The organism is Shewanella sp. SM71 (assembly GCF_025653905.1).
Lineage (GTDB): Bacteria > Pseudomonadota > Gammaproteobacteria > Enterobacterales > Shewanellaceae > Shewanella > Shewanella oncorhynchi.
Map to the genome: position 1 here is coordinate 57672 of NZ_JAKKRW010000018.1, position 57592 is coordinate 115263.

Sequence of the window (57592 nt, forward strand, 5' to 3'; positions counted from 1 at the left end):
TAGGCCGAGATTTAGTGCCCTTGTATACATCACCAAAAAGCTGATTTTCCCAATGATCCCGTGGGCCACCTAACTCAGGTGACAACTGGCCATTAGAAATATGGGTCTCAAACTGGCTGCGGTATTGACCATCCCGCAGTAAACCTTCGGCCACAGTCATACCACGGCTATCGATTCTATCGGGATGAAAATGCAGAGCAATTCGGCCACAGTTGAGCAATTGTTTAAGCGCGAGTTGCATCTCATGCATGGGGATATTTGACATCTGCTGCACATTTTTAATCACAGCGACGGCTTGTTCACTGCGTCCTCGTGCAAGGCGTTCAATATGCTGTATCGCTGTCATAATCCACCTATAAATGAGAGGCGTTTAACCGTTCCTACAATGCCTCATCCTAAAATAAACGTGAGATAAATCGCAAGCATGCAGAGAACGGCTCTTAAGCCACTCCATCTAAATGACTAAGTTAAACATGAATGACTCAGGTAAACGTGACCGTGAAAACACTCAATAATTCTTTCGCTCGGTTCATTGTTAAAAATTCAGCGAATAACATCAATCACGAACTGAACAGATAGCTAAACCAATTGCGTCATTGATTAATTCTACTCCAATCGACTTTAGTTTATACCACTCTCATTATTGTTGCGTGATCTACCGCTAACTCATTCTAACTCTAGATAAAAAATGCCTATGACTTCAATTGATATTATGGACTAAGCCTAATAGTCATCTTATTCCTTGAAATCAATTAACTTCCATAACCTCAAACTCTGCCATCTAAACTTGCGCCTAAAAGATAAGCGAGGCCGAGTGAAAGCCGCCGACAAGCGATTTATGTGCCAATATGAATGAAACCCAGCCCAAAAACCTTTATTAGATGGCACTTAAAGCCCTGATCCTGTAAGCTGCACGCCCGCCAGCAGACCTGGCTATTGACCATAAATGCAGCACAGTGTTGCCACAAGAGACCAATCTATGAGTTTTACCTCCCTGGGCTTATCGGCCCCGATACTTAAAGCCGTTGCCGAACAAGGCTACGACACACCTTCGCCAATCCAAGCTCAAGCAATTCCCGCTGTGCTTCAAGGCAAAGATGTGATGGCGGCCGCCCAAACAGGAACAGGTAAAACAGCAGGTTTCACCCTACCTATGCTCGAACTCCTGAGTAAAGGTAACCGTGCCCAAGCAGGCCAAGTGCGCGCATTAGTGTTAACTCCGACACGCGAATTGGCAGCTCAGGTTGCAGAAAGTGTTGAAACCTATGGTAAGAATTTACCACTGCGCTCAGCGGTGATATTTGGTGGCGTGCCTATCAATCCACAAATCGCGAAATTGCGCCACGGTGTCGACGTATTAGTCGCGACGCCTGGTCGATTGATGGATCTATATAATCAAAAAGCGGTGAAATTCAGCCAGCTTGAAATCTTAGTGTTAGATGAAGCCGATCGCATGCTCGACATGGGCTTTATCCGCGATATCCGTAAAATTTTGGCCATTTTACCTAAGCAACGTCAAAACCTGATGTTCTCAGCCACCTTCTCCGATGAAATTCGTGAGCTGGCAAAAGGCCTAGTCAATGATCCAGTCGAAATTTCGGTCACGCCACGTAACGCGGCAGCGACCACAGTAAAACAATGGGTTTGCCCAGTTGATAAGAGCCAAAAATCGGCACTCTTGATCCAACTCATCAAGCAAAACGATTGGCAACAAGTGTTGGTATTCTCGCGCACTAAACATGGCGCTAACCGTCTGGCGAAAAGCCTTGAAGAGGCAGGTATCAAAGCCGCCGCTATCCACGGTAACAAGAGCCAAACAGCCCGTACTAAAGCCTTGGCAGACTTTAAAAATGGTCAAGCTCGCGTACTTGTAGCAACCGATATCGCCGCCCGCGGTTTGGACATTGACCAATTGCCACAAGTGGTTAACTTCGACTTACCGAACGTGCCAGAAGATTATGTGCATCGTATCGGCCGTACTGGCCGCGCTGGCGCATCGGGTCAAGCCGTGTCACTGGTAAGTAACGAAGAAATCAAACTGCTAAACGATATCGAGCGTTTAATCAATCGCGTATTAGACCGTGAAATGGTTGAAGGCTTTAACCATGAATTGCCAGAATCACGTTTAGGTGGCGGCGGAAAAAGTAGCGGTAAATCAGTACCAAGCCGTAGAAATACCCGCAGCTCAAACCAACCTAGCTCACGCGATGGTGCTCCAAGAAGCGCCGAGCATAAAGACGGTCAACGCAGCGGTGACGTCGCGCGCGGCCACAAGCCAAACGACAAGAATCCAAGACACAGCGGTGAAGCCAGTAGTGCCCCCCGCAGTGATGCCAAACCTCGTCCACCACGTTCAAATGATGGCCGAGCCAATAGCGCAGGCGCTAGTCGTCCAACTGAAAGCCGTTCAGGCGCTGGCGAAAATCGTGGCCAAGCGGGTGAGAATCCTTACGCCAATGGCCCAAAGAAAAACACCCGTCGCCCAAATAACGGTGCGAGTCGTCCAAGACATTCACAGGATTAATGCAAAAGCTAAGCAAACTTGCTTAGCGATTTAGCCGTATTAAGTCCTAAACAGAAACGCCCAACTCCGTATGGAATTGGGCGTTTTTGTTTGTCTTAGTTTGTCTTTATCGATGCTTAGCTCGTTATCTACGCTTTGAACAATAATCGGCTTGAACAATCACTGCCTTAAAAACAGCCTAAAACGGCAACCTAAATTAATTCGCCTTTGTATCTGGCAACTGCTGCAGGACTTCATCCGTAAAATAGGGTTCATCTTCAACCCAAAAAATGTAGTCTAAGCCTAGGTAGTTTTGTGCAAAATTCAACAGCTCAGGCACAGTATTCTTTTTACCCGTTTTAGGATTAATCTGCCGCAAATTACCGTCTTGCACCGCCATACCTTTCACCAGTGTCGCTGGGTACTCTTTAATAAAGGCATAACTTTGTGCCATATGACTTTTACGGTAAGGCATCAGATCTGGGCCACCCACACCCATGTTGAGCGATTTGGCTTGCGCAAATAAGCCTCGCATATAGCCTTTGTCATTCCATGGCAGCCATTCGTCTGGCAAAAAGTTCAAATACACCATAGCGGTTGAATGCTGAAATGACTCAGCTAATACCTGCATATTCTCACCAATCGCATCGATATAGGCTTTAGGATTAAAATCACTGGGGAAGGTGGTCGTTCCATCGGCGTTTTCAGTCCCCACATCAATTGAGCTTTCACTAAAGTTAATGCCCGCAATTTTCCCATCAAACTCTTGGCCTAGCTGGCGCACCAATTGCTGATAACGCGCACGCACTGAGGGCTCCCACATTTTGGCTGACCAGCCATACTCATCATCCGTCACCGGTTTATTGGGATCACGCTCTGGTGCACTCAACATGCTTTGCTTCAACACACCGCCTTGATAAATAGGATCATCGAGCAAATAACGCGGCACATTGACTCTGGGCGTAAAGGATTTCTCTTGCAGCTGGATCCACAATTTTTTGCCTATCGAATCGAGATACGCAATATCGGCCCTAATCGCACTGAAATCATATTCGCCCTGCTTAGGCTCTAAACTGCGCCAAGTATAAACAATCTGCGCACCGCCAAAACGGGGATCGCGCAGCGCCTTGTCGGCACGAATGTTTTCTCCGTTGGCCTCACGATGATTAATGTAGATGAAGTGCTGTAACGGTTGCGGCTCTGGCAGAGTTGATGCAGCGCTCGCTGCGCTTAAAAAGATGCTTAGTAAAATAGTCCATCGAAACATAAATACTCCAAACCGATGCAGCCTTATCACCTGACAAAGCCGTTTATCTGCTCATTTATTTTTTACTCAGAATAACTTCTAACACAGGCAAGCTGAGGGGCATATCAATTAAGCAGACAAATACAAAGTGTTACTTAATCGCCCAATAAGATTCGCGGTGAAGTAGACACAAAGGTGTAATGACTACCGCTATAAAAACCAACAAAAAAGGGAATAAACCTGAGTTTATTCCCTTTAAAAATAGAGCGAATTAAATCGAGGTACGATTCAACTCAAGCTAGGCCAAACTTACTTCATTGGCCAAGCGCGGTAAGATTTTCCTTTAATGCGGCCACCAGTAATTTTGTTCAGTGCTTTCTTGGCAACCTTACGATTAACGGCCACATAGGCGCGGTAATCGGTCACTTGGATTTTACCCACCTGTGAGCCTTCGATACCATTTTCGCCCGTCAGCGCGCCTAAGATATCCCCTGGACGCAGTTTCTCCTTCTTACCGCCATCGATCTGTAAAGTGATCATGGTTGGGGCTGAAGGCGTGTTGCCGAGCAGACTTTCTGATGGCAGTGATTCGCTGGTGATTTCGCGCTCTAAATACTCTTCTAACAAGGCAATTTTGTAACCGTCTTGGTCGTTATAGAAGGTATAAGCGGCGCCTTTACTGCCCGCGCGGCCAGTACGACCGATACGGTGAATATGCACTTCGGTGTCATAGGCGACGTGATAGTTGAACACTGCATCCAGCGCATCGATATCTAAACCACGGGCGGCAACGTCAGTCGCCACTAATACACAGGCACTCTTATTAGCAAATTGCAGCAGGGTTTCGTCCCTGTCTCTTTGCTCTAAATCGCCGTGCAAAGCCAATACGCTAAAGCCTAAACCTTCGAGCTCATCGGCCACTTTTTGAGTTTCGCGTTTCGTGTTACAGAACACCACTGCGCTTTCAGGCTTATGTTCTAACAACAATAATTGCAGCGCTTGCATACGCGCCTTGTCATCGTCTAAATGATAAAAATGTTGAGCTATGCTTAAGCTATCGTGATTACCTTCAACTTTAACCATGCTTGGGTCATACATGATTTGCTTAGCAATCGATTGAATTTGCTCCGGGAACGTCGCGCTAAATAGCAGCGTCTGACGCTCACGTGGCGCTTGTTCGATAATCGCATCGAGAGCAGGTTGGAAGCCCATTTCTAACATGCGATCGGCTTCATCGAGCACTAACATGTTGAGATTGCTTAAATCTAAGCGATTGCGATCTAAGTGATCGACGATACGGCCAGGCGTACCCACAATAATGTGCGCGCCGTGCTCCAGCGAGCCAACCTGTGGCCCCATAGGCACACCGCCGCAAAGTGTCAGTACTTTAACGTTATGAATACCACGGGCAAGAGTACGGATTTCCTGCGCCACTTGGTCGGCCAACTCGCGGGTTGGGCATAACACTAAGGTTTGAATGCGAAAGCGTTTAACGTCTAACTTGTTCAGTAACCCTAAGCCAAAGGCGGCCGTTTTACCCGAGCCAGTTTTACCCTGACCTATCACATCCTGCCCCGCTAAGATGGGTGGCAAACTTTGCGCCTGAATTGGCGTCATCTCGTTGTAGCCCATAGAAGAAAGGTTCTCAAGCAGTTCGGGTTTTAGCTTAAGAGTCGAAAAAGCCATTGATGGATTAGGCTTAGTATCAGAGTTGCTCAAGGTGAATATCCTGTGGTGGGTAACGAAGCGGCTGCTAGGTTACTGAAATTGCGTTACTTATCGATTAAACTGGTCTATCAAGATTCAGGTTAGCTTTGGGCTAGCTTGAGTTTAGATTTAAGCGCTAGGCTCGCTCAACCCAAAAGCACGGCTATTGTAACAACAAAGCGCGGCTTTTGCCTCAAGTCCTTAAGCAATAGACATAGCAGACGTAAACAGCAACAAAAAAAGCCCTGTAGGAATACAGGGCTTAGGGCTAACTTAAATTGGCTTGGATTTAGAATTAGCTCAGCGTGGCAGATTTAACAAATTACGCGATCTGGCCGAAACGCCCTTCTTGGTAATCGCGAATCGCCTGCTGAATCTCCGCTTGGGTGTTCATCACAAAGGGACCCATCTGGACGATTTTTTCACGGATAGGTTTACCCGCAAACAGTAGCATCCCAGCGCCGCGCTCATCGGCTTTAAGCTTAAGCACACTTTGGCTATCGATCACTAAAAACTCGCCCTGATGATGTTGATTTGAAGCAGATGACCACTGTGAATCTTCACCCTTGCTTGAATCGCTTTTATATAAGTCACCTTGATACAAGTACAAGGCGACAAACTCGTGTTGAGACAAATCGAGCGTGGCCTCAGCATTTGGCGATAGACTTAAATCAGCAATAGCAGCCTCCCCCGCTAATCCTTGAATAGCCGCACTAATAAATGGCTGATCTTTAAAGCCCCAATCACCCGCTAAGGCTTTTAAGCTAGCGCCAGTGTTATTGGTCACTTCAACGCTCGCGCTACCCGCAGTATCTTGATACTTAGCTGGACGCAGCTTGTCTTTGGCGGGCATGTTGACCCAAATTTGGAATCCATGCAGACCATCAACCGCATCGGCCAGCGGCATTTCAGAGTGTACTACTCCGAACCCGGTGCTCATCCACTGCACATCGCCGGCACGAATCGCCTTCACATTACCCATTTGGTCACGGTGCTCAAAACCGCCCTTACGAATATAAGTGAAGGTCTCCATTCCGCGATGAGGATGTGCGGGGAAGCCACCGATAAAATCTTGTTCATCATCGGATTTTATTTCGTCGATCATCAAGAAAGGATCAAATTTAGTCGTCACAAAATCGGCGACACGGCGAATATTGACCCCATCGCCATCCATCGCGGCTTTGGCGGAAAACTGACTTAATACTTTCATTGCTGCTCTCCTATCGGTTGAGCAAAGCGATACGTGAAACGCCAAGACCGTACGGCTAACACAAGACGCAAACGCTTTGCTGATGGAGGCAGAATAACAAGGAAGTTTACAAAAGAATAACGCGAAATCACGACCTAAACATTCGAAAAAATAGAACGATAGGCTGTTGATATCCACTCACACAGGTTTGTCATAGCATTAGCGTAACCTGTCGATTAAAAAGCCTTACGCAGCACGCTTTTGGACATTTTCGAGTTAGCTCGTTAGCTCGAATTAGTGAGTTTCGGATTAAGATTTCTATGGGTAACGCTTGCCTAACCGACGCAAAATAGCAGTCTAAAATTAGCGACTTAGGAGTGCAAGCCTGCTGTTGTGCTTCCTTTAGTTTAGGCGCTTGATGGAGAGCCAATTACTCGACTAGGCTATATCCTTTTTATGCTCAAGAATGTTTTCAGCTTGCTTCTTGTAAGTTAACGAATTAACGGTAGTGTTGTATTTGTTCTTCATTTCCTGAGCAATAGAGTTGTGTAATTCTTCAAGCTCTATATCCATTTCACTCACAGTCTTTTCAAAACCTTTTTTGAGCTGCTTTACCACTGGGAGTGAATCTAGAGATTCCCATAGAGTATTCTTTATAAAGCCGCCCATAAATTCCCAACTTGCCATTACAGAAAAATAGGAACCAGACTTATTCTGCCTTAAAAGTGATAATAGTTGCTTAATACTATTGATTGTTTTAATGCTATCAATTTCACCGCTAGCAATCATTTTCTCTAAAGTACTTATTAAGGCATCAAAAAACTCAGGAAGCTTACTTTCTTTTTTAAATCTTTCGTACATTTCATCAAAATGAAAGTCAGCATCATCTTTCTCCTTAGATAAAGACCATTTATGTTGCAATAGATCATTTCTAACTGGCGATATATTACTAAAAAGATATTTGTTTGCGTCATCTATTTTCAGATTATCGATGTACCACTTGCACCACTGTAAAGTTATTTTCAGCCAGTCTGGACGATCTGCTGTAGCAAGAGACATAGATAAATTATTTGCAGCATCTAGATTAGCTTGGCAATTTTTCTCTTTCGTGTCTTTATTTTCACCAATTAAAGCATCAAAAAGAGCATCATTGGTTTTCTTTAAATTATTATGCCTTTCCGTTAATAGCCTCATAAAATAGTTAAGACTTTCATTGTTATCCATTTACAACTCCAATACTTACGATGGCTATCTAACGTCTTAGTATTTATGCGCTGCGCTGTTTGCAGCGCATAAATTAAAAATCTGGCTATCCATTTTAGATCAACAATATAATATTAAGGTTGGGTGTCTCTGTTTCTTACATTGTTTCTTACAACATTAATAAACCTACGGGTTACTCACCAGCGACAACTGCATCTCGTCCGCATACAGCAAGTTAAGATCTTGTAGCTAAAGCTAAAGTAAATAAATCAAATGCAGCTAATTTAGCCTCATTTTCAGTGTCAAATTTACGATATAAATATTTTGAAAAACTACTATTTTTCGAACTTACCGTAGCTCCCCATTTATCCTCTTTGTTATACACAGTTACCCAAAAACCTTCTATATTTAAACGCGGATTACCTTTATGTGATAACTTCCATTTTCTTGTTAACCAGCGTTTTTTGCGACTTGCCCAGTTTCTCGCCACTCTTTCCCTGTTCGAGGCTGCACTCAAATTACCTTCCAAATGACCGGCACATACACAACCAACTTTAAGAATAATCGGATAGTTCAGATGCTGCATATGATGAACATACCTAACATTCTGAGATTCACACATTTCACAAGTAATATCAGGTTCTTCTAAGTCTTCAATGTGAACACAAGTCCATCCTTTATGAGGTACGCCGGATTCAGACCATTTTCCTCTTCTTTGAGAAACTAGCTGTTCTTCACATTCATAAACATTCATTTAGATTCGCCATCTATTTAGAGAAACCTAGCGCCGTAAGCTGGGACAACAAAGAATTCAAGCTACCTATGTTCATATAACCTACAACACTTATCACGCCATTGCCAAACGTATTTATGATGTTAATTAGCGATGACGTTACCGACTGATTATTATCAAAAGACCGTGATTACAGTTCGAAACAGGTGTACTCAGAGATAAATCGAATTAAGCACTAGCATGGAAGTGACCGTTGGCGGCATGGATGCCGCCGTCGAGCCTATAGGGATATATTCACGGCGTGTCACTGGAATGCGAGTGGTTAATGAGTTGCGCACCTTTACTCACAAAGCTACAAACGGAAAAATAAGAGATAGGACAGGCATCCTCAGCCGAAGCGATCCAATTGAATTAAAGCTTCAACCTAATCCGGTTTAAACACGCCGATCACTGCGCCGGTGGCTTTTTCTGTCACCTTTTCATCGGTTTGCTGTTCACGGTAGTCACACTCTGTGCATTCAACGGTTTCGATGCCGTTTTGTTTGTAGAGTAAAATGCTGTCTTTGGCGCTGCATTTTGGGCACTTAGCACCAGCTACGAAACGCTTTTTGATTTTAGTGTTTGTCATAATAGATAAAGGACCAGATAGCAGGGCCAAGGAACTCGGCCGAAGAAATTGGCGCTATTTTGCCACACTGATGATTGAATGCCAGTGTTACCTGAAAGTATGAGGCCTTAAGCCAATGTGATGCGATTCGCTCAAGATCGTCCTGAAAAGTCGAATAATTGTCCGAGTTATCGGGTCAGGCTGTGGTTTGAAACTGGGTTGTACGCTATTATCTGTGCCCTGACGAATTCACGTTCTAACCAAGTTGTAGTCAATGATCAGCATCAACCAAGCGCAATTAATCCGTGGCAGCAAAACCCTGCTAGATGAGACCTCTCTCACGATTTATCCCGGCCATAAGGTCGGTTTAGTCGGTGCTAACGGCACAGGCAAATCCTCACTGCTCGCATTAATTTTAGGTCACTTAAGCCTAGATAAAGGTGAATTTAGTCTGCCTTCTGGCTGGCAAATTGCCACTGTGGCCCAAGAAACCCCTGCGCTCGACGTCTCGGCACTGGAATATGTGATCGATGGCGATAGCGAATATCGTCAATTAGAAGCCCTATTACACAAGGCCCAAGAAGATAACGACGGCAATGCCATCGCACTCTTACACGGCAAAATCGACGCTATCGGTGGTTATGCGATTCATTCGCGCGCGGGTTCATTGTTAGCGGGTTTAGGCTTTAGTGAAGCCGAGCAAAGCAATCCAGTGAAAAGCTTTTCGGGCGGTTGGCGTATGCGCCTCAACTTAGCCCAAGCGCTACTGTGCCGCTCTGACTTATTACTCCTCGACGAACCGACCAACCACTTGGACTTAGATACCATGTACTGGCTCGAAGGTTGGATTAAGTCCTATCAAGGCACGCTGATTTTAATCAGCCATGATAGGGACTTTATCGATGAAATCGTTGATGAAATCGTCCACGTTGAAAATCAAAAACTCAATTTCTACAAAGGCAATTACAGTGCCTTTGAGCGCATTCGTGCCGAACGTATGTCGCAACAACAGGTCGCCTTCGAACGCCAACAAAAAGAACGTGCGCACATGCAGTCCTTCGTTGACCGTTTCCGTTACAAGGCGAGTAAAGCCAAACAAGCGCAGAGCCGCTTAAAGGCGCTAGAGCGCATGACTGAGTTGTTGCCGTCTCAAGCCGATAGCCCCTTTTATATGGAGTTTCGTGCTCCAGAAGCCCTGCCCAATCCGCTGATTAAGATGGAGCAAGTCGCAATAGGCTATGGCGATAAGCCCATCCTGAGCAAGGTACATTTAAACTTAGTGCCGGGTGCACGCATTGGTTTACTCGGCCGTAACGGCGCGGGTAAATCGACATTAATCAAGCTGTTATCGGGTCAATTATCGCCAATGACAGGTTTGTATGAACCTAATCCCGGCGTTAATATTGGCTACTTTGCCCAGCATCAAATCGAATTTTTACGCCTCGATGATACGCCGATGCAGCATTTAGTACGTCTTGCACCCAATGCCAGAGAGCAAGAGTTGCGTAACTTCTTAGGCGGTTTTGGCTTTAACGGCGATATGGCGCTTTCACCTGTACGCCCCTTTTCTGGCGGCGAGAAAGCCCGTTTAGTGTTGGCGCTATTAGTTTGGCAACGCCCTAACCTATTGCTGCTCGATGAACCCACCAACCATTTAGACTTAGAGATGCGCCACGCCCTGACAATGGCACTGCAAACCTTTGAAGGTGCTATGGTTGTCGTCTCGCATGATAGGCATTTACTGCGTTTAACCTGTAGTGATTATTATCTGGTGGATCAAGGTGAAGTGCGCGCCTTCGACGGTGACTTAGACGATTATCACCAATGGTTGCTCGATGCGGCGAAAGCCAACTCGAATCAAAACAGCACCAGCGACGAGATCAAACCTGCCGCCGATAAAAAACAGCAAAAACGCCTCGAGGCCGAGATCCGCCAAAAGGTATCGCCGCTCAAGCGCAAACAAACTAAGTTAGAAACCGAGCAACAAAAGCTGAGCGAACGCCTCGCCGAGCTAGAACACTTGCTGGCCGATAGCGAATTGTATGATCAAGATAACAAAGCCAAGCTAACCTCGGTATTAACCGAGCGAACGAGCTTGACGCAAACCTTAGAAGACAGTGAAATGCAATGGCTCGAGTTGCAAGAAGAGATAGATGCAATGGAGCAAGAGGTCATGGAGCAACAATAACTCCAGCGTTCTTTTAAATAAAAGTCAGTAGCAGCGGCAATACAAGGAAATAGTATGGCGGTTTTAACCCAGTTCGACAGTCAACTCTGGCAATGGTGTGATATGAGCTATGCGCAAAACAAAGCGCTCTGTCTCGAATTGCAAAATAGCTGTCAGGTGAACGTCAATCTACTGCTACTGGCACAATATTTAGATATCACTATGGATGTGTCTGGGCCGCAGCAATACAGCCCAGACCAATGGCAAGCACTGATGAATGCTGTAGGTGAATGGGATGAAAGGTTTCTCACGCCCTACCGCAAATTACGTAAACTCGCTAAGTCCAGCCTAAATGAGCAAGAGTATCAGCAGATGCTCGCCGTTGAGCTAATGATGGAACGTAAAGCGCAGCGAACCATCTTGAATAAACTCAATGAACTCAGCCCAAGCGGCCAAGCAACAAATCTAGTGAGCTACTTAAGCCTGTTTGGACTCAGTGACATTGATGCCAACGAAATCGGCCTCATTGCGCCCTGACCTAAGTTAATCAAGTTAGAACAAGCTCAACCATGTTAGCTCAAACTCAATCAAATTGACGTGAGCCGCTAACAGCTGCGGCCTTGCGGATAGCGTTCACAGTCATCCTTGATCACCAACCAGTTCAACTGACTCTCAGTATAAATATGGTACTTAGGCTGAACTTGGTTAGCATCGTCCAGACTCGCTATGCTCAAGGTCAAATAATCGGGATATTGAGTATGTCGGTAAGTTAACGATGTACCGCACTTGTCACAAAATCCACGGCGAATAAACTCAGACGATGCAAACTCAGTCACCTGACCTTTAAGCCAAATCACTTGGCTGAGTTTAAAATCCATCCAAGCCCCAAATGCAGAGCCCGTGCTTTTTTGGCACGAACGGCAGTGGCAATAATCCGCATCAAAGGGTTCACCTTCTATCTGATAACGAATCGCGCCGCATAAGCAACCACCTTCCCGTAATGTGTTTTCAGACATTCACACCCCATCAAGCTTTATCAAGCTAAGCTGCATTTTGATAAGATAACATCAGGCTTTACCGTCAGTGAGCTTCTGTGCGAGTGCGGTGGCATTACGTGCCGTGATGCCATAAATCGACAGCTGCGGGTTAGCGCCAAGGCTGGTCGGGAAGATAGACCCATCCATTACAGATAAATTCTCTAAATAGTGCGACTGACCATAACTGTTGACCATAGAAAGCTTTTTATCTTCGCCGAAGGGACAACCGCCCATCACATGCGCCGATGCAACGATAGTGCGCAGTGGCGCGAGTGACATCTGCGCAATGCTCTCTTTAGCGTCTTTCCACGAAGATAAGTAAGGCATACCATCGCTGATCGGCAACACTTTTAAGGCGCCCGCCGAGAATTGTAACTCCGCCATACTAGCAAAAGCGCGTCTCGCGGCCCGCCAAAAAGCATCGGTCAACGGATAATCTAAAGCAAAGCCCTTATCCGTTAAGTGTACTTCACCGCCTTGACTGTCGGGATGATAGCCATCGCGGATCAAAGCGATAGTCACTTGCAACTGATTGAATTGTGACATTAACTCAGCATGACTCGTACCATAACCTAAGGTTTTAGAGGCAATTAAAATCGGATGCACCGGCGGCACTTCGAGTTTATAACCCAGCTCACCATCGGCGCCATTGTTCCACACAAATTCATCGGAATAGATAGATTGCGGCGCACCGCTATGGCCATTGATCGAATCGGCAAATACGCCGCCGGATAACAAAGTAGGATGTAAAAAGGTGCGTTTACCCAAAAGTTGGTGGGGATCGGGCACTTGCGAACGCATCAAAATCGTCGGTGTATGGATAGCACCCGCACTCAAAATATAATGTTTAGCCTTAAATAACAGCTCAACGTCAGTGGGTCGTAAATTCACATCCAGCGCCTGCGCCTTTAACGCAAACACTTGACCATTATGGTGCTCAATCTTAGTCACTTTAGCGCGACTGATCAGCTGCGCGCCTTTCTCAAGTGCCGCGGGAATCGTAGTGACTAACATAGATTGCTTCGCATTGACCGGACAACCCATTCCGCAATAGCCGGTATTCCAGCAACCCGCCACATTGCGTTTAATCACAGTGTATTCCCAGCCAAGATTGATACAACCTTGCTTCAGGGCGGCATTATTGCGATTAGGCTCATAATTCCATTCATGAATGTTGAGCCGTTGTTCCATTTGCTCAAACCAAGGATCTAAACTCTCGCGATTAAGCCCAGCAACCGACTTATGTTGCGCCCAAAAAGCTAACGCCTCGGTCGGAGTGCGAATAGAAGTGGTCCAGTTAACTGTGGTTGAGCCACCGACTGCGCGGCCTTGAAAAATCCCGATCGCCTTATCGGCGGTTTTCATCGCCGCAGCTTGTTGATACAAGTTGGGGTAAGCGACCCGCTCTTCCATATTAAAATCGCTGGAGGATTTTAGCGGTCCCGCCTCAATCATGATCACGCTCAACCCAGCTTGGGTGAGGATTTCAGCCGCCACACCGCCGCCAGCACCTGTGCCGACAATAATCACATCGGCTTCAAACTGCTGGTTTTCTTGCAATTGGCTCGCATCAGTGTGCAACCAACCAGAGTTTAAACCATTCACTATAGGATCTATGATTGCCAACTTGAGTGCTCCACTGTCGCGGGTAAGATGCTTATTATTCGGCGTTTGATTAGGTTAAAAATGGACTCGCTATTTGAACAGTTCAGGCTTGGCATAATGCAGGCGGCTCCAGTGCTCAGGACAAGCGTAGTAACTTGCCATCACTAATTCCCGCAATCCGAGATAAGCCGTTTGTAACAAAGCAAAATAACTGTGGCGCCAGGTTTCTAACATATCAGTTAACTCGGCGGGAGAGCGCATCAATAGCGGCGTCATGCTCGAGGTGAGTACTAGTAAACCAAGACGATTTTCGAGCATATCGAGCAGCTCAAACAATTCGGTCTGCTGCTCATCGGGTAACACAGCAATCGACTGTTTGATGGCATCTAAAGTGCGGTTTTGCGCCGCCAACTTATGGATGGCCACATCAGGCAAGGCGCCGTCGAGCATCACAGGTAAAAGCACGCTAAACAACAAGCGATAATCTTTGCCTTCGCTATCCTCGGGCAAACTAAACTCAGGAGAATAGAGATTAACCCCTAAGGCTAACGCCGCCGTACCGGCAAACGCGCCCATTATAAAGGTTCGTCGCTTCATCTCTATCTCCTAATTATCAACCTAAATGTCGGCCTAAATATCAGCATAAAAAACAATTGTGCTACAATGGCCGCGAGTTTATACCCAAGCGACCTCAAAATACGAATTTCAGCATTTTGAGTTGGTTTGGGTATAAATTAAACACACGTTTTAATTTTCAGCAATAGCCGATACCAAGATAAACATCTATGCCAAATTCCTTTATGCCACCTTGGTGGGCCAAGAGTCCCCATATACAAACGATTTTACCCGTATTCACTAAAGTGGCCAAACCAGCATTACAGCGGCAGCGCTTAGAGTTACCCGATGGCGATTTTATCGATTTAGATTGGCAGGATGTTCCACAGTCTGGCAAACCGATCGTGGTGATCATCCACGGCTTAGAAGGGAGTGCTCAGTCACATTATGCGCGGCGGATACTGCAAGCCTGTAAAGAACAGCAACTCGCTGCCGTCGTGCATCATCACAGAAGTTGTTCGGGTGAGGCCAATCGCCTCGCCCGCAGTTATCACAGTGGCGATACGGACGATTTACAGTTTAGTCTATCGACACTGAAAAGCGCGTATCCGCAATCGCCCTTATTAGCCGTAGGTTACAGTTTAGGCGGCAATGTGCTGACTAAGTATCAAGGCGAATATCAGGATGATAGTTTATTAGCCCGCGCTGTGGTTGTCTCTGCACCGCTGCAATTGTCAGCCTGTGCTAAACGCTTGGAAAATGGCTTTTCAAAGGTGTATCAAAGTTATTTAATCAAACAGTTGCAACAGAAGATAAGCCATAAACTGAATGATCCCGACTTAGCCATCTCTATGCCGCTAAGCCAGTTGCAGGTCGACCGTTTAAATACCTTCTATGATTTTGACGATAAAGTCACAGCGCCATTACACGGCTTTGACGGCGTCGACGATTACTATACGCGTGCCAGTGGCTTACCCTTTGTCAGCCGTATAACTAAACCGACGCTCATCATACATGCTAAGGACGATCCCTTTATGACCGATGAAGTGATCCCCCAATCGAGTCAATTGTCGGGCTATGTGGAATACGAACTGCATCCCTATGGCGGCCATGTCGGCTTTATCGAAGGCGGTACACCTTGGAAACCGCGCTTCTACCTTGAGAGACGGATTTTACATTTTCTACTCGGCGAGCAAAGTGTTGACTCACTTAGCGCAGACCCAATCAACGGCGACAATATCACCCAAGGAAACACCGATGCTCATTCCCTATGAAACCCTGTTACAACTCCCAAAGGAAACGCTCGCCAATGTGATCCGCGAATATCTCTTAGGTCAAGTGGAGGATGGCAGCTTTGCCAGTCTCGATGAACAGGAACTGATGCAGGCGATAGTCCAATGTCAACAAGCACTTAAACAAGGTAAGCTGAAATTAGAGTACAGTGAGGACGATGAGTCCTTCGCGATACGCTCGGCGGATCAAATAGCACAGCAGCAAGATTGACCAGTCCTATCTCTGTACCGTATAAATAGTACTCGCGTTTTTATCGCTTCCCCATAAGCGGCTCTTTTGGTTCCTAGCTAGGTAGAAAAAATGTCAGCAAAACATCCCATTATTGCAGTTACAGGCTCATCAGGCGCGGGAACCACCACGACGACCACCGCCTTTAGCCATATTTTTCGCCAACTCGGGATCAACGCCGCCTTTGTCGAAGGCGACAGTTTTCATCATTTTACCCGCGCCGAAATGGAAGTGATGATCCGTAAATCCCAGGCCGAGAATCGTAACCTCAGCTACTTCGGCCCAGAGGCTAATAACTTTGCTCGTTTAGAGCAATGCTTTCGCGATTACAGCACCACAGGCCAAGGTGAAACCCGCAGCTATTTACACACCTTCGATGAGGCAGTGCCTTTTAACCAGATGCCTGGCACTTTTACCCAATGGCGACCACTACCTGAAAATACCGATATGCTCTACTACGAAGGCTTACATGGCGGCGTAGTTACTGGTGATGCCAATGTCGCCCAGCATGTGGACTTGCTGATCGGCATGGTGCCCATAGTCAACTTAGAGTGGATCCAAAAAATTATCCGCGATACTTCGGAACGTGGCCACAGCCGTGAAAAAGTCATGGGGTCAATTGTGCGCAGTATGGATGACTATATTAAGCACATGACGCCACAGTTCTCCCGCACTCACATTAACTTTCAGCGAGTACCGACGGTCGATACCTCTAACCCATTTAGTGCCAAAGATATTCCGAGCTTAGACGAGAGCTTTGTGGTGATCCGCTTCCGCGGTATCAATAATGTCGACTTCCCCTATTACCTCAATATGATCCAAGGTTCATTTATGTCACGGGTCAACACACTCGTCGTCCCCGGCGGCAAAATGTCGCTGGCGATGGAGCTGATCCTTACACCTTTGATTAAAGATTTGATGGAAAAACGTCAGCAACTTAATACCCCAGAAGCGAACTGAAACCTTGAGGATTTGTGGGCAAGTTTGACTAAAGGCTAAGGAAATAAAGTCTTTTTTTGCAATGGATTAAGTTTTATTTAAGCCACTCGCGCTAATCTTGTCGGCATCGGGATTTCAGGCGAAAGAACGATAGTTGGCATACTCTTGGGAGTTAATTCCCCCATCTTGATCTGTTGATTTCCTTGAGTATGTCAGCAACCTTTTTAACGAAACTATATAAGTTAATTCCGCATCCATGCTTGATCTCTTGATTCCCTTGAGTATGTCAGCAACCTGTTAACGTAACTTTAAGTCTTCAGAGTTAATTCCACATCCATACTTGATCTGTCGATTTCCTTAAGTATGTCAGCAACCTTTTTAACGTAACTTTAAGTCTTCAGAGTTAATTCCACATCCATACTTGATCTGTTGATTTCCTTGAGTATGTCAGCAACCTTATATGAAGAATGAATTCCACATCTATGCTTGATCTGTTGATTCCCTCGAATATGTCAGCAACCTTAGCTTAAACTCTAAATCTTCAGAGTTAATTCCACATTCATACTTGCTCTGTCGATTTCCTTGAGTATGTCAACAACATCTCAGAAAATAGGTTCTAGGCTTTAGATTCTAGGAAAATAGAACATTCGTAAACTCACTCACAGAACGCTGCGCTCACCGTAAGAGCAAAGTCCGTTGCATAAATCGTGAGTCACAAAGTGACGTTCTGTAGCAGTTTGCTGCATACCGTTATCCGTAGCCGCAACGCGACGTTCTAGCAGTTGCGAAGCAACGCCCTAGCAGACCAAAGACCGTCCTAGATTTTTATACATCACCATGCACTCTAAGGCTATGCCTCTGGGCGAACAGTAGATAGATTCCTCCTCTAAACCCTCACCACCAAAACCACAGTGGCGATAGAAATCCACCGCATTTAAAGTTGATTCTAATCTGAGCTGGGCAATCCCCTGATTAAAAGCCATAGTTTCAATAAATTGCAGCAGCACTTTACCAACTCCTAACCCCATAGCATCGGGGGAAACAAACAAGGCTTCTAACTGGGCATAGGGTTCATCCAACATGGCAGTGCCGACCACAGTCTTAAGCTGCGACTCGTCAGAGGACAACTCTGCTACATAAAAATGTGCATCGACGATACGACTAAATTGCTCGGTCAGTTCGCCCTCGGTCCAAATAATCAGATCGCCCACATCATAAAATCCGGCGCAACCTTTATTGATGGCAGCATTGCGGATATCCCAGCAGGCCTGAGCATCCACTTTCGTTGCTTTTCGTATAGTTATCATCATGTTTTCCAATTAAAAATGCTCAGCCATAACATGCCATGAAGCCGCTAAAACGCCAAGTAAACGAGTGTTCTCATCTTTCAACCAATAAAAAACCGCCCGTAGGCGGTTTTAATCAAAGCCACAGAACCTTAATGGATCTTTAGCTAACATATCTGACTTAGTCTTAGCGCTAGACTTAAATCTAGGCTTAGCCTTTAATCAATTCACTAATAGTCAATACGCCATGGGTCGTTGCACCCGCGCCCCACATGGCAGAAGCTGAATCTTCAAAAGCGCCTGCTAAATCAACGTGTAACCATTTAGCTTCGGGTGACACGAAACGCCATAAGAAACCCGCGGCATTAGAAGCACCACCTGCACCACCGCCTTTCATTGCGCGGCTGTTTGCGGTGTCAGCATAGGCAGATGGACACATTTCTTTGTGCCAAGGATCCAGCGGCAGCGGCCATACGCGCTCGGCAACGCTAGTGGCTTTTTGCTGGGCCAGTTGCAACACATCCGCCTGTGGCGAGAAAATCGCGTTGTAGTTAGAACCCACCGCCATCACAGCGGCGCCTGTAAGGGTCGCTGCATCGATAATAAAAGGTGCGCCTGTAGCAGAAGCGGCTTGTAGGCCATCGGCCAACACTAAGCGCCCTTCCGCATCTGTGTTCACCACTTCAACTGTTACACCATTTTTGTAGGTCAGAATATCACCTAACTTATAGGCGCGGCCGCTGATCAAGTTTTCAGCACAACATAAGAAGAGTTTAACGCGTTTGTTGAGGCCAGATTTGATCGCTAAACCAAGTGCTGCAGTCACAGTCGCCGCGCCGCCCATATCGCATTTCATGCCTAACATGCCTTCAGAAGCCTTGATGCTGTAGCCGCCAGAATCAAAGGTAATCCCTTTACCCACAAGCGCCACAGACACGGGTGCATCGGCGGCTAATGGGTTGAAGTCTAACTCTAACATTGCTGGTGGACGCTCACTGCCGCGACCGACGGCATGGATACCAATCCACTGCTCTTCAAGCAGCGCTTCGCCTTCGATAATCCGATAACTTACCTTGTCGCCACCAACGTCAGCCAACCATTTTGCTGCTTGTTGGGCAAGCTTCACTGGCGACAGGTTTTCAGGCGTATCGTTGATGAGTTGACGGGCAAAGGTTGCCACATCGAGTCGACGTTGTAATTCTGCTTGCACAGACTCATCACCACACCAATAAATTTGATAGCCTGGTTTTGCCGTCGCGAAACCTTGGGCAAACACCCATTGGCTATTGAGGTCCCAAAACTGCCCAGCTAATTCCACACAGCTAATACCTTGATTGCGCAGTTTACGGGCCGCCATTTGAATTTGACGCAGCTCATCGCCACCTGCTAAATGAATTTGCGCACCGTCGGCAGTATAAGTTACATCAGCCTTGCCCCAGTGCGCGGCGGGTGCCTCTTTGGTTAATTGCACTTTCATCAATTCAGTTACTTTTAGTTCACTCATTAGGGATCCTTATTTTTCGATTCGTTTTAGAATAATCAATCAGAACAATCAATCAGCAATCAGAACAAACTTTATGGCGGCAGTTTACTGCTAGCAGGCGATGACGCAAAGCGATTGGCTGAAGTTACTCAGGTAAAATCTGTAAACATTTGCGAAATTTGCTAGGCTTTGCGGCCTAGAACAGCCGATATAGGTCTACCGATGGAATTTACTCCGCCACTACAACAGGGCATTTTACTGCGCCGCTATAAACGTTTTCTGGCCGATGTGCAGCTAAGCGATGGCAGTGAGATCACACTACATTGCCCCAATACGGGTTCTATGCGTAATTGCCTGTATCCCGGTGAAACCGTGTGGTTTTCTACCTCTGATAACCCTAAACGTAAATATGCCCATACGTGGGAACTGATGACCACGCCAGATGCAGGCTTAATCGGTATCCACTCGGGTCAGGCGAACACCTTAGCCGAAGAAGCCATCAATAAAGGTATCATCAAAGAACTCACGGGTTATGACAGCCTAAGCCGTGAAGTCAAATACGGTGATGAAAATAGTCGCATCGATATCCTGCTACAGGGTGCTCAAAAACCCGCCTGTTATATAGAAGTCAAAAGTTGTACTTTGCTCGAGGATGGCCAAGGTTATTTTCCCGATGCTGTAAGCCTACGCGGTCAAAAACATTTACGTGAATTGATGCACATGGTGAGTCAAGGCCATCGAGCCGTATTGCTATTTGTGGTGCAGCATAGTGAAATATTCAGTGTTGCCCCCGCAGCACATATCGACCCTGAATATGCTAAGTTACTGAAAATGGCTATGTTAGCCGGCGTTGAAGTGCTAGCCTATCGCTGTAAAATCTCCCCTACTGAGATTCACCTAGCCCAAGCCTGCGATGTACGAGTATGATGTTAAGGCTGAGTTAAATTTGATTTCATTTGAATTAGCGAACATAGTCAAAAAATTCAATCAAAGCAGAATGAAAAGTTTGCCTCGATGTGAAGATTCTGCTATAGATAGCGGCCGTTCTTAAGGACGCCCTACAAACGCAAATGATTACAGGAGATGCGTTATGCCTGAAGGCACCAAAAAACTTGGCGTACTCGCTATCGCAGGTGTAAATCCTTACCAGGAAAAGCCGGGTGAGGAGTATATGAACGCTAAGCAACTGGGTCACTTCAAGACAATTCTTGAAGCTTGGCGCAATCAGTTGCGTGAAGAGGTCGACCGTACTCTTAGCCACATGCAGGACGAAGCCGCAAACTTTCCCGATCCTGTTGACCGTGCAGCACAAGAAGAAGAGTTCAGCCTCGAACTTCGTGCTCGCGATAGAGAACGTAAGCTGATCAAAAAAATCGAAAAAACACTGCAAAAAATTGAAGAGGACGATTTCGGCTTCTGTGATTCTTGCGGTATCGAAATCGGCATCCGCCGTCTCGAAGCGCGTCCAACAGCCGATCAATGCATCGACTGTAAAACGCTTGCAGAGATCAAAGAGAAACAAATGGCTGGTTAATCAAGCATACTGGGCGGGGATTTCCCCGCCTATTTGTTTCTAGCAACTCGTATTGTTTCTAGCAACTCGTAAACTCGACGAGCTCAAGCCAAGCTCACTCCAATTTACCCCGATTCGCTTTTCTCTTGGCATCCCTCTAAAATACATCCACTTTTACCGTCGCGACTTTAAAACGCCATCTAGTTGTTATGTCAAAGCCATTACATTCCGATTTATCCAGCCAGCCCTATGTCGGCCGCTTTGCGCCTTCGCCTTCGGGTGCCTTGCACTTTGGCTCGCTTATCGCCGCCCTTGGCAGTTATCTGCGCGCCCGCTCGCAACAGGGTAAATGGCTAATTCGCATCGAAGATATAGACCCACCGCGGGAAGTCAAAGGCGCCGCCGATGATATCTTACGCACCTTAGAAGCCTATGGATTTGAGTGGGATGATGTGCCTCTGTATCAAAGCCAGCGCACAGCGGCTTATCAAGCGCAAATTGACTCGCTGCTCGCCCAAGATAAAGCCTATTTCTGCCAATGTAGTCGCAAGCAAATTCAAGCCATGGGCGGCGTCTACGATGGCCGCTGCCACCGATTGCCACAAACCCAGTCTGCAAATCTTGTTAGGTCGGGTGCGGTGCGAATCGTCAACACGGCGCAAGTGCAAGAATTTGATGACAATCTAATGGGCCATATTTGCGTTGATCGCCATTTTGCCGCAGAGGATTTCATCATCAAACGCAGCGATGGCCTGTACGCCTATCAATTGGCTGTGGTGCTCGACGATGCCTATCAAGGGGTCACCGAAGTGGTTCGAGGCTGCGACTTAATCGAAGCCAGTTGTCGCCAACTGAGTTTGTATCAAAGCTTTGGTTTAGCCGCACCGCAATGGCTGCACTTGCCACTCGCCTGCTTAAGTAAAGGCTTTAAGCTCTCAAAACAGAATCATGCACAGGCAATTGATACACTTAATCCACAGGCGAGCCTCAATGCGGCGCTGGCATTTTTAGGCCAACAACCCATTGAGACCCATGGTTCTGTGGCGAAAATGCTCGCTCAAGCCGTGGATCAGTTTCAATTATCCACTATACCGCAACAATCTGAGATACTGATCGAGCCCTGATATACTCATTAGGCCGCATTTGGTATATGATAGCCGCCAGATTTTTAATCAAATAACAGATCATATTTCGAGGTGTCCCATTTTTCGCCGTATCAGCCAATTCTGCAAACAGCTATTTGAAGACGCGCCTAAAACGACCGCTCCGACTCCAGCTCAGATTGAACCAACAACACCTGAACAAAGTTCCGGTGCTTTGAGTTTAGAGTTAGTACCAAGAGATGCCCATACCATCTCGCGCAAACAAATCAGCGAGAATGCCCTTAAGGTATTATACAGACTGAATAAATCAGGCTTTAAAGCCTATTTAGTCGGCGGCGGTGTACGTGATTTACTCTTAGGGATTGAACCGAAAGATTTCGACATAGTGACCAATGCAACACCGGAAGAAATCAAAAAATTATTCCGTAATTGCCGTGTTGTCGGTCGCCGTTTCCGCTTAGCACACATTGTTTTCGGTCGCGATGTGATTGAAGTCGCCACCTTCCGTGGTCACCACGGCGAAAGTAATGAGAAAGTCTCTAAAGCCAATGCCGAAGGGCGTTTGCTGCGCGATAACGTCTATGGCGAAATCGATGAAGATGCCGAGCGCCGCGACTTTACCGTCAATGCCCTCTATTACGATATCAGCGATTACTCGATCCGCAGCTACGGCGGCGGTATGGCCGATCTCAAAGCTGGCACCCTAAGATTAATCGGTGATCCAGAAACCCGTTACCGTGAAGATCCCGTGCGTATGTTAAGGGCGGTGCGTTTCGCCACTAAACTCAACATGGGTATCGAAACCGTCACAGCCGCACCGATTAAACAATTAGCGCCGCTGCTAAAAGATATTCCGGCAGCGCGTATGTACGAAGAAGTGTTGAAACTCTTCTTTGCAGGCAAAGCCTTAGCCAACTTCGAATTAATGCAAGAATACAAGTTATTCGCACCGCTATTTCCGCAAGTGGCCGCTCTGCTAAAAGATGATCCTAAAGGTACGACCATGAAAATGGTGCAGGCCATCATGAAGAGCACAGATCAAAGAGTTAACGAAGATAAGCCGGTCACACCTTCATTCTTCTATGCTGCGCTTCTCTGGTATCCACTGCGTCAACGCGCCGAAGATATTGCCGTTGAAAGTGGCCTGACGTTATACGATGCCTTCTTTGCCGCCATGGGCGATGTGATGGAGCAGCAATGCCAAACCATTAGTATTCCGCGCCGTTTTAGTACGCCGGCAAAAGACATTTGGCAGTTGCAGTTACGCTTTGATCGTAGCCAAGGCACCCGCGCCTTTAAACTGATGGAGCATCCTAAGTTTAGAGCCGCATACGATTTACTCTTACTCAGGGGCGAAGTCGAAGCGGGTAATGTCGCTAAAAGTGCCGCTTGGTGGCAACAATTTGTCGAAGCCGATGAAACAGAACGTTTAGCCATAGCGCGTAGCGGCAGTAAATCGCCAAACCGCAACCGTAATGCCACCCAACGTCGTCGCCGTCCTCGTGCACCTAATGCCGATGGTTCAGCGCCGACGAGCACACCTAAAGCGAATGGCACACCTAAAGTTAAAACGGCTGAATAATGCCCCGCGTCTACGTCGCATTAGGCGCAAATCTTGAAGATCCCAAGGCGCAATTGGACAATGCCGTGATGGCATTGTCCGCCTTAGCCTTAGGCAATAGTCTCGTCGTTTCTCCCTATTACCATTCGACGCCCATGGGCGATGTCGTGCAACCCGATTATATTAACGCGGTGGCGAGTTTCGATACTGATCTTGCGCCATTAGCTTTACTCGATGCACTGCAGCATATTGAAAACACCCAAGGACGAATCCGCCTAGAACGTTGGGGGCCGAGAACCTTAGATCTCGATTTACTCTTGTATGGTAATGAGAACATTGACATTCCTAGACTCAAAGTGCCCCACTACGGCATGAAAACGCGCGGCTTTGTGCTCGTGCCTTTAGCCGCAATTGCACCGGATCTGATTCTGCCGTGCAACACTGCCATCGACAGTCTTATCGATACAAAAATGTTGGCCGAGTTACAACAACTGGGCATTGATCATTGAAGTCCGTCCTCAGTTAGCTTATAACACCACTTCTATTTGGTTTGAAGATCATCCATATGTCTAAAATTACTAGCTCAACCCTGTTGAAATACAAACAGGAAGGTAGAAAATTCACGGCACTGACAGCCTATGATGCCAGTTTTGCCAGCGCGTTCGATAGCGAAGGTGTCGATGTGCTGCTGGTCGGCGATTCTTTGGGAATGGTTCTCCAAGGCCATGACGATACCCTGCCCGTCACTACAGCAGAAATCGCTTACCATACTCGCTGTGTTCGTCGCGGTATTGAACGTGCCCTGCTGATCGCCGATATGCCCTTTATGAGTTACGCCACGCCAGAACAAGCTATGGTCAACGCCACTGAGTTAATGCAAGCTGGCGCGAACATGGTCAAGGTCGAAGGCGGCCACTGGTTACTCGAAACCGTCACTATGCTTACCGAACGCGGTATTCCTGTGTGTGCCCACTTAGGCTTGACGCCTCAGTCGGTTCATGTGTTTGGTGGTTTTAAAGTGCAAGGCCGCGATGCCGAAAATGCCCAGCGCATCCTCGACGAAGCTAAGGCTTTAGAAGCCGCGGGTGCTCAACTATTAGTCGTAGAATGTATCCCTGCGCCTCTCGCTGCAGCGATCACTCAAGCCTTAACGATTCCTGTCATTGGAATTGGCGCAGGCGCATCGACCGACGGTCAAATCTTGGTGATGCATGATGTGTTAGGTATTTCAAGTGGTTACATTCCACGTTTCTCGAAAAACTACCTAAAACAAACGGGTGAAATTCGTTCTGCGGTACGTGCTTATATCGACGAAGTTGCCCAAGGAACTTTTCCTGGCGAAGAACACACTTTTAACAAATAACAGATTTATGCAAGGTAAGGCTCAATGATCACTAGCGCCCATATTGATGATATTCGCACTCAAGTGCGTGCATGGCGTGCCAAGGGCGAAACTGTCGCCTTCGTGCCGACCATGGGCAATCTCCATCGGGGACACATCACCTTAGTGAAAGAAGCGGCTAAACGTTGTGATCATGTGGTGGTATCGATTTTCGTCAATCCAATGCAATTTGGCCAGAATGAAGATCTCGATGCCTACCCACGCACACTTGCCGCCGACAGTGAAGCCCTCACCGCCGCTGGCGCTGAGTTGCTGTTTACCCCAACACCAGCCGTGATGTATCCCAAGGGCTTAGCGCAACAAACCTATGTTGAAGTGCCAGGTATTTCAGATCTGCTCTGCGGCGCTAGCCGTCCGGGGCATTTTCGAGGCGTTGCGACTATCGTCTGTAAACTATTCAACATAGTACAGCCCGATGTGGCACTCTTTGGCAATAAAGACTATCAACAGCTATTAGTCATTGAAACTATGGTTGAAGACTTGTCATTACCGATTGAGATTATCGGTGTTGATACCATACGTGAGGACTCAGGTTTAGCCATGAGTTCGCGCAATGGTTATCTCACCGCCGCAGAAAAAGCCGCGGCACCAGCGTTAAAACAGGCAATAGATGCTATGGCTGCAGGGATCAAACAAGGTCAGAGTGTTGATACTGTCACCGAGCAAGCGAAAATCAGTTTAGTGGCGGCGGGCTTTACGCCGGATTATCTGGAAATTCGTCATGCCCACACGCTTGAGAAAGCGCAGAGCCAAGACCAAACCTTAGTCATTTTGGCCGCCGCCTATATAGGTAAAGCGCGACTTATCGACAACTTAAGGTTCGATCGCTAATCTCTTAAGCGTTATCAATAAATAAAAAGGAGCAGTCGCTCCTTTTTATTTACCCAATGACCGACCAGAAGCTATTTTCTTCTTTAGAATCAATCCAAGCGCCAAAAATTTGAAGCGTCAAAAAACTGGTTTTATCCCTAAATTTACGCCATAGTATGATGCAGATGTTAATTTAAGGTAAATGTTTAGCGGCAGACATTGACGAGTGAATTTGACCTTCTAATGATGCATGGCTAATCCTTTAATTTATTAGGCTTAACAGCCAGTTAAGCCTAATAAAAGCGGTTATAAAGGCATAATAATGTAAACGTCATAATCATTATTTATCATGCTTAATCAAACAATTAAATCATAATAGCTATGCAAGTGTACAAAGGATTTGTGGCCTCATGGCAAGACTGATACTCACCCTAATTTGTGTTATTTTGCCCACTGCAATACAGGCAAATACCATTTATAAATGCCGTAAAGATGACAAAATTGTCTTTAGCCAAACCGCTTGTCCGCAGGAATTTAGCCAACATAAAATCGAATACCAGTTAGGGATAACGACTGAAGTAGACTCTGATAAAAGAGACATTCCTGTCGATCCCTTACACACTCTACTGAATAGCCGAACCATTTCTAAAGAAAAATTATTGCAGTTACTCGACGGCGAGATATATCGTCTTAAGCAGGAAAATAGCTATTTTGAAATCCTGCGAGCTAGTGAATTGCAAAAATTAGAACGTAAGCGTTATTGGCAAAATAAAGAGAAAACCGATCCTGAATACATTAACGAAATGGACGATATCAATACTCGCTTCAATGCGTTAACTGTGAGTAATAACAGCGCGATGCAACAACTGAAAGACCGTAAAAGCCAAATCAGTACCGAAGCATTCCATGAAGAGTTAAAAGAACCAGAAAAGCACTGATCTCGCATAAAACAGTAGTATTAATCTTTTCTCTACCCCATTAAGGAATTCAATCATAATAATGGTTAATTTTCCGCTCACAGTAATGTCCCTTTATTTAACCTAGGATTCATTACCGCAAGGACAAGAAGCCTGTTGTTGCACACTGGGTAAATGACATAGGTTGCTACAGTTAATTAAACTCCTCAGCAGTTTCTCGCTGGCACAAACGCGTACTTTTTTATCAAGAAAATGCAAACGCGATAGTCGATGTATTTCCCTTCACTTGTTATTGCATTGTTTAAAAATCAAATACTCTCTTCACAACAAATACGACTTAACTACTAGGACAACTAGGCTAGACCCCTTAAATAAAAACACGCCAATAAAAATATAAAATCTATTTAATCAATACGATATAAATACAGCCATCATTTACCTTCCGTTAATCCTTTCTAGAATAAATACCCGTTTGGCCAATTGCGACATATTAACGGGACTCGTATCTTCAGGTCTGAATTTGGGATGCAAGTTGCTTTAAGCAGCCCAAGATATTTGATGCAAGGAGTCACCCGTGCCAAATACCTCTAGACGCTTTTTGGTGCCGCTGATCTTGCTCTGTAGTTGTATGACTTCAGCACAAGAGCTGAATGTCAACGAGTTACCTGTAACCCTTCAGGCATTACTGGAACGTTCCGGTCGCGATAACCTTATCGAGCTGGTTCAACAAGGCACTGCCAACCAAGGATTACTGTTCCAGTCAGGCAGCGATAACAAGGCCGATGTAACACAAGTGGGCAATGATAACGATGCGCTAATCACACAGATTGGTTCAAACAATGAAGTCCAACTACTGCAAGTCGGCAGTCAAAATACGGCTTCAGTGACACAAATTGGCAATGACAATCTCGTGCAACTGAACCAACTAGGAAGCGGCAACTTTTCGATTCAACAGATTGCGGACGGTGCTGCAATCTCAATAACTCAATATTAAACAGGGAGCGTCACATGAAATCACAAGCTAAAAAATCACTTATTGCTTTGGCCATTGCAACAGGTTTAAGTGGTCAAGCTTTTGCTGCCAGTACAGTGAGCGAAATTAGCGTAGTACAGTCAGGCCAAGCCCAAGACACTTTAGTCTCACAAACGGGTGGCCTTAACGCTGCTGCGGTTGTGCAAACAGGTACAGATCAAACCGCAACCGTCATCCAAGACGGTGTGTGGCATGAAGCGGCTATTAATTCAACGGGTGATGATAACAAGGTCCAAATAACGCAACAAGTTGACTGGCATGTGGCAAGTGCAAATGTTGTAGGTGACAACAACAATGTAAATGTGTCGCAAGATGGTTTCTTTAACCAAAGCAGTAGCGATGTTACTGGCAACGATAACACGGTATTCGTTAACCAATTAGGCGAAGTCAACGAAAGCCAAGTTGAAATCACTGGCGCTGAAAACAGCGTGTTTGTTGAGCAAGAAGGCGATGCTAACTTTGCAGTTTTTCGCGTTGAAGGCAGCAACAACGACGGTAAAATCACACAAATCGGTGACAACAACCAAGCGGGTTTAATCGCTCTCGACTTAACCGCTAACGTGGGTAACAACAACGACGTTTCTGTTAATCAAGCGGGTAACAACAACTTTGGCGCGGCTAAGGGTATTGCAGGCGACAACAACAAAGTAGACATGGTCCAAAAGGGTGATAACCATGTAGGCTTCGTTTACGCACTGGCCGGCAGCAAAAACGATATTTCAATGGATCAAAAAGGTACCGGCAACACGGCTTATCTTGCGATGACTACAGGTGATGACAATAGTGTCGATATTACCCAAAATGGCAGCGGCAACACTATCGGTGATACTTTAGTGGCCGATATCCAAGGTGATGATAACGATATTACTATCACTCAAAAAGGCGATGTCAACGGTGCAGAGTTCCAAGTATGGGGCGATAGCAACGACGTTGACTTGAAACAAAAAGGCGATGCGAACTTCGCAACCTTTGGTGCATACGGTACAGATAACGACTTCGATTTATCTTCTAAAGGCGATAACAACGAAATCATTGCCTTCGCTGATGGTGAAGATAACAGTATTGAAGTTAGCCAAGAAGGTGATGAGAACTTTGCTTATGTAGATGCCGTGGGTAGCGATAACGAAGTTGATGTTGAGCAAGATGGCGCTGAGAACGAAACATTGATTTCTGTTGCTGGCAACAACAATGCCGATGTCAGCGCAATTCAAAGTGGCGATCTTAACGTTATTGACCTGATTATTGAAGGTGATGAAAACACCGCGCAAATTACTCAATCAGGTAACGGTAACTGGGTAGGCGGCGATAGCGACACTTCATTTGCTTCAAATTCATTTGGCGTTAGCGGTGACAATAACAGCCTGTCAATCACTCAAACGGGTAATGACAACTTAGTGTTAGGTTCTCAAGCGGGCACTAACAACAGCATCAACGTGAACCAATCAGGCAATATGAACGTTGCCACTGTAGTGCAATACTAGTCAATACTGTTAAACCACCACAGCTAAACTCTTTGGTGGTGGTTTATAAAAAGGGTGTTAAACAAAAAGCGGGAATGTTTAAATAAACATTCCCGCTTTTCTATGTTGATATGCTAGTAATCATTAACATTAACATTAACCACTCACAGCGAAAAGCTAACGACCAATATCTTTAACTGACTAACTGCACAGCTCAAAGTGAGTTTGATAGGTTTGCGCCCAACGTAAAAGCTCAACCCGATTACGAGACTGTGTCTTGCGGAAAATAGAAGAAATATGCGCCTTCACTGTATGTTCGCTGATACATAACCTATGAGCGATTTCTTTATTCCTCGCACCACTCGATACGAATTGAATGATAGTGCGTTCACGGGATGTCAGCATCTGCAGCATAGCCACAGTATCAGAGGGCATTTCATTATTACCTTCTAACTTTTGTACGACACGGCGAAACATTTTGCTTAGCAAAGTTCTATCGTACCAAAGTTCCTCTGCCACCATTTTACGTAAACCCGTTAACATCAGATCCATACGTTGATCGGCAAATAAAATGCCTCGAATGCCGAGTAACATTGCAGATTCTTGGTCTAAGGAGTCTCGCTCAACTTGATACAACGCCACAGGAAAATGTGACACTAATCGCGAAGCTAACAGAGGTATCCCTTTGTTATCTAATGCTGAACCTTTTTGGGTGATCAGATAAAAACTACGGCGACTCTTGTCTAAATCCAGTTCTGCCGCATGCTTTACTATACGCGTTTTCAAACCTATGGATTCAGCGAGTAACGCTAAATGACATGGCGCGGCCATTTGGTGTAAAAAAACCAATTCATTAATTGTGCTCAATGACTCTCCTCCCTGAAAAGTATTCTCTATTGCAAAATGGTATGTTTGACTCGTCTTTTTAGTTAGATTTTTCAACATTCCATTAACCTAGTTAATTCTGACTAGTTAACGATTGAAAAACATCACCCAAATGTACTATTCCCTGTTTAATGCTAGTAGGTTCGACTAACTCACCACAATAAAATGGAATAACAGTCAAAAATACCGTTTTACTTGGCCAACGCCCAGCACCTAATACTTTCCAACTATGACGTTATCAATCCAAAGTTGCAACACAAAGAAAACACAATAACAACACTAAAGTATGACAACTCAATGTCATCACACTCACACCATATATTTCAGGGAAGAAAGTCTTACAACTCAAACAGAGAGCATCACCCACTTTTAGCCGCTAAATCCTCTGCTTGAGTCTCGCGATTTGTTTATCTTGAAAACGAGACAGTAAAGCTAACGCGACAATAGCACCAATGAGGGCAAGAAACATGTCAGATTGGGTATCCCATACATAGCCTTGAGTCCCTAAAAAGGCTTCAGCCCCTTCGCCAGTTGCCACGGCAACCCACCATTCGATCAGTTCATAAAACGCCGAAAAAGCGAGTACAAAACAAGTGGCAAGAAACGCACACCAAGCCCCAGGTTTAACAGCTTGATTACGCAACATAATTTCACGGGCGAGCATGGCTGGGATAAAACCTTGCGCAAAATGACCCACTTTATCGTAATTATTACGTTCTGAACCCATCCAATCGGCAATCGTGTCGAATAACGGCACTTCAGCGTAAGTATAATGAGCACCTACAAACAACACACAGCAGTGTATTAAGACGAGAAAATATACTAAAGGTGTCAGTGGAAAACGTTTGCGAGTAAAGAATAAAATCGGTACAGCAATCAATGCAGGCAAGGCTTCGAGCCACCACGTGAAAGGATCTGCGGGTTTTATCGCCGACCACACCAAAACTGAGAGGTAAATACCGCACCATGCGATTTTGTTATTCAATGTTTCTTCCTCTTATGCGATATTGTTCTAAATTTAGAATATTAACTTTAGCCATCTAGCCCTCCACACTGAGCAAAAAAAGTGCTACTTTGGTGGGTGAAGGTTGTGAGCATATCATAAGAAACATTTCTATTAATTAGAGGGTACCCATATCATGGCGAAACATTCGCTGGACAAGGATAAGATCAAGATCCTGCTGTTGGAAGGCGTCCACCAATCTGCGGTCGATGTATTTGAACGTGCGGGATACACTAATATCGAATACCACAAAGCTTCCTTAAGCGATGAAGCCTTACTTGAGTCCATTAAAGATGCGCATTTTGTGGGACTTCGTTCGCGTACCCAATTAACTGCAGAGGTGCTGAAACGTGCCGAGAAGTTAATCGCGATAGGATGTTTCTGTATTGGAACCAACCAAGTTGACCTTGCCACCGCCGAATCCCTTGGTATCCCAGTATTTAACGCTCCCTTCTCAAACACTCGCAGTGTTGCAGAACTCGTGATTGGCGAAATCATTATGTTGATGCGGGGTATCCCTGAACGCAACGCTATCGCTCACCGTGGCGGCTGGATGAAAACCGCAGCGGGCAGCTATGAAGTGCGTGGTAAAACCTTAGGTGTGATTGGTTACGGCCATATTGGTACTCAACTTGGCATTCTGGCGGAAACCTTAGGTATGCGCGTCGTGTTCTTCGATATCGAAGACAAACTGCCACTAGGTAACGCACAACAAGTCCATTCGTTGGAACTCCTATTAGCACAAGCTGATGTAGTAAGCTTACATGTCCCTGAAACTCCACAAACAAAAGACATGATAGGCGCTGCCGAGTTTGCAGCAATGAAAAAGGGCAGCATCTTTATCAACGCATCACGCGGTACTGTAGTCGATATTGAAGCTTTAACCGTTGCGTTAAAAGAACGTCACCTCGCAGGTGCAGCAATCGATGTATTCCCCGTTGAACCACAATCGAATGACGATGAATTTATCAGTCCTCTACGCGGTTTAGACAATGTTCTCCTCACGCCGCACGTCGGCGGTAGCACGGCCGAAGCCCAAGAAAACATTGGTATCGAAGTCGCGGGTAAGCTCGCTAAATACTCAGACAACGGCTCAACCGTTTCTGCGGTTAACTTCCCTGAAGTGTCATTACCAACGCATAAAGGCACCTCGCGCTTGCTGCATATTCACCAAAACCGTCCGGGTGTGTTGATCAAGATCAACCAAGCCTTCTCGGAAAAAGGCATCAACATCGCCGCCCAATATTTGCAGACCACCGCAGAAATTGGTTATGTCGTGATGGAAGTAGACACAACTCAAGCGGAAGAAGCCTTAGTTGAACTCAAAGCCATTGAAGGTACATTGCGTACTCGCGTGCTGTTTTAAACTTTAAACTCCACTCGCTTTAAGCCTATCGACTAAAGCACACATATTAAGGCGCACAGATCATTCACAGATATGTGCGCCTTATGCTTTTGAGCCAACTGGAATTCCGTTACAATCTAGCCTCTCACATCGTCTTCATTTTCAGGATCTCGCTATGACTATTTCAGTTTCTACGCCCCATTGGGATCTGGACGCTACCTTGCCTCCACTTATGCTTGCCAACTTATCTCATTTGGGCCTCATCAAAGTCGTTGGAGAACAAGGCCACAGTTTTATCCATGGCCAAGTGACCACAGATATCAGCTCATTGGCCACAGATCAATGGCGCTGGGGCGCCCATTGCGATCCTAAAGGTAAAATGCTGGCCAGTTTCAGAACCTTTGCCATTCAAGATGCACTCTTTATGTTGATGCCAAAGGATGCCATCGAAGTCGATTTACCCCAGTTACAAAAATATGCCGTTTTTAGTAAAGCCACCCTAAGCAATGCATCCGCTGAGTGGACTCTGCTCGGGGTTGCCGGTGAACAGGCAAGCCAATTCGTGAACAAACATTTTGGTGACATTCAGCAAGAGCTCACACTCATTGAAAATGGTGCGATTTTAAAAGACGCTGAACGTTTTATTTTAGTATTAACACCAGATGCCGCAGCAGCTTTAGTTGCGCAATCGGAACTGAGTGTATTTGACGCCAGTGCATGGCAAGCGTTAGAGATTGCAGCAGGTTACCCCAACCTTGCCGCCAGCCATGCCAGCCAGTACGTACCGCAGATGTGTAATCTACAAGCGGTTAACGGTATCAGCTTCAATAAGGGCTGTTACATGGGGCAAGAAACCATAGCGCGCATGAAATATCGCGGTGGTAATAAACGCGCCCTGTATATCTTGCGCGGTCACACTAGTCTTCAAATCACCCTAGCATCAGGCCTCGAAATCGCGATGGAAGACAGTTTTCGCCGTGGTGGCCAAATCATTGAGTTTGTGCAGCGTGGCAATCAAGTCTTGTTAACCGCCGTACTTCCTAATGACACGGCTAATGATACTCAGCTGCGTTTTGCCGACGATGAACAATCACATTTAACGATCCAAGCACTGCCCTACTCATTAGATGAAGCGTAATACTTTGATTTAATATGATTAGTATAAAATATTGAAGCAGAATAAAGGCGCCAATGGCGCCTTTATCTTAGTCAATGCACTTCGAGCATCAATTTTCTAAATAAGTATCTCGAATGGCAATTGCTTCTGGCAGGATTTGCTTGAACTCCTCCACCAGCTTAGGATCGAAATGTTTTCCCGCTTGATTTTCAAATAGCTCCATAGTCGCTTCAATCGTCCAAGCCTGCTTATAAGGCCGTTGCGAAGTCAGCGCATCGAACACATCCGCAATCGCGGTGATACGCCCTTCAAGGGGGATTTCTTCGCCAACCAAGCCATTGGGGTAACCTGAACCATCCCACTTCTCATGGTGAGTTAAGGCGATACGACGGGCCATTTGCAATAACGGATCGCTATGTTCACCAATAATTTCTGCACCTATGGCAGCGTGCTGCTGCATAATTTCCCATTCCTGCGCATCAAGTTTCCCTGGCTTTTTCAGCACAGCATCGGGCGTACCGATTTTACCAATATCGTGCATAGGTGCCGCATTAAAAATCAAGTCACAAAAGGTCGTCGGTAAGCCGAGCTTTATCGCTAATATGCGGGCGTAATGGCTCATGCGCACAACATGTAGACCTGTCTCGTTGTCTTTGTATTCAGCGGCACGACCAAGACGACGGATAATCTCGAAACGGGTTTCTTCTAATTCGTGAGTACGAACTTTAACTTGTTGTTCGAGTAGACGTTTTTGATCATAAAGCGCAAGATGTGTTTTAACCCGCGCTTTAACGACAGGCGCACTTACAGGTTTAGTAATGTAATCCACCGCGCCCAATGCAAAACCTTGGGCTTCATCAGCAATTTCAGATAAGGCGGTCACGAAGATCACCGGAATATGACTGGTCAGCGGCTCTTGCTTTAGCAGCTTGCAGACTTCATAGCCATTCATACCTGGCATCATGACATCGAGTAGAATCAAGTCAGGCCGCGATTTTGTCACTAACGCTAATGCCCTTGGCCCATCGATCGCCACTTTGACTTTGTAATCATCACCTAAAATACCAATCAAAATATCGATATTCTCAGGTGTATCATCGACGACTAATATTGTTGCTTTTTCCATTAACAACTCCACTCAATGTCACGCATTATAAATTCGCGCTACCGCTTTCTATCCTAACTGTGAAATCACATCGTCAATTAAGTCGATTGCCTCATCAAACTGATACTGGTTAATCATAGATAAAGCGGGGCTTAATGTTTGCCACATTGCACTACTCACCTTCGGCTTTAACGCATCAATTTTTGCCACAGCACTGGCATCGGCTTCATCTAGATTCTGACGTAAGACCCGTAATGCGGCTCTCAAGTCCTCATCTGATAGCAAGTCCACCGCTTGGGGCTCGGCTTGATTCACTATCACAGGCTTAGCCTGTTCAATCGCATCGCAGATAGAGGCCACTAGCGGTTGAATTTGAACTAATTCATCTTCATAGGGCGCTTTCTCTGTTAAATGCAACTCAAGCAAACGCGCTAATTCCACCAATTTTGCCGAACTTAAATTACCCGCTAAGCCTTTAAGGGTGTGGGCGATACGCACCGCATCTTCGACTTGATTCGCCGCGATGGCTTTGCGAACCTGCTCCACGACATTACGTTGACTACTCACAAAACGATCAAAGATTCGTTGATAAAGACGCGTCGAATGCTGCACCAGTTGCAAACCTCTATCGATATCCAGCTCAGGGTGTTCTGGCCATTTGAGCAATACCGTTTGATCAGCGCCATTGCTGACTTCACCCTGTGCGCTGGACGAAGTTAACCGAGTTGAGGCTTCCGCCCTTATCGCAGCAGAAATTCCAGAAGAAGATCCGAGGTATTTCAATAGGGTTTGATAGAGCACATTCACTTCTATGGGCTTGGCAATATGGTCATTCATCCCAGCCCGAAGACACATATCTCTATCACCAGCCATCGCATTCGCAGTCATAGCGACGACAGGTAAATTTGCCAACTCAGGCCTTTTCCTTATCGCTTTAGTGGCTTGATAACCATCCATCACCGGCATTTGACAGTCCATTAACACTAGATCGAAATGCTGTTGGGATAGCTTATCTAAGGCAATTTGGCCATTGGTCGCGATGGATAAAATAATCCCCACTTGCTCTAAAAACTCGCTGGCGACTTCGAGATTCATCTCGTTATCTTCCACTAATAAGATACGCTTCCCTTGAAGTGGCAATAATAACTGCGGCGCCAGCTCTTCAGTGCGGCGTCTCACTGGCAATATGCCTTCACGGCCAATCGCATTCATTATGCCATCGAGCATGCGTGAGGCGCTGATGGGTTTACTGATGTACCCCGCCAGTGCTAATTGCTCAATTTGAGTGATGAATTCATGATTAGCATGGGCGGATACCATCAAGATCTTAGGCTGAGACTTAGCCTGTAGTTGGATCTGACGGGCGGTTTCTAACCCGTCCATATTGGGCATTTTCCAATCGATTAATGCCACTTCATAGGTCTGCAGTAAGCAGCGGCTTATTGCTTCTTCACCTGAACGAACCGTATCGACTCTAAAGCCCATACTTTCGAGCGTTGTACGCATTATGTCCCTGGCGGTCGCGTTATCATCTACCACCAGCACAGACATGCCCTCAAGCTCTTGCTCAAGCACTAATTTTTGGCCCTCGGAAATTTGTAACTTCACAGTGAAATAGAAGGTGCTGCCATGACCAAATTGACTTTCGACACCAATATTGCCCCCCATGAGTTCAACGAGTTGCTTGCAAATAGCCAAGCCTAAGCCTGTACCACCGTATTTACGGGTGGTTGAAGTATCCGCTTGGGTAAAGGATTTAAATAATTTTGCTTGCTGCTGCTCAGTTAAACCTATGCCGCTATCACGCACACTAAAACGCAGCACGACATCATCATCTTGCTGTTCAACAAGATTTAACGACAGTAATACTTCACCCCGTTCTGTGAATTTAATGGCGTTATTCATCAAGTTAATCAACACTTGACCTAAGCGTAGCGAATCACCATATAAATAACGCGGCACGTTAGGGGCGACTGCAAATAACAATTCAATCTGCTTGTGGGCGGCTTTTTCAGAGAACATATCGCTGAGATCTTCTAGCATAGTATCGAGCTGAAATGGCACTGAATCTATGTCGAGCTTACCCGCTTCAATCTTAGAGAAATCCAGAATATCATTGATAATAGACAGTAAAGACTGCGATGCCCGCTCAATCTTCTCCACATAGTTTTTCTGTTTTTTATCTAATTCGGTCTGTAAGCACAGCTGCGACATGCCGATAATGGCATTCATTGGGGTGCGTATTTCGTGGGACATATTCGCCAAGAAGTCACCCTTTGCTTTACTGGCGGCATCGGCTTGCTCTTTGGCAAGTAACAGTTCATCGGAGAGCAATTTAAGCTCTGTCATATCGACCATGCTGATCACAGCCGATTCAAATTGTCCTTGGGCATCTAACAATGCCGACACATTGACCGTCATCCATAAAGGCGCACCGGAAGGACGAATAAAACTCCTCTCGCCACGATAATGGTCAATTTTGCCACCGACCAATTCCTTAAATTGCGCCTTGGCAATATGCTTATCTTGCGCGCTAAGGACCTCAAAAATTGCGGTATTGCGTAAACTCTCCCGTGACCGCGCCATATCGGCACAGAATTGGTCATTACAATCTAAGATAACGCCTTTAACATCCACATTGACGATACCAATGGTCGCACCATCGAACAGTGCCTTAAAGTGCGCTTCACTGAGGGCTAACTCTTGTTCTATGCTCTTGCGTTGGGTAATGTCCATTACATACCCATTCCAAGTAATGGCGCCATCCTCTTCTACATGGCCGCTCGCCCCCGCCTCCATCCAACGTATGCTGCCATTGGGATGGCGATAACGAAACTCGCGTATCCATTGCAGTCTGTCTTCACTCTGACCCGACAATGCCCGCACGACATCCGGCCTTTCTTCATCAAAAATCCGCTCAGCTATGATGTCAAAATTACTCATTAGATCATCGCGATGTAGCCCCAGCATTTTCATTGCCGCACCAGAGAGAAAGGTAAATCTGCGATCAGTAGGCGAGTGCCACAACAATTGGTACACGGTACAAGGAATAGACTCTGTAATATTGGTCAATTGCAGGCGCGAAGCCTCCAACTGCCCTATAGCAAGCTTACTCTCTGTGATGTCATCAATACTGCCGTCGAACCAAAGTGGAACGCCCTCTTCGGTATAACTTGCCTTACCTTTCTCATGCACCCAGCGCACACTGCCATCGCGATGGCGGATACGATATTCCACTTCAAAGGTTTCTTGCTGCGCGAGTGCTCTATCAATATGCAAATGACATGTAGGCCGATCCTCTTCTAAAATCAGCGAAGCAAAAGTACGTTGGCGATTTTCAATAAACTGACTCGCTGCATAACCCGTAATCTCAGCAATATTGTCACTGATATATTCCATGAACCATACATCCGCGATACGAGTCCGATAAACGGCGCCGGGAATATTAGTCACTAAGCCACGAAAACGCTGTTCGCTATCACGGATCTTCTGCTCAACGGCCAGTTTTTGTGTCATATCGCGTATTGAAGCCGCCACTTGCCTTTGTCCATCAAAGGCAGGAGGAAGAATACTCAGCGCTATTTCCGCAATAAATTCATTACCATCGGCTTTTAACGCCCGTACATGACGGGCATTTGCCATGCCTCTATCGCGGCCTTCGCGCAGGAATGTTTGTCGCTCAAGTACATGCCCGTTTCCTAACTCTTGCGGCAATAACGCCTCAACCTGCAAACCCAGCATAGCGCCCGTTTCGTATCCAAAGAGCTGCTGACAGCGACTGTTAGTAAAGACGATTTTCCCAAGTTCGTCGACAATGAGCATGGCCTCTGGAGCGGCTTCTAGTACGGCATTTGACCAGACTGCCGCTGAAAACTGCTCAGTAACATCGGTAAATAACATCTCCACCGACATTAACTCACCCGTATCTGATAATAATGGCTGCATAAACACATCGAGCCTTCTTAAATGCCCTTTTTCATCCAGCATTTCCACTTGGTGCGAAGGCACATTTTGGCCCTTTAAGGCTAAATCGGTATATTCCCAGTTCTTCTCATTGAGGGGATTAGCCGAGAAGAGCCTTTGATATTTGCGCTTGAGCAAATCAGGGGTAATCCCCAACACCTTAGTTACCCCCTCACTAACCTGGGCGAGTTGACCATTGGGTTCGAGGGAACAGTAGAAAGACTTTTCACTCATGCCATCAATTAGGCGCGCAAAGCGATTACCGCGGGAATCAAGAATGGCTTGTTCACGTTCTGCGAGTAATTCCGCCATTTGATTGAAGGTAGTACTCAGCGTCACAATTTCACTCACGGCACCTTTAGGTACAATGAGCTGCTGAGTTTTACCCTGTCCAAAGGACAAGATACCCGACTCGAGTAGCTCTAGCGGCCGAGTTAACCGTTTCGCCGCGAGATAACAGGTCAGCAATAATAAGAGGGTTAATAAACTTAAATTGAGGATGATAGATGCTAGATCATCAAGCAGGGAGTTGAATAAATCTTGTTCTGGCGCTAATACAATCACACGCCACTTTAATTGCGGTACAGTCGCAATACTAGCAAGATAAACAACATCTTGGTTATCAACAAACCTTGTTTGACCATCAAGCCTTTTATCCTGTAGCGTCCAAAAATCGGCATTTTTATTCTTATCGAGCCACTGGGCTGAAGTCGTTGCCAGCACTTTTTCTTTATCTACATGATAAATAAGCCGCCCTTGATCGTCTAAAACCACCAGACGATTTGGTGCAATCCCCAATTGTTTTGGCAATCCATCTAAAGCTAAATCAACCGTGGCGACCCCAAAATAATTGCCTACCTCACCAAAAGGAGCCGAATAGGTCAACATCAGAATATTTCCCCCCCCCTCATCAAAGTATGCCTTTGACCAATAACCGTTCGCTTGATTGATAGCCTTACTCCACCAATCCCAAGTGCCATCGGTATAGTCGTAGCCTTCAGCGCCAATATCGAGATAATGGAGATCGTCGCTGCCACTTGTATCGCGGTAAACATAGGGAGAAAAGAGCTTGCGATTAGGAAAGGTGTTCGGTTTAAATGCGACTGCGGAGCCAAAAAAATCAGGATTACGTTTGACTCGATTCATCAAGACACTTTTAACACTCTCAGTGTCATTCATGTCTTCTTTACTTGACAAAAAACCAATAAAATCAGCAAGACCTTGGGTTTTGGCCTGCGCATGCTCGAGCAGAAACTGCAGACGAGAAGCCGAATGACTCGCCTCTTGTGTCAGGCTATGGTAAAGCCGATTCTCTGAGGAGATATAACTAAACCAAGCGTTTACACCATAGACACTCGCCATAATTAAAATGAGAGGCAAGGCTATGTGGGATAAAATCCTACTGCGAAAAGTACGAAGTTTACTTTTTTCCATGGCGTCGCCCTAAAGCCCTCGATTTTATAAACACTGCATTTAAAAATAGCACTTATAAAGTAAACGAAGAATTTAGTGGCGACAATGTTAAAGTTAAAATAATGTGAAGTAATTTGTTGTTTTAAAAACACTAATAAGCCGTCTCTAAGAAGCCGTCTCTAAGGTTTGATTAGGTAAGATACGAGCAAAATAGCTTTGGGTTTCGGCGATAATGATATGCCTCAAGCCCACAATGGCAATCAAGTTTGGAATCGCCATCAAACCATTAACCGTATCGGCCAACAACCAAATCACATCCAGTTTGATAAAAGCACCACCCGCAATCAGCACCAAAAACACCACTTGATACATGCGTAACCCGCGCTCACCGACTAAGTAATACCAACAGCGTTCACCATAATAATGCCAGCCCAAAATCGTGGTAAACGCAAAACACACTAGCGCAATCGTCACCAAATACTGACCCACAAGCGCTGAACCTCCCAGAGCAAAAGCAGCACTCGTCATTGCGGCACCCGCAGTCTCACCACTCCATACCCCAGTGATAATCAGCACTAAGCCCGTCATAGTGCAAATGATAATAGTATCGAAGAAAGTACCCGTCATGCTAACGAGACCTTGCTCAACGGGTTCATTGGTCTTCGCGGCAGCGGCGGCAATGGGTGCACTACCTAATCCAGATTCGTTCGAGAACACACCGCGGGCAATACCGATTTGAATCGCCTGTGCGACTGTCGCCCCTAAAAAGCCCCCCGCAGCTGAGAGTGGCGTAAAGGCAGATTCAAGCACTAAAGCTAAGGCGGGTAAAATCTGCTCGGAGAAACCGACTAAGATCCACACGCAGGCCAGCACATAACCAATCGACATCGCAGGCACAAGTTTTTGCGCCACATTTGAAATGCGCTTTACGCCACCCAAAGTGACTGCGGCAACTAACACAGTCAACACAGTTGCAGTCAACCAAGTCGGCACCTCAAAGGCAATCGTCAGTGCATCGCTGATGGCGTTAACCTGTGCAAAAGTACCGATACCGAAAAAGGCCACACCAACCCCAAAGAGAGCAAACAATTTCGCCATCCAAGGCAGACCAAGGCCGCGCTCGATATAATACATAGGGCCACCCGCAATCTGCCCACGAGCATCGGTGGTACGGTACTTTACCGCGAGCATACACTCGGCATATTTAGTCGCCATGCCGAAAAATGCCGCCAACCACATCCAAAATAACGCCCCAGGGCCACCCATTTTTATTGCCGTCGCCACGCCAACAATATTACCGGTACCGATAGTGGCGGACAGCGCCGTACAAAGCGCGGCAAAGGAAGATAAATCCCCATGACCTTTGGCAGGTTTAAACAACAATCCCATCGCCATCGGCAGACGAAATACTTGGATAAGCTTGAGACGCACAGTGAGGTAAACCCCTGTACCCACCAGCAAACAAAGGGTAATTGGGCCCCAGACGATGCCATTAATACTGGCAAGTAAAGCTTGAAAACTCATGATATTCCTCGAATATTAAACAACAAAATTAATAAACGGAGGAGGAAAAGAAATGGCTGTGACGCGCCGCAGTCGGACGCTATAGCGAACTATTTTGACCTAATCTCGGCCGAGAATCGCCTAAGCTGAACGCTAAAAGCGTAGCAAGCGAGAGCTCTACACGAGTGCTTTCAATAAGAGCAAAAGTGCTCCATCTCAAGCAAAAGAGTAAAAATAGCCCACGACGACAAACGACAGGGACTGTGCAGTCATCCTCTCCTCTGTCCTTTTGCCTGAGCGTTTCGCGTCGCAGGTTATACAATAACACCACGACACTTTCGCCTTCGGCGCCACCTGATTGCACAATGAGTGCAACTGGTAGTCTCTCCAGAGGCTCGTCCAGTAACAGTCCACGCCTATCGGCACCTGAAAGAGTGCTTTGTTTTTATAAGAATACTCGCTTCTGTAAAACCAAAGTTGCCTCGTCGGTGTGGGGTCAATTCCCCACTCTCCTGCTACCTTCATCCGAACGGATTGCTAGATTGAGATTTACTCCCAAGCTAACAGGACGCACAGAATGCAACAAACACGGCGTCAGCTCAAGCCGTTTGCTCACAGTTCGTCGAGGATTTAATTCAATTGACTATTTTTACGGCAAGTGACGATTTATGTTTTGTGATCCCGTTTATGATCCCATTACAGGAAAAATCAGTATCTATCTGAATAGAAAATGCTTTATCTTGAACACGGGATTGCAATGCTAAATTGCAGCCAAGATATGCTGCAGCCACAGTTGAAAACACTACTGACTACACCCGCCGCCAATGGATATAAAGGAGTTGCTCAATGGCCGACGTCGCTAAGCTTAACCAAGTCACCAAAGGCTTTCGCGATGGTGAGCAATATCATCAAGTACTGCAAGCGGTTAATCTACAGATCCACAGAGGTGAAACCGTGGCGCTTACAGGTCCCAGCGGCAGCGGCAAGAGCACCTTACTCAACCTGATCGCCGGTTTTGAAATGCCAGACTCGGGCGAAATCTTGCTAGAACAAGCATCAACCTCAACTTGGCAAGACAAAGATTGGAGCCGTTTCAGGCGCGATTCCTTGGGCGTTGTGTTTCAGCAATTTAACTTACTCACGCCACTCAACGTGAAAGACAATATCGCCTTCTCCTTAAGTTTAACCGCGCAGCCATGGTCGCCTTGGTGTGACTATCTGGTTGAAAAACTTGGGCTGATGCCACTACTTCATCGGCAAGTTGAAGCACTTTCAGGCGGTCAACAACAGCGTGTCGCCATCGCCCGCGCCTTAGCCCATAAACCGACCTTGCTACTGGCCGACGAACCTACGGGTAACTTAGATGATGTGTCAGGCAAACAAGTGATGGCACTACTGTGTGAACTGGCACGGGAAAGCCAAACTAGTATCTTGATGGTCACCCACAGCGAAGAATGCGCCGCCTTCATGCAAAAACGTTGGCATTTATCCCAAGGTGCAGTCGCTATCTATGAACAATAAACGGCTCACTAAGGCGACTCCCACAGCGCTTAAGCAAACAAGGCTTAGGTTAACTGGGCTGAGGCTGACGTGGCTTAGCCTAAAGGTTTTTATCGCCCATTATCGCCATGCGCCCATACAAGCAGGTGCCATTCTGCTCGGTATCGCCTTAGCTGTCACTCTGCTGATTGGGGTTAAAGCAACCAACGACAATGCCGTGCGCAGCTATAGCGAGGCGACTGAGTTACTGAGTCAACGCGCCGATGTGCTACTCACGCCGCCCCTTGGACAAAACACTTTAGATGAATCCGTCTATTTCGCCTTGAGACGAGCCGGATTAAGTCAGAGTCTCGCTATCGTAAGTGGTAAAATCTCCGGTAAAAACGGTCAGTTCTGGCAACTGGAAGGCAGCGATTTAGTCGCCGCATTGACACTACAAAAATCGAAACGTAACACCTCGACTGGCACACAATTAGCCACCTCGCCACAGATGAATGACTTACCGCTTGCCGATCTCCTCAACGGCGCAGCCACAGTAATCATGAGCCGCAGCCTAGCTGCCAAAGTGGCGCCCAACGGTAAACTTGTTTTAGAAAATAGCACCTTAGATGTCATTGCAATTGATGACAGTTTTGGTCTTGGCAGCGCCATATTGGCCGATATGTCCCTCGCCCAGCGATTACTAAACATGCAAGGCCGACTGAGCTATATCGCCATGTTCAGTGAGCGAGAAAACCTACCTAAACTAAAATCCCAACTCGACGCTTTAGGGATTACGCCCCAAAAGGCCAGCTTTAGCCAGCAAGATCAAGGCCAAGCGCTGATAGCGCTGACCCGCAGTTTTCACCTTAATCTTAATGCCATGAGCATGTTAGCCTTCGTTGTCGGCCTCTTTATCGCCTATAACGGTGTGCGCTACAGCCTAATGAAACGGCAAAAACTGTTAGTGCAGTTATTGCAGCAGGGAATAGAGCGCCGCGCCTTGATGACGGCACTGATGTTCGAATTAATTTTGTTAGTTGTCATAGGTTCAAGTCTGGGCTTTATCAGTGGTTTGCAACTCAGCCACTGGCTGCAACCTATGGTCGCCATGACCTTAGAGCAAATGTATGGCGCCCACTTGCTCCCCGGTATTTGGCAATGGACTTGGCTTTTTGAGGCAATTGCCCTCACCTTAATTGCCGCGCTCGCCGCTTGCTTGCCCTTGTATTTAGATCTTACGCGCCAAGCACTTGCACAAGGGGCGAATCGTTATCAGCAAATGCAGGCACACCGCAAAACCCATAGCATTCAATTTGCCTTAGCCTGTGGCTTATTGACCTTAGCGGCGTTGCTGTTTCCCTTCAGCCAAAGCTATAACATCAGCTTAGTGTTGCTCGGTATCGTCGCTATCGCTATTCCCTTATTGTTGCCGCAATTATTGCATTGGGGCGTCAGTGCGTTAATACCCTTGGCACGTCCTGGATTATGGCAATATCTGCTCGCCGAAACCCGTGAGCTTATTGCACCGCTTTCCCTTGCTATGATGGCGATCTTACTGGCGCTCAGTGCCAATGTGTCGATGAACACCCTCGTTGGAAGCTTCGAACAAACCCTGCGAACTTGGCTAGAAACTCGCTTACATGCCGATCTCTATATCCGCCCACCGAGCCAACGCATCGACACGATTCAAACCCAATTGATACACGATCCTAGAGTCAGCGGTCTTTATCAGCAGTGGCAAATTGAAGCCCTGCTTTCACTGCCAGTTTCGACGGATAATCCGAGCGAGCAGACAATTCCGGTGAGCCTACTCAGCCGCGATGAATTTTCGACTCGGCACACCAGTGCGCTTAAGGAAAGCCTGCCCACATTGTGGCAATCCTACTTTAATGCACCCGTTGTATTGGTGAGCGAACCTCTTGCCATCAAATACCAATTACAGCTTGGTGATAGTGTGTCATTGGATGTACTCGAGAAAACAGGTAACAACAAAACCATTATTGGCGGCATTTATTATGACCACGGCAATACCCGAAACGAGGTCATTATCAGCCAGCCACTTTGGCAACTGGCCCAGTTGCCTGTACTGCCGGTGAGTTTAGCGGCAAGTTTTCACGGTAAAGAGCAAGGCAGTAGGATAAGTGAAGCAGAACTCGATCAACTACAAGTCCAACTGGCGACTGAGTTAGGTTTATCCCAAGCGCAAATCTACAGCCAAACTAAGATTAAAACCCAAGCTATCGCTATGTTTAAACGCACTTTTTCCATTACCTTAGTGCTGAATAGTTTGACGCTGATTGTCGCCGCGATTGGCCTCTTTAGTGCCTGCTTAATGTTGACTCAGGCAAGGCAAGCACCACTGGCACGGCTGTATTCCCTCGGCGTCAGTCGTAATGCTCTGCGCGGTATGGTGTTTATGCAGATGCTGATTGTGGTGCTGATAACTTGCCTGCTCGCTATGCCAACGGGCGCGCTGTTAGGTTACCTGCTTATTAATAAGATCACCTTGCAAGCCTTTGGCTGGACGATAAAAATGATTTGGGATTGGCAAGCTTACGGCCATGCAATACTGATTGCCTTAACTACCTGCACCTTAGCCGTACTCTTACCGCTGTATTGGCAAACCCGTAAACCACTGGTCGCCAGTCTGCAGCAGGAGACACTGTGATGAAAACACTCAATCTAAACAGTATTGTATGGGCAGTAGTTGGGTTAATGCTTATCGGCGGCTGTGATAAAACGCCATCGACGCAAAGCACTCAATCTAAATCCATGGCCAATGTGGTAGGCACAACCTCTGCTAATCAAGATGATTCGGGCTTTACGCCTGTTGTTCCCGGCTATAGATTTGAATTTCCGCGGGATCACTTGGCACATAACAGTTTTCGCCAGGAATGGTGGTATCTGACCGCGAATTTAACGACAGAAACAGGTGAGCAACTCGGCGCTCAGTGGACGCAGTTTAGAGTCGCCCTGAAACCCACAACTCTGCAAACAATCGCTCCACAAACAACAGTTCCGCAAGGAACAGATGCAACGCCCAAAAGTGAATCCACGTGGGAGACTCAGCAGCTTTATTTAGCCCACAGTGCATTAACCTCGAGTAATGCTCACTTGGCCCACGAAAAGTGGTCACGCCGCCATAGCGAGTTTGCCGAGGTGAAATTAGATCCTTATCAAATCCGCCTCGATAACTGGCACTGGCAGAGTGAAACCAATGCACTCTTCCCCGCGACCTTAACGGTGGAGAATCCTGATTTTAGCTATCGACTTCAGCTTAACAGCCAAGCGCCATTACAATACCAAGGCGCTAACGGCTATAGCCTTAAAAGTCGCGATGGCCAAGTAGCCTCTTACTATTACAGCCAACCCTTTATTGAAATTTCAGGTGAAATCAACCGCAATGGCAAAGTGGAGCAAGTCACAGGCCAAGGTTGGCTCGACAGAGAATGGAGCTCGCAATTTCTCACTAAAACGCAACAGGGCTGGGATTGGTTCGCGCTCAGGTTAAATGATGGCTCGACGCTGATGTTGTTTCAGTTACGGGATCAGTCTCCGGCAGAGTCCGCAAAGAATGCACCTATCTCAGCATTTTATAGCGCCAGAAGAATGTTTACCGATGGCACAGGTCGCAACATCAATTCCACTGACAATCCCAATGACATTCAGATGACGCCTCTTAAATGGCAACACACAGTCAATGGCGACTATCCCGTTAGCTGGCAAGTAAAAATCCCCAGCGAAAATATCGATCTCACTATCACCCCGCTCAATCCCAATAGCGCTATGCCATTATCAACGCCCTACTGGGAAGGCCCAGTGCAACTCTCTGGCAGCCATACAGGTACGGGTTATATGGAACTGACGGGCTATTAACGTTTTATGTATACTAAACAATGTGAATATAACTAATTGTTCCTAAATATGTTCTATCGCAGGATTTCGCAAGCATGCACGTCAGCTATTGCTCTTACCCAGAAATTTTATATACACCTGTAATTGGTAAAAAAGTATTGGATTCCCATCTACACACTTGTGCTTCCGTTAATGTTCACAGGTTCCAGATATACACAATAGTATTCTCCATAAATGTACTCATCACTATGCCCTAGTGACGACAGTGCTAAGCGCTTAAATATCAAACTGGGAGTTAGATCACTCGCAAAACTTTGATCCGGATCGACTATCGCTTTCAATACCTCTTGTGAGGTATACCCACATTTTTTATCAGGTCTAGACTCGCCAGTATCAGCACTCGGTTACCCTCCTTTTTAATCTTAGGCAACCGAGTTTACGCCACTACAGGTCATCCCATATGAGTCAGGAATACCACGTCACCAGCCTTGTGGTGCATGCCTCGCCTAAAGCCTTACAGCAGGTTGAAGCCAATATCCGCGCATTAGTGGGTACTGATATTCATGCAATTACACCCGAAGGAAAATTGGTCGTCACCCTAGAAGGGAGTAGCCAAAGAGCGATTCTTGACAATATTGAAGCCATCAATGCCCTGTCCGGCGTGTTATCTGCCAGCTTGATTTACCACCAAGTAGAACCATTAGCACAAGAGAGTGAGGAAATATTATGAGCATAAGCCGCCGCGAGTTTCTCAAGGCCAACGCAGCGGTTGCCGCTGCGACGGCCGTGGGCGTCACACTTCCCATTAAGATGGTCGAAGCCGCCGAACAAGCTGACAGTATCAAGTGGGATAAAGCTCCCTGCCGTTTCTGCGGTGTGGGGTGTAGCGTATTAGTGGGCACCCAAGCGGGCAAAGTGGTCGCCACTAAGGGCGATCCTGAAAGTCCTGTCAACCGTGGCCTTAACTGTATTAAAGGTTATTTCCTATCAAAAATCATGTACGGCAAGGACAGATTAACCACGCCATTGCTGCGGATGAAAGACGGCAAATACCATAAAGAAGGTGAGTTCACTCCAGTCAGCTGGGATGTGGCCTTCGATACTATGGCGGCGAAATGGAAACACAGTCTCGCCACCAAAGGTCCGACGTCAGTGGGTATGTTTGGCTCCGGACAATGGACTATTTGGGAAGGTTATGCCGCCTCTAAACTTCATAAAGCAGGTTTCCTTACCAACAACATAGATCCTAATGCGCGCCACTGCATGGCCTCAGCCGTGGGCGGCTTTATGCGCACCTTCGGTATCGATGAGCCCATGGGTTGTTATGACGATTTAGAAGCCGCCGATCAGTTTATACTCTGGGGCGCAAACATGGCTGAGATGCACCCAATTCTGTGGGCAAGAATATCCGATAGACGTTTAAGCAGTCCAACGTGCCGAGTACATGTGCTGTCGACCTTTGAAAATCGCAGCTTCGATTTGGCCGATAACCCTATGGTGTTCCGCCCACAGTCGGACTTAGTGATCCTCAACTATATCGCCAATTACATTATTGAAAATAAAGCAGTTAATACCGACTTTGTTACCAAACACACTAAGTTTGCCTTAGGCGTTGACGATATAGGCTATGGCCTGCGTCCAGAACATCCATTAGAGAAAAAAGCTAAAAATCCAGGCAATGGTAAATCCACGCCCATTAGCTTTGACGAGTATGCCAAGTTTGTCAGCACTTATACGCTGGAATATGCCGCCAAGATGAGTGGCGTCGAACCAGAGAAGCTGGAGATTTTAGCCAAAGCCTATGCCAACCCTAACGTTAAAGTCATGAGTCTGTGGACCATGGGCATTAACCAACACGTTCGCGGCGTGTGGGCGAACAACATGCTTTACAACATCCATTTGCTCACGGGCAAAATTGCCACACCGGGTAACAGTCCTTTTTCATTAACAGGTCAACCTTCGGCTTGCGGGACTGCCCGTGAAGTCGGTACTTTCGCCCACCGTTTACCCGCCGATATGGAAGTCACTAACGACAAGCACCGCGCCATTACCGAAAAGCTATGGCAAGTGCCAGAAGGGACAATTCCCGCCAAACCTGGCTACCATGCCGTACTCCAGAGCCGTATGCTCAAAGATGGCAAGCTCAACTGTTACTGGACCATGTGTACCAACAATATGCAGGCAGGCCCTAACATCAACGATGAGATTTACCCTGGCTTTCGTAACCCAGAAAACTTTATCGTGGTTTCAGATCCCTACCCAACCATCACAGCTATGGCGGCAGATTTAATTTTACCAACGGCAATGTGGGTCGAGAAAGAAGGAGCTTACGGCAACGCCGAGCGCCGTACTCATATGTGGTATCAACAAGTAAAAGCTCCAGAAGGCGCAACCTCAGATCTGTGGCAACTAGTCGAATTTTCGAAACGATTCAAAGTCTCCGAAGTCTGGCCAGCCGAACTGATAGCCAAACAACCGGAATACGCGGATAAAACCTTATATGAAGTGCTATTTGCCAATGGCGTGATCGACAAGTTCCCAACTTCCGATTGCAAAGCCGAATTAAACGATGAGAGCGAACACTTCGGTTTCTACCTGCAAAAAGGTATTTTCGAAGAATATGCAGCTTTCGGTCGTGGCCATGGCCACGATTTAGCCGACTTTGACCGTTACCACGAAACCCGCGGCCTACGCTGGCCAGTCGTTAATGGCAAAGAAACGCTGCGCCGTTTCGTTGAGGGGAGCGATCCTTATGTCAAAGCGGGTGAAGGCTTTAAATTCTATGGCAAGCCAGATGGCAAAGCGGTGATTTTCGCCCTGCCCTATGAACCCGCCGCCGAAGAGCCGAATGAAGAATACGATTTGTGGATGTCGACTGGCCGCGTGCTGGAACATTGGCACACAGGCTCGATGACCGCACGCGTACCAGAGCTTTACCGTGCCTACCCCGACGCGCAGATTTTCATGCATCCAGAAGATGCGAAAGCTCGCGGCGTACAACGTGGTGACGAAGTCATAGTGGCCTCACCGCGCGGTGAAGTGAAAACCCGAGTTGAAACCAAAGGCCGTAACAAACCGCCACGCGGCGTAGTATTTATGCCTTTCTTCGATGCGCGCCAGTTAGTCAACAAACTGATATTGGATGCGACCGATCCCCTGTCAAAAGAAACTGACTTTAAAAAATGCCCAGTGAAAGTCTTCAAGGCGGAGAATAACCAATGAGAAAAATACTCACCTTAACTGCGTTACTCGTCGCCATTACCGGCTGTTCAGGCCAGCAAACCGACACCAACGTAGCACCAGTTAATATTCAATCCCTCGCAGGAAACATGGCGATCACCGACATTCGCCCAGCCGATGCTATGGCGATTTATCCTAGTCGCGGCTCCGCCATTGAGCGCAGTTTTAGCGAGCAACCCCCGCTCATCCCACATAAGGACGATTACAAGATCACCTTAGATAAAAATGGCTGTTTAAGCTGCCATAGTTGGGACAAGGCAAAACGCATGAAAGCCACACCAGTAGCTAAGTCCCACGTGATTGATGATAAAGGCACAGTTAACGGACATAACTATGCCTGTACTCAATGCCATGTCGCTCAGGCCGAAAACAAGCAACCACTCGTCGAGAATCAATTCTCCGGCAAGTAAATCTCCATCCCCTGCAAAGCCAAGCCACCCGAATTGATTAGGGTGGCTTTTTGCTATTTAAGCGTCCTATCCTAATGAGTTGGCTTAGAGCCAGTAATGAGTATTCAAGTAAATATAAGACTAAACGTCTATCGCTGGTTCAGCGTCCGTTGCTGAACAGTACTTTCACCAAGGAAGGGATTGAGCAGAAGTTAAAAAGGCAAAGTGAGAATCGAGGGAAATAAAAATAAGAGCAGAATCTAAAACACAGAAAAGTAAAAACCCAGCCTAGGCTGGGTTTACTTGTTGTTTTGCTTTATGCAAATCACCCGCTGGAGCCGTTTTAGTTACTTGCGCCGCTTTAGCGTTTTGCACATCTTTTGCCACAGGCATAGCCGCCTGCCACAAAGCACCTACCCACAGACTTGAACTTGATTTCATCGGTATTCCCCTGTTTTGTTAACAAGGTCAAAGTAATACTTAGGCTATCATTAGTAAAATGAATAAATTCCATAATATGGATTCCATTTGAGCATGAACATCCCAATCAAGACCTTACAGTGTTTTCTGACCTTAGTGGAAACTGAAAACTTTACCCGCGCCGCGCAGAAATGTTTTATCACCCAGCCGACACTAAGCAAAATAATCCAGAGACTCGAGGAGAGCCTAGGGGAAACCTTGCTGATCCGGAATAACCAAAAGGTTGAGTTAACTCAAGCTGGTCAGCTCTTTGAGCACAGTGCACGGGAAATCCTCGGCCAATGGCATAGGCTGCAGGAGGACATGAGTAACCTTAGCGGTCTTAAATCGGGGCGGTTGCGACTGGGTGTATGTCCTATGATGAGCAGTCTTATTATTGGTTTGCTCACTAGCTATCGTAAGCGTTATCCGGGAGTTGAACTACACATGTATGAGTACGGTGGATTCGGCTGCGAACAAGCATTGCTCAATAACAGTCTCGATATCGCCTTTACCGCGCTCCCCACGACCCATGAGACAGAACTCGTCAACCAACCCCTAACTAAGTACCCTTTACTCGCATGCCTGCCTGAAGGACATCCCTTAGCCGAGAAAGACCACTTAAAATGGCAGGACTTCCAGCCCTATCCTTTTATCCTCTATAACGAAGACTTCTCCCTCGCTAAACTGATTAATCGCCTCAGTCGCAAAGCAGGTGTTCAACTCAATATTGCCTTTCGCAGCGGCCAGTGGGATTTCCTCGCCGCCATGGTCGAAGCCGATATGGGCGTCGCTATTTTACCTGAGCCTATCTGCAATCGATTAAGCACCAGCAAACTGGTCTTTAAACCTATGCAGCCCGCAATGACATGGGATCTGGCGCTTATTTGGCGCCAAAGTTTACCTTTAACACCGGCGGCCAAGGCCTTGCTTGAATTGAGTAAACAAAAAACTGAACGCTGAGAAGATAAAGCAAGAACTAATACCAATCACATTATTTTAAACAACGGGATACGAAACTTCGTCAGCCGTAGCGGGTGATTACAGTTGGATCTCTCCCATAAAAAAACCGCTGCGAGCCTAGAGGCCGACAGCGGTTTTTAAGGTAAGTTAAGAATTACTTCTTAGCTTCAGCAGCCTTACGTTCTTTAACTTGAGCAACAACTTTCTCAGCTACGCTAGCTGGACATTGGCTGTAGTGTGAGAACTCCATAGAGAACTGACCACGACCAGAAGTCATTGTACGTAAAGTACCGATATAACCGAACATTTCTGATAACGGTACGTCAGCTTTAACGCGAACACCTGTTACACCAGCAACTTGGTCTTTGATCATGCCGCGACGACGGTTTAAGTCACCGATCACATCACCCACGTTGTCATCAGGGCTGAACACGTCAACTTTCATGATTGGCTCAAGAAGTTGTGGTTTAGCTTTAGCGATAGACTGACGGAAAGCGCCTTTAGCAGCGATTTCGAACGCGATTGCTGATGAGTCAACTGCGTGGAATGCACCGTCAGTTAATTCGAACTCAACGTCTAACACTGGGAAGCCAGCGATAGTACCTGTGTTCATCATGCTCGCGAAACCTTTCTCAACTGCTGGCCAGAATTCCTTCGGAACGCTACCACCAACAACTGAAGATTTGAACACGAAACCAGTGTTTGGCTCACCAGGGCGGATGATATATTCGATCTTACCGAATTGACCAGAACCACCTGATTGTTTCTTGTGAGTGTATTGATCTTCAACCATTTGAGTAATGGTTTCACGGTAAGCAACTTGTGGCTCACCTACGATCAATTCAACACCATAAGTACGCTTCAGAATGTCTACTTTGATATCTAAGTGAAGTTCGCCCATACCTTTAAGGATGGTTTCACCTGAATCTTCGTCAGTTTCTACGCGGAATGATGGATCTTCAGCGATCATCTTACCGATTGCGATACCCATTTTCTCAGAACCGCCTTTATCTTTTGGCGCTACTGCGATAGAGATAACTGGCTCTGGGAACACCATAGCTTCTAAGGTAACTGGGTGTTTCACGTCACATAAAGTGTGACCAGTTTGAACGTTCTTCATACCCACGATAGCGATAATGTCGCCAGCTTGAGCAGATTCAATTTCAATACGGTCATCAGCTAGCATTTCACACATACGGCCGATACGTTCAGTCTTGCCAGTCGCGCTGTTCAGGATGGTATCACCCTTCTTCAGACGGCCTGAGTAGATACGTACGAAAGTCAGGGCACCGAAACGGTCATCCATGATTTTGAACGCTAACGCTTTTAATGGCTCATCAGCAGAAACGATAGCGAATTCGCCAGTTTCGTTGCCTTCTTCGTCAGTTAATGGCTGTGGTTCAACTTCGTCTGGTGCTGGTAAATAATCAACAACAGCATCAAGAACCAGTTGCATACCTTTGTTCTTGAACGCAGAACCACAGTATGTTGGGAAGAAAGCCATAGTACGAGTACCTTTGCGGATACAACGCTTGATATCTTCGATAGATGGCTCTTCGCCTTCCATGTACGCTTCCATCACAGCATCGTCTTGCTCAACGGCAGTTTCGATCAGCATTTCACGGTATTCTTCAACCATGTCAACCATGTCAGCAGGTACATCTTGGATATTAAAGTTTTCTGGTAAACCAGACTCATCCCACACGTATGCTTTACGAGATAACAGATCAACAACACCAGTGAATTCGTCTTCAACACCGATTGGCAGAACCATAACCAGTGGAGTAGCAGCTAATACGTCTTTAGTTTGCTTAACTACGCGTAAGAAGTCAGCACCCATACGGTCTAACTTGTTTACGAAGATAATACGCGCAACTTCAGATTCGTTCGCATAGCGCCAGTTAGTTTCTGATTGAGGCTCAACACCGCCTGAACCACAGAATACACCGATACCGCCATCAAGCACTTTCAGAGAACGATAAACTTCAACGGTGAAGTCAACGTGTCCTGGAGTGTCGATAACGTTGAAACGGTGATCTCTCCAGAAGCAACTTACAGCAGCAGACTGAATAGTAATACCGCGCTCAGCTTCCTGTACCATGAAGTCAGTGGTAGATTCGCCATCGTGAGTCTCACCGGCTTTATGGATTCTTCCTGTTAACTTAAGGATACGCTCGGTGGTCGTGGTTTTACCCGCGTCAACGTGAGCGAAGATACCAATGTTTCTGTATTTGGATAATTCGGTCATGATTCAACTTTAATGAGTAGTTTAAGAAGTAGACGGAGTATGCGACAAACACCGACACACCGCACATCAGATTATTTTAGGCGCATATTGTAAATTGGAACCCTGCTCGGCGCAAATGGCTAGAGTACTTTTTCACGATAAAGTCGCGTAATAATTTAGGTAAATAGCCATAAACACGAACTAAAACAGATAAGTAAAACACTTTAGCTTATTTTTCACTCAATCAATAAAAAACCTTAAATAAACCTCATTTTAATGGGATAAAGCGATTTTCAAGGGATTTCTATCGTATCGTCAGTACAAACATCAAACATTAACCTGCAAGCATGGATGCTAGAACAATCATGTTATACCTATCTCCAAAATAGAGATGACATCCGCAACTCACTTCAATCGCAGTCTTTTAGCCAAATAACCACAAATCAGTCTTGAGTAAACCCTTACGTGTCGATGCACATTTGATTACGCCCTTGTGCTTTAGCACGATAAAGGGCTCGATCTGCCCGCTCAAAACACAATTGTATAGGTTCGTTTTCTGCGAGCTTAGCGACACCAAAACTACAAGTTAAGTGAACATTGTCAGTAAATTGATAATTGTTAACCCTCTGCGCAATCCGCACACACAAGCTTTCAACTAATGGCAATGATGACTGTTGGCAGAGGATAACAAATTCTTCGCCACCCCAACGTGCGACCACATCAGAATCACGCACACAGTGCTGTAATACCTGTGACACTTGCTCAAGAATGCGATCACCGACGTTATGCCCTAGCGTGTCATTAATCTCTTTAAAGTAGTCGATATCAATCATTACAAGGCACATGCCTGCCACAGCAGATTTATCATGCTGCTCGTTATTAATAAAAAAGCGATTAAAGTAATGTCGGTTATACAATTTAGTTAATGGGTCGTGGGTAGATAAAAATTCGAGTTCGGCATTTGACGCTTCAAGCTGTTCGCGTAAAGTTTCCAACTGCTTATTCTTATCGGTTAATCTTCGATTATATTGACTCATAAAGTAAGTTCTCACCCCCAACATTAGGAGCAACAGACACGTCGCGCAGATAATTTGATACACAAGTGAATAGTTAGTCTCATCTATCACAGTCACATTATTCCACTTCTGATAAATCGTGATCCGCTCTTGCTCACTCACAGTGTTTAAGGCTTTATTTATCACAGGTAACAAGGACTCTTGACCATAAGCGACCCCCATCCGTAACTCATCTTCCGGCCCGCCCCAACCCGCAATTTTTAAATCCCATTTGTTGAATGTAAGCGTTAACCGAAAACATTGACCCAACAAACAGATCTGCACGTTTATCCAGAACCGACTGCAATCCCGCAGGTTCACTGGCAACAGTAAGCATCTCTATCTGAGGATAATAATGCTGAATATACTCAGCTAAACGATAACCTTTGGGCACGGCTAAAATACGCGTATTGATATTCTCCAATCCTTGCAGAAAAGGCTGTTCTTTAAGTGAAACAAGCACATTTGGTGAGCGGAAATAGACATCACTGAAGTGCAGATAAGTCTCGCGTATTAGCGTTTTATTCAACATAGGGGTTAAATCGCACTGACCACTTTGCAAAAAAGATAAAGTTTCGGTCCAAGAAGATGTCGGCACTAGCTGAAACTTAAGGGAAGAATGCGACTCAACATGACGAATATAGTCCGATGAAATCCCCAGATGCTTACCTTCTCGTATTCCTTCATAGGGCAACCAATCAGGATCAACGCAATAACAGACTATCACAGCAGACTTGGCGCTAACATCTTGATCCGCAAGTTTAGTACTAGACACCATGAAACGATCAGCATTCACCAGTAATGGCATACACAGCAATAGCGACAATAACCTCAATAAGCCACGCAATTCCATTGAAATTTCAACCTAAAAGCTGATGCTAGATGGGGAATGTAAAAAAGTGTATACGTGAAAACCACACAATACCAATTCCCATCATTGCTTATACGAAACGCTCGTTTGTCCATTGTGTCTTAACGCCTTCGTACATCAGCAAAACTTATCTTCATAAGGTGATCAGTTGATGGGAAAGAACGTTGCTAAGTTCACTCAGTCCTAAATTCACTCAATCTGAGTTTGGTATCACATTTTAAAAAGCCAATATTTATCGCTTGTTTCATCAGGGCTATCCTAAATAACCACCCTTACTCGCCATCCAAAGCCATCATAGCGCCTTTTGCAAACTACGATTATATGCAGTGGCACCTCGCCTTAACTTCTGCAGCTACGTTCTTTGGCCGCTATACCGCGATCATGATGGACTGTGCGGGGGCATCAAACAAAGATGGCAGAATATTTTATAATCTGAGATAAAACTGCAGCCTTATTCTCCGGAACTGAATCTGATAGAACAGTTGTCGCGGATATGAATAGAATTGATATAAAGCCAAATGGTGCAAATTATTCGTATCGTGGAAGGTAAAAAAGGGATTATCGAGAGAAAAATAGGAGGAAAACTGACTAATTGAATAGACACTAGGCTGGATTTAACAAATTGCAGACGCAAAAAAGCCAGCTTATTCAGCTGGCTTGGTTACATCTCAATGAGATAATTAGGCGCTTGGCGATGACCTACTCTCACATGGGGAGACCCCACACTACCATCGGCGCGTTTGCGTTTCACTTCTGAGTTCGGGATGGGATCAGGTGGTTCCACAAGGCTATTGTCACCAAGCAAATTCTGTTTATTACCGTGTCCATCTCTGGCTCACGCAAATAATAATTCGGAAAGCTGATTTGCTTTGTTTGAGTTCACACTTCATCAAGTGTCGATATTCTGTCTAAGGCTTCTTTGTAAAACCCATCTGGGTTGTATGGTTAAGCCTCTCGAGTCATTAGTACATGTTAGCTCAACGCCTCACAACGCTTACACACCATGCCTATCAACGTCCTAGTCTCGAACGGCTCTTTAGAGGAATTAAATTCCTAGGGATGACTCATCTTAGGGCTCGCTTCCCGCTTAGATGCTTTCAGCGGTTATCGATTCCGAACGTAGCTACCGGGCAATGC

Annotated in this window: 44 protein-coding genes, 2 rRNA genes, 1 pseudogene and 1 riboswitch (1 of these 48 running past the window's edge); of the genes and pseudogenes, 25 read left to right on the forward strand and 22 right to left on the reverse strand. The window is 46.2% G+C overall.

The annotated features are described in order from the left end of the window. On the reverse strand, positions 1–346 hold the start of the coding sequence (locus L5L97_RS16940; protein WP_263183037.1) for a DUF3626 domain-containing protein. Its footprint begins 701 nt before the window's first position; the window shows 346 of its 1047 coding nt (coding positions 1–346); the start codon lies at positions 344–346; its stop codon lies beyond the left edge, outside the window. Between the two features lie 633 nt (positions 347–979). On the opposite strand from L5L97_RS16940, the gene L5L97_RS16945 reads away from it, so the two are divergent. Then, positions 980–2524, forward strand: a complete 1545-nt coding sequence (locus L5L97_RS16945; protein WP_168822533.1) for a DEAD/DEAH box helicase — start codon at positions 980–982, stop codon at positions 2522–2524. A gap of 196 nt (positions 2525–2720) precedes the next feature. Here the strand turns inward: L5L97_RS16945 and L5L97_RS16950 are convergent, their stop codons facing one another. The 6 genes from L5L97_RS16950 to L5L97_RS16975 all read right to left on the reverse strand — a co-directional run bounded on the left by L5L97_RS16950 (position 2721) and on the right by L5L97_RS16975 (position 9209). Then, the gene (locus L5L97_RS16950) at positions 2721–3770 is read right to left on the reverse strand and encodes a hypothetical protein (RefSeq protein WP_263183042.1); all 1050 of its coding nucleotides are present in this window, start codon (positions 3768–3770) and stop codon (positions 2721–2723) included. Positions 3771–4058: 288 nt separating this feature from the next. Continuing rightward, on the reverse strand, positions 4059–5435 hold the full coding sequence (gene dbpA, locus L5L97_RS16955) for an ATP-dependent RNA helicase DbpA (RefSeq protein ID WP_173497897.1): 1377 nt from the start codon (positions 5433–5435) through the stop codon (positions 4059–4061). A gap of 343 nt (positions 5436–5778) precedes the next feature. Then, positions 5779–6666 (reverse strand): pirin family protein, encoded by an 888-nt coding sequence (locus tag L5L97_RS16960; RefSeq protein ID WP_263178631.1) that lies wholly within the window; start codon positions 6664–6666, stop codon positions 5779–5781. 417 nt (positions 6667–7083) lie between these two features. Next, positions 7084–7869 carry a hypothetical protein gene (locus L5L97_RS16965; protein WP_263183044.1) on the reverse strand — a complete coding sequence of 262 codons (786 nt, stop codon included), beginning with the start codon at positions 7867–7869 and terminating at the stop codon, positions 7084–7086. A gap of 214 nt (positions 7870–8083) precedes the next feature. Further along, on the reverse strand, positions 8084–8602 hold the full coding sequence (locus L5L97_RS16970; protein ID WP_263183046.1) for a hypothetical protein: 519 nt from the start codon (positions 8600–8602) through the stop codon (positions 8084–8086). Between the two features lie 403 nt (positions 8603–9005). After that, complete coding sequence (locus L5L97_RS16975) at positions 9006–9209, reverse strand: YheV family putative zinc ribbon protein (protein WP_263183047.1); 204 nt, start codon at positions 9207–9209, stop codon at positions 9006–9008. Positions 9210–9462: 253 nt separating this feature from the next. Between L5L97_RS16975 and L5L97_RS16980 the strand changes: the two genes are divergently transcribed. Next, positions 9463–11376 carry an ABC transporter ATP-binding protein gene (locus tag L5L97_RS16980; RefSeq protein WP_198572870.1) on the forward strand — a complete coding sequence of 638 codons (1914 nt, stop codon included), beginning with the start codon at positions 9463–9465 and terminating at the stop codon, positions 11374–11376. Between the two features lie 54 nt (positions 11377–11430). Beyond that, the gene (locus L5L97_RS16985; protein ID WP_263183048.1) at positions 11431–11892 is read left to right on the forward strand and encodes a TIGR02444 family protein; all 462 of its coding nucleotides are present in this window, start codon (positions 11431–11433) and stop codon (positions 11890–11892) included. 68 nt (positions 11893–11960) lie between these two features. Here L5L97_RS16985 and L5L97_RS16990 read toward each other — a convergent pair whose 3' ends face one another. The 3 genes from L5L97_RS16990 to L5L97_RS17000 form a co-directional block, all read right to left on the reverse strand. Continuing rightward, complete coding sequence (locus L5L97_RS16990) at positions 11961–12371, reverse strand: GFA family protein (protein WP_263183050.1); 411 nt, start codon at positions 12369–12371, stop codon at positions 11961–11963. A 51-nt stretch (positions 12372–12422) separates the two neighbouring features. Beyond that, positions 12423–14018, reverse strand: coding sequence for a GMC family oxidoreductase (locus L5L97_RS16995; protein ID WP_263183052.1), 1596 nt, complete (start codon positions 14016–14018; stop codon positions 12423–12425). 69 nt (positions 14019–14087) lie between these two features. Then, positions 14088–14594: a TAT leader-containing periplasmic protein gene (locus L5L97_RS17000; protein ID WP_105251529.1), complete on the reverse strand. Its 507-nt coding sequence runs from the start codon at positions 14592–14594 to the stop codon at positions 14088–14090. A gap of 188 nt (positions 14595–14782) precedes the next feature. On the opposite strand from L5L97_RS17000, the gene L5L97_RS17005 reads away from it, so the two are divergent. The 3 genes from L5L97_RS17005 (at position 14783) to L5L97_RS17015 (ending at position 17033) form a co-directional block, all read left to right on the forward strand. Then, entirely contained in the window at positions 14783–15826 is a 1044-nt protein-coding gene (locus L5L97_RS17005; RefSeq protein ID WP_113939745.1) for a hydrolase, read from the forward strand. Beyond that, positions 15810–16055, forward strand: a complete 246-nt coding sequence (locus L5L97_RS17010; protein WP_113939743.1) for a YheU family protein — start codon at positions 15810–15812, stop codon at positions 16053–16055. Before L5L97_RS17005 ends, L5L97_RS17010 begins: the two co-directional genes overlap by 17 nt. Before the next feature lie 90 nt (positions 16056–16145). Further along, on the forward strand, positions 16146–17033 hold the full coding sequence (locus L5L97_RS17015; RefSeq protein WP_011847692.1) for a phosphoribulokinase: 888 nt from the start codon (positions 16146–16148) through the stop codon (positions 17031–17033). 776 nt (positions 17034–17809) lie between these two features. Here L5L97_RS17015 and L5L97_RS17020 read toward each other — a convergent pair. Then, entirely contained in the window at positions 17810–18319 is a 510-nt protein-coding gene (locus tag L5L97_RS17020; RefSeq protein ID WP_263183083.1) for a GNAT family N-acetyltransferase, read from the reverse strand. Between the two features lie 190 nt (positions 18320–18509). Further along, a complete protein-coding gene (pepB, locus tag L5L97_RS17025) occupies positions 18510–19802 on the reverse strand; it encodes an aminopeptidase PepB (RefSeq protein WP_263183054.1) in 1293 nt (430 codons plus the stop codon). Positions 19803–20003: 201 nt separating this feature from the next. Between pepB and sfsA the strand changes: the two genes are divergently transcribed. From sfsA to L5L97_RS17075, 10 genes are all read left to right on the forward strand, one after another. Further along, a complete protein-coding gene (gene sfsA / locus L5L97_RS17030) occupies positions 20004–20708 on the forward strand; it encodes a DNA/RNA nuclease SfsA (RefSeq protein WP_263183055.1) in 705 nt (234 codons plus the stop codon). A gap of 163 nt (positions 20709–20871) precedes the next feature. Beyond that, positions 20872–21315 (forward strand): RNA polymerase-binding protein DksA, encoded by a 444-nt coding sequence (gene dksA / locus L5L97_RS17035; RefSeq protein WP_006082967.1) that lies wholly within the window; start codon positions 20872–20874, stop codon positions 21313–21315. 188 nt (positions 21316–21503) lie between these two features. Further along, entirely contained in the window at positions 21504–22418 is a 915-nt protein-coding gene (gluQRS, locus tag L5L97_RS17040) for a tRNA glutamyl-Q(34) synthetase GluQRS (RefSeq protein WP_263183057.1), read from the forward strand. A gap of 19 nt (positions 22419–22437) precedes the next feature. Further along, positions 22438–23979 carry a polynucleotide adenylyltransferase PcnB gene (locus L5L97_RS17045; protein ID WP_263168359.1) on the forward strand — a complete coding sequence of 514 codons (1542 nt, stop codon included), beginning with the start codon at positions 22438–22440 and terminating at the stop codon, positions 23977–23979. Continuing rightward, positions 23979–24467, forward strand: coding sequence for a 2-amino-4-hydroxy-6-hydroxymethyldihydropteridine diphosphokinase (gene folK / locus L5L97_RS17050; protein WP_028761775.1), 489 nt, complete (start codon positions 23979–23981; stop codon positions 24465–24467). The genes L5L97_RS17045 and folK overlap by 1 nt, the downstream gene beginning before the upstream one ends. Positions 24468–24523: 56 nt before the next feature. Further along, the gene (gene panB / locus L5L97_RS17055; RefSeq protein WP_263183058.1) at positions 24524–25321 is read left to right on the forward strand and encodes a 3-methyl-2-oxobutanoate hydroxymethyltransferase; all 798 of its coding nucleotides are present in this window, start codon (positions 24524–24526) and stop codon (positions 25319–25321) included. Positions 25322–25345: 24 nt separating this feature from the next. Beyond that, positions 25346–26191 carry a pantoate--beta-alanine ligase gene (gene panC / locus L5L97_RS17060; RefSeq protein WP_263183061.1) on the forward strand — a complete coding sequence of 282 codons (846 nt, stop codon included), beginning with the start codon at positions 25346–25348 and terminating at the stop codon, positions 26189–26191. 389 nt (positions 26192–26580) lie between these two features. Next, positions 26581–27108: a DUF4124 domain-containing protein gene (locus L5L97_RS17065; protein WP_212600465.1), complete on the forward strand. Its 528-nt coding sequence runs from the start codon at positions 26581–26583 to the stop codon at positions 27106–27108. Between the two features lie 553 nt (positions 27109–27661). Beyond that, positions 27662–28081 carry a curlin gene (locus L5L97_RS17070; protein WP_263163859.1) on the forward strand — a complete coding sequence of 140 codons (420 nt, stop codon included), beginning with the start codon at positions 27662–27664 and terminating at the stop codon, positions 28079–28081. 14 nt (positions 28082–28095) lie between these two features. Further along, positions 28096–29601: a curlin gene (locus L5L97_RS17075; protein WP_263183062.1), complete on the forward strand. Its 1506-nt coding sequence runs from the start codon at positions 28096–28098 to the stop codon at positions 29599–29601. A gap of 180 nt (positions 29602–29781) precedes the next feature. On the opposite strand, the gene L5L97_RS17080 is transcribed toward L5L97_RS17075, so the two are convergent. Continuing rightward, a complete protein-coding gene (locus tag L5L97_RS17080; protein ID WP_014611267.1) occupies positions 29782–30447 on the reverse strand; it encodes a helix-turn-helix transcriptional regulator in 666 nt (221 codons plus the stop codon). 394 nt (positions 30448–30841) lie between these two features. Then, positions 30842–31450, reverse strand: coding sequence for a DUF2238 domain-containing protein (locus tag L5L97_RS17085; protein WP_105251516.1), 609 nt, complete (start codon positions 31448–31450; stop codon positions 30842–30844). A 154-nt stretch (positions 31451–31604) separates the two neighbouring features. Here L5L97_RS17085 and serA point away from each other — a divergent pair, with 154 nt between their 5' ends. Both serA and ygfZ read left to right on the forward strand, forming a co-directional pair. Then, positions 31605–32834, forward strand: coding sequence for a phosphoglycerate dehydrogenase (gene serA, locus L5L97_RS17090; RefSeq protein ID WP_105251515.1), 1230 nt, complete (start codon positions 31605–31607; stop codon positions 32832–32834). Positions 32835–32988: 154 nt separating this feature from the next. After that, the gene (ygfZ, locus tag L5L97_RS17095; protein WP_263183064.1) at positions 32989–33951 is read left to right on the forward strand and encodes a tRNA-modifying protein YgfZ; all 963 of its coding nucleotides are present in this window, start codon (positions 32989–32991) and stop codon (positions 33949–33951) included. Between the two features lie 88 nt (positions 33952–34039). On the opposite strand, the gene L5L97_RS17100 is transcribed toward ygfZ, so the two are convergent. The 3 genes from L5L97_RS17100 to L5L97_RS17110 form a co-directional block, all read right to left on the reverse strand. Continuing rightward, complete coding sequence (locus tag L5L97_RS17100) at positions 34040–35056, reverse strand: two-component system response regulator (RefSeq protein ID WP_028759378.1); 1017 nt, start codon at positions 35054–35056, stop codon at positions 34040–34042. A gap of 48 nt (positions 35057–35104) precedes the next feature. After that, a complete protein-coding gene (locus L5L97_RS17105; RefSeq protein ID WP_263183065.1) occupies positions 35105–40432 on the reverse strand; it encodes a PAS domain S-box protein in 5328 nt (1775 codons plus the stop codon). 144 nt (positions 40433–40576) lie between these two features. Next, entirely contained in the window at positions 40577–41935 is a 1359-nt protein-coding gene (locus L5L97_RS17110; protein ID WP_263178619.1) for an alanine/glycine:cation symporter family protein, read from the reverse strand. Positions 41936–42185: 250 nt separating this feature from the next. Next, positions 42186–42315: riboswitch (glycine riboswitch) on the reverse strand. A gap of 445 nt (positions 42316–42760) precedes the next feature. Here L5L97_RS17110 and L5L97_RS17115 point away from each other — a divergent pair. The 6 genes from L5L97_RS17115 (at position 42761) to napB (ending at position 50901) form a co-directional block, all read left to right on the forward strand. After that, positions 42761–43435, forward strand: coding sequence for an ABC transporter ATP-binding protein (locus tag L5L97_RS17115; protein WP_263183068.1), 675 nt, complete (start codon positions 42761–42763; stop codon positions 43433–43435). Continuing rightward, complete coding sequence (locus L5L97_RS17120; protein ID WP_263183070.1) at positions 43425–46064, forward strand: ABC transporter permease; 2640 nt, start codon at positions 43425–43427, stop codon at positions 46062–46064. Before L5L97_RS17115 ends, L5L97_RS17120 begins: the two co-directional genes overlap by 11 nt. Beyond that, the gene (locus tag L5L97_RS17125) at positions 46064–47272 is read left to right on the forward strand and encodes a lipocalin-like domain-containing protein (protein WP_263183071.1); all 1209 of its coding nucleotides are present in this window, start codon (positions 46064–46066) and stop codon (positions 47270–47272) included. Before L5L97_RS17120 ends, L5L97_RS17125 begins: the two co-directional genes overlap by 1 nt. 439 nt (positions 47273–47711) lie before the next feature. Further along, positions 47712–47981 carry a chaperone NapD gene (locus L5L97_RS17130; RefSeq protein WP_105251508.1) on the forward strand — a complete coding sequence of 90 codons (270 nt, stop codon included), beginning with the start codon at positions 47712–47714 and terminating at the stop codon, positions 47979–47981. Next, positions 47978–50473, forward strand: coding sequence for a nitrate reductase catalytic subunit NapA (gene napA / locus L5L97_RS17135; RefSeq protein ID WP_263183074.1), 2496 nt, complete (start codon positions 47978–47980; stop codon positions 50471–50473). The genes L5L97_RS17130 and napA overlap by 4 nt, the downstream gene beginning before the upstream one ends. After that, on the forward strand, positions 50470–50901 hold the full coding sequence (gene napB, locus L5L97_RS17140) for a nitrate reductase cytochrome c-type subunit NapB (protein ID WP_263172570.1): 432 nt from the start codon (positions 50470–50472) through the stop codon (positions 50899–50901). The genes napA and napB overlap by 4 nt, the downstream gene beginning before the upstream one ends. Before the next feature lie 267 nt (positions 50902–51168). On the opposite strand, the gene L5L97_RS17145 is transcribed toward napB, so the two are convergent. After that, positions 51169–51321, reverse strand: a complete 153-nt coding sequence (locus tag L5L97_RS17145; RefSeq protein WP_081729124.1) for a hypothetical protein — start codon at positions 51319–51321, stop codon at positions 51169–51171. A gap of 93 nt (positions 51322–51414) precedes the next feature. Here L5L97_RS17145 and L5L97_RS17150 point away from each other — a divergent pair, with 93 nt between their 5' ends. Beyond that, positions 51415–52302, forward strand: coding sequence for a LysR family transcriptional regulator (locus tag L5L97_RS17150; RefSeq protein ID WP_105251505.1), 888 nt, complete (start codon positions 51415–51417; stop codon positions 52300–52302). Between the two features lie 154 nt (positions 52303–52456). Here L5L97_RS17150 and fusA read toward each other — a convergent pair whose 3' ends face one another. The 4 genes and pseudogenes from fusA to L5L97_RS17175 form a co-directional block, all read right to left on the reverse strand. Then, positions 52457–54550, reverse strand: a complete 2094-nt coding sequence (gene fusA / locus L5L97_RS17155) for an elongation factor G (RefSeq protein ID WP_107402610.1) — start codon at positions 54548–54550, stop codon at positions 52457–52459. 440 nt (positions 54551–54990) lie between these two features. Further along, positions 54991–56504: pseudogene (locus L5L97_RS22900) on the reverse strand (diguanylate cyclase). 637 nt (positions 56505–57141) lie between these two features. Further along, a 5S ribosomal RNA gene (gene rrf / locus L5L97_RS17170) occupies positions 57142–57257 on the reverse strand. A gap of 139 nt (positions 57258–57396) precedes the next feature. Further along, positions 57397–57592, reverse strand: a 23S ribosomal RNA gene (locus L5L97_RS17175); the annotation flags it as partial.

Excerpts from the sequence above, each read along its gene's own strand:
- L5L97_RS16945 (WP_168822533.1), top strand. The coding sequence starts at position 980 with ATGAGTTTTACCTCCCTGGGCTTATCGGCCCCGATACTTAAAGCCGTT.
- L5L97_RS16950 (WP_263183042.1), bottom strand. The coding sequence starts at position 3,770 with ATGTTTCGATGGACTATTTTACTAAGCATCTTTTTAAGCGCAGCGAGC.
- dbpA (WP_173497897.1), bottom strand. The coding sequence starts at position 5,435 with ATGGCTTTTTCGACTCTTAAGCTAAAACCCGAACTGCTTGAGAACCTT.
- L5L97_RS16960 (WP_263178631.1), bottom strand. The coding sequence starts at position 6,666 with ATGAAAGTATTAAGTCAGTTTTCCGCCAAAGCCGCGATGGATGGCGAT.
- L5L97_RS16965 (WP_263183044.1), bottom strand. The coding sequence starts at position 7,869 with ATGGATAACAATGAAAGTCTTAACTATTTTATGAGGCTATTAACGGAA.
- L5L97_RS16970 (WP_263183046.1), bottom strand. The coding sequence starts at position 8,602 with ATGAATGTTTATGAATGTGAAGAACAGCTAGTTTCTCAAAGAAGAGGA.
- L5L97_RS16975 (WP_263183047.1), bottom strand. The coding sequence starts at position 9,209 with ATGACAAACACTAAAATCAAAAAGCGTTTCGTAGCTGGTGCTAAGTGC.
- L5L97_RS16980 (WP_198572870.1), top strand. The coding sequence starts at position 9,463 with ATGATCAGCATCAACCAAGCGCAATTAATCCGTGGCAGCAAAACCCTG.
- L5L97_RS16985 (WP_263183048.1), top strand. The coding sequence starts at position 11,431 with ATGGCGGTTTTAACCCAGTTCGACAGTCAACTCTGGCAATGGTGTGAT.
- L5L97_RS16990 (WP_263183050.1), bottom strand. The coding sequence starts at position 12,371 with ATGTCTGAAAACACATTACGGGAAGGTGGTTGCTTATGCGGCGCGATT.
- L5L97_RS17000 (WP_105251529.1), bottom strand. The coding sequence starts at position 14,594 with ATGAAGCGACGAACCTTTATAATGGGCGCGTTTGCCGGTACGGCGGCG.
- L5L97_RS17005 (WP_113939745.1), top strand. The coding sequence starts at position 14,783 with ATGCCAAATTCCTTTATGCCACCTTGGTGGGCCAAGAGTCCCCATATA.
- L5L97_RS17010 (WP_113939743.1), top strand. The coding sequence starts at position 15,810 with ATGCTCATTCCCTATGAAACCCTGTTACAACTCCCAAAGGAAACGCTC.
- L5L97_RS17015 (WP_011847692.1), top strand. The coding sequence starts at position 16,146 with ATGTCAGCAAAACATCCCATTATTGCAGTTACAGGCTCATCAGGCGCG.
- L5L97_RS17020 (WP_263183083.1), bottom strand. The coding sequence starts at position 18,319 with ATGATAACTATACGAAAAGCAACGAAAGTGGATGCTCAGGCCTGCTGG.
- pepB (WP_263183054.1), bottom strand. The coding sequence starts at position 19,802 with ATGAGTGAACTAAAAGTAACTGAATTGATGAAAGTGCAATTAACCAAA.
- sfsA (WP_263183055.1), top strand. The coding sequence starts at position 20,004 with ATGGAATTTACTCCGCCACTACAACAGGGCATTTTACTGCGCCGCTAT.
- dksA (WP_006082967.1), top strand. The coding sequence starts at position 20,872 with ATGCCTGAAGGCACCAAAAAACTTGGCGTACTCGCTATCGCAGGTGTA.
- gluQRS (WP_263183057.1), top strand. The coding sequence starts at position 21,504 with ATGTCAAAGCCATTACATTCCGATTTATCCAGCCAGCCCTATGTCGGC.
- folK (WP_028761775.1), top strand. The coding sequence starts at position 23,979 with ATGCCCCGCGTCTACGTCGCATTAGGCGCAAATCTTGAAGATCCCAAG.
- panB (WP_263183058.1), top strand. The coding sequence starts at position 24,524 with ATGTCTAAAATTACTAGCTCAACCCTGTTGAAATACAAACAGGAAGGT.
- panC (WP_263183061.1), top strand. The coding sequence starts at position 25,346 with ATGATCACTAGCGCCCATATTGATGATATTCGCACTCAAGTGCGTGCA.
- L5L97_RS17065 (WP_212600465.1), top strand. The coding sequence starts at position 26,581 with ATGGCAAGACTGATACTCACCCTAATTTGTGTTATTTTGCCCACTGCA.
- L5L97_RS17075 (WP_263183062.1), top strand. The coding sequence starts at position 28,096 with ATGAAATCACAAGCTAAAAAATCACTTATTGCTTTGGCCATTGCAACA.
- serA (WP_105251515.1), top strand. The coding sequence starts at position 31,605 with ATGGCGAAACATTCGCTGGACAAGGATAAGATCAAGATCCTGCTGTTG.
- ygfZ (WP_263183064.1), top strand. The coding sequence starts at position 32,989 with ATGACTATTTCAGTTTCTACGCCCCATTGGGATCTGGACGCTACCTTG.
- L5L97_RS17100 (WP_028759378.1), bottom strand. The coding sequence starts at position 35,056 with ATGGAAAAAGCAACAATATTAGTCGTCGATGATACACCTGAGAATATC.
- L5L97_RS17105 (WP_263183065.1), bottom strand. The coding sequence starts at position 40,432 with ATGGAAAAAAGTAAACTTCGTACTTTTCGCAGTAGGATTTTATCCCAC.
- L5L97_RS17110 (WP_263178619.1), bottom strand. The coding sequence starts at position 41,935 with ATGAGTTTTCAAGCTTTACTTGCCAGTATTAATGGCATCGTCTGGGGC.
- L5L97_RS17115 (WP_263183068.1), top strand. The coding sequence starts at position 42,761 with ATGGCCGACGTCGCTAAGCTTAACCAAGTCACCAAAGGCTTTCGCGAT.
- L5L97_RS17120 (WP_263183070.1), top strand. The coding sequence starts at position 43,425 with ATGAACAATAAACGGCTCACTAAGGCGACTCCCACAGCGCTTAAGCAA.
- L5L97_RS17125 (WP_263183071.1), top strand. The coding sequence starts at position 46,064 with ATGAAAACACTCAATCTAAACAGTATTGTATGGGCAGTAGTTGGGTTA.
- L5L97_RS17130 (WP_105251508.1), top strand. The coding sequence starts at position 47,712 with ATGAGTCAGGAATACCACGTCACCAGCCTTGTGGTGCATGCCTCGCCT.
- napA (WP_263183074.1), top strand. The coding sequence starts at position 47,978 with ATGAGCATAAGCCGCCGCGAGTTTCTCAAGGCCAACGCAGCGGTTGCC.
- napB (WP_263172570.1), top strand. The coding sequence starts at position 50,470 with ATGAGAAAAATACTCACCTTAACTGCGTTACTCGTCGCCATTACCGGC.
- L5L97_RS17145 (WP_081729124.1), bottom strand. The coding sequence starts at position 51,321 with ATGAAATCAAGTTCAAGTCTGTGGGTAGGTGCTTTGTGGCAGGCGGCT.
- L5L97_RS17150 (WP_105251505.1), top strand. The coding sequence starts at position 51,415 with ATGAACATCCCAATCAAGACCTTACAGTGTTTTCTGACCTTAGTGGAA.
- fusA (WP_107402610.1), bottom strand. The coding sequence starts at position 54,550 with ATGACCGAATTATCCAAATACAGAAACATTGGTATCTTCGCTCACGTT.